The following is a 49915-nucleotide window of genomic DNA, read 5'->3' as shown; positions in this document are numbered from 1 at the left end:
CCGACCCAACCTCCGCGCGATCGACCGCATCGACTCACCCTCAGCCCGACCCAACCCGATCTGCTCCCGCTCCAGCGAACTCAACCTTGATGCCACGACCACCCCAACGAAGATCCCGGAAGGGTGTTGCAACCACCGGTTGAGTCCGCCCCGGGGGCCGGCAGCTGCCAAGATCGCGAAGCGGAGCCCCCGGTCGGTCGGGCGGGCACGAAGAACGACGGACACCGCCGGGCGAGACCGGCAGCCGGCCCACGAACCGGAGCGCGGCAGGCCCGCGCATCAGGCCGAGTGGGAGCCGCGGCCCGACTGGTAGGGACGTCCGCGCAGGCCGCCCGAGCGGCGATAGGAGACGGAGCCGCCGTTGGCCGCCGCCGGCAGGTCGGCCGGGCGGTCGAGGCCCATCGCGGCGCGGCGTACCACCTCGCGCTGGGCCGCCAGGCGACGCTGCGCCTCGCGGCGGGCCGCCGCCCGGCGGGCCTGTTCCCGTCGCACCTCGGCCTGCCGGGCGGCCAGCCACGCCGCCTCCCGGGCCCACGCCCGCCGCCGCCGGCGGTCCGCCACCGCCAGCCGCCGCAGGTGTACGACGTACGCGACCAGCAGGGTGGCGGTGACCCCGAAGCTGATCCAGAAACCGGGGCTGACCACGATCACGCCGATCAGCTCGACGAAGTTGAGCAGGAGCAGTGCGGCGAGCACCCGGCGGCGCCGGTAGACGGCGGGGGCGTGGTGCCGGCGGGGCGGCGGACGGCGGCGGCCCTTCCGGGGGGCCGGGGGGACGGCGCGCAGCCGCTTCGACCGGCGCGGGGCGGGGGGCGCGGAGACCGGCGCGGAGAGCCCGCCCGTGCCCGCGTCCTCACTCAGGGTGATGACGAGGCTACGCGGAGGATGCACCGGGCGGCGCCCCGGCACAGTGCGGCGCCGCCGGCGGCGCTGGAGCACCCGCGCCGTCGACTGCGCCCGCTCCGCCACCAGCCGCTCGGTGGCGTCGTACCGGCGAACCAGCGCCGGGGCGAGGGCGAGCAGACCGGCGGCGGCGAGGACGGCGAGGAGCACCGAGGTCGGCACCCTCACCCCTCCCGTCACCGAGTTCGGAGCAACCACTGCCCGGCCGCAGGATCTTCCACCGATCGTGGTCGGATACGCGGATCGTACGGATGGAGCAGCGCTTGCCACAGCTTGCAGTTACTTGAGGTTACGGGCCGTGGACGCGGATGCTGACACGCCGCGCCGATCCCGTGCGTGGGACGGCTCACCCCGTGGTGGCGCGCACCCGGTGCCAGCGGGCCAGCAGCCCACCCTCGGCGGCGACCTCCTCGCTGGTCATCGCGTAGCCGATGTGGTCCCGCCACGCACCGTCGATGTGCATGTAGCGCACGTGGTACGACTCCTCGCGGAAACCCAGCTTCTCCACCACCCGCCGCGACGGCCGGTTCTCCGGGCGGATGTTCACCTCGACCCGGTGCAGCCCGCCCACGCCGAACGCGTGGTCCACCGCGAGCGCCAGCGCGGTGGGGATGACGCCGCGACCGGCCACCCGGGAGTCCACCCAGTAGCCCACGTACGCCGAGCAGAACGCCCGCCGCACGATGCTGCCCACGTTGAGGTGGCCGACCAGCCGTTCCCGGCCGCCCTCACGCAGGCAGACGGCGAACGGCATCCCCTCGCCGGTGCGCGCCGAGCGGCGCTGGTCGCGGTGGACCCAGCGGAACGCGGCCGGCGAGTTCAGCTCGTGCCAGCTTCCGGGCAGCGACGACTCCCACGGCACGAGCCACTCCCGGTTGGCGCGACGCACCTCCGACCAGGCGGCGGCGTCCGAACGCCGGTAGGGCCGCAGCAGCACCGGCCCGTCGGTCAGCACCGCCGGCCACCCCGGCGCCCGCCCGAGACCGAACAGACTCACCGACCAGAACCTCCGCTCGCGACCGACGACGCCGATGCCCGGCCAACGCGCCCGGGCGCGGTCCTCCCGCTCGCGACCGCGGGGCCCGAGGTCGCGATCCGCGCGCTCACCGGCGCCGGTCCAGCAGGAGGACGTCCACCGTGGAACCCGCCGCCGCGGTGGTCACCCGCTCGCCGAGCACCATCAGCCCGTTCGCCTCGGCCAGCCCCGAGAGGGTGTACGGACCGCCGTTGAGCGGCTGCACCGTGTAGCCGCCGCCGCGCCGCTCGGCGACGTGCGCGGGACGGAACTCGCGCAGGCCCACCGGGGAGGAGATCGTCTCCAGCAGGTGCGCGCGGACGCTGGGCCGGAACACCGGCTCCGCCCCGGCCAGCAGGTTGATCGCCGGACGGGCCAGCACCTCGAAGCCGATGAGCGCCGAGCCGGTGTCGCCGGGCAGGCAGACCACCGGCACCTCCTCGGCGCCGACCGTGCCGAAGCCGAGCGAGGTGCCGGGATAGAGCGCGACCTCCGTGAAGGTGACCGGGCCGGCGCGGCTGCCCTCCCGGCGGGAGAGGATCCGCCGCACCATGTCGCCCGGCCCGGTGCCGGTGCCCCCGGTGGTGATGATCAGGTCGGCGCGCAGCGTCTGGTCCTCCAGCAACCCGCGCAGCCCTTCCGGATCGTCGTCGCAGATGCCCACCCGGTACGCCAGGGCGCCCACCTCGGCCGCGGCGGCGGTCAACGCGTGCGAGTTGGCGTCGACCGTCTGGCCGGGCTGGCTGCCCCGCCCCACGTCGACCAGCTCGTCGCCGGTGGCCACGATGACCACCCGGGGACTGGGCCGGACCACGACGTGCCCGATGCCGGTCGCGGCGAAGACCGCCACCAGCGCCGGCGAGACGTAGGTGCCGGCCCGGGCCAGCAGGGTGCCGGCGGGCAGCTCCTCGCCGGCCCGGCGCACCCCGTAGCCCCGTTTGGGCACGCGGAAGATCTCCACGGCGGCCATGCCCTGGTCGGTCCACTCGACCGGGACGACCACGTCCGCGGCGAGCGGCAGCGGCGCCCCGGCGGCGACGGAGAAGCAGGCGCCGGGGGTGAGCCGCACCGGCCGCCAGCTCGCCGCGCCGAGGTCGCCGACGACGTTGAGCCGGACGTTGCGCCCGCCCGGCCCGCCGGACTGGGTCGGGACGTAGCCCACGCCCCGACCACCTCCGGAGATGTCCTCCCAGCGCGCCGCGTACCCGTCCACGGCCGACTGGTCGAAGGCCGGGAAGGAGTGCGGCGCGACGACGTCCTCGGCGAGGACGTTGCCGTGCGCCTGGGTGAGGTCGAGGTCGAGCGGAGGCAGCGCGCGTAACCTGCGCAGCACGCTGCCCAGGTAGTCGGCGAGCGGCGTCAACTCGTTCGCGGCCGCCTCGGCGTCGGCCGACGCTGTCATGTACCAGTCACGCCCGACGCGTCGGTGTTGACGAACTCGGCCAGCCACTTGCGGAACTCGGCGCCGAGGTCGTCGCGCTCGGCGGCGATCTGCACCACGGTCTGCAGGTAGCCCAGCGGCATGCCGGTGTCGTAGCGGGTGCCCCGGTAGACGATCGCGTGCACCGGCGTGCCCTCGTTGCGCAGCAGCTCCATCGCGTCGGTGAGCTGGATCTCCCCGCCGCTGCCCGGCTCCGTCCGCCGGATCGCGTCGAAGACGCTGCTCGGCAGCACGTAGCGGCCCAGCACCGCGAGGTTGCTCGGCGCGTCCTCCGGCTTGGGCTTCTCCACCATGCCGGTGACCCGGACGACCTCGCCGATGTCGGTCAGCTCCGCCTCCGCCGGTTCCACCGAGGCGATGCCGTAGCGCTTCGTCTCGGCCGGGTCGACCTCGAAGAAGGCCAGCACCACGCCGCCGGTGCGCGCCTGGAGCTCCAGCATGGCCGGCAGCAGCGGCTCGGCGGGCTTGACGAACTCGTCGCCCAGCAGCACCGCGAAGGGCTGGTCGCCCACGTGCGACTCGGCGTAGCCGACGGCATGGCCCAGGCCGAGCTGCTCGGGCTGGCGGCAGGTGTAGATCTCGGCCAGCTCGCTGGGGCCGCGCACGGCGGCCAGCCGCTCGGTGTCGCCCTTCGCCTCCAGCCGCGCCTCCAGGTCGGGGCGGCGGTCGAAGTGGTCGACCATCGATGTCTTGCCGCGCCCGGTGATCAGCAGGACGTCACCGATGCCGGCCTGGGTGGCCTCCTCGACGATGTACTGCAGCACCGGCCGGTCGACCACCGGGAGCAGCTCCTTGGGCACCGCCTTCGTGGCCGGCAGGAACCGGGTGGCCAGACCGGCGGCCGGGATGACGGCCTTGACCGCGCGGGAGCGACCGGTTGCGGCGGTCGCCGATGAGGGGTTCGCTGAGTGCTCCGACATGTCGCGAGACTATCGGCCACGGCTCTGTCGTGGAGGGTGAGGACCGGAAGACGCGCCGCCGCAGGGACCCGGCCCCACCGGGTCGGGCACGGCCGGCGTGCTGCCCGGCGCGGCGTCGGTGGGATCGGCCGGTTCGGGGCGGGCCCGGCCCGGCTGACGGGGGGCGCCGGCGCGCGGCATCCCGTCCTCGGGGGTGACCGCCGCGGCCGGGACGGGGATCTCGCGCGCCGGCGGTCCGGTCCGCTCCTGCGCGATCCGCCAGGTGTCGCGGCCGGCCGCCTTGGCGGCGTAGAGCGCGTCGTCGGCGGCGTCCAGCACCTGTTGACCGGTGCCGCCGTGGTCGGGGTGCACGGCGATGCCGATGGAGACGGTGACCCCGATGGCCACGGCGGTCCCGCCGTGCCCGTCGGCGGCGATCGGGTCGTTACGGATCGTCGCGCCGAGCCGCTCCGCGACGATCGCCGCGCCCCGGGCGTCGGTCTCCGGGAGCAGCAGCACGAACTCCTCGCCGCCCTGCCGGAAGGCGAGGTCGACCTCGCGGATCTCGCCGCGCACCCGGCGGGCGAACTCGGCCAGCACCGCGTCGCCGGCGGCGTGCCCGTAGGTGTCGTTGACGTTCTTGAACCGGTCCAGGTCGAGGGCGAGGACGCTGAGCATCCGGCCGAAGCGGCTCGCCCGCTCTACCTCCCGCCGGATCGACTCCCGCAGGTAGCGGTAGTTCCACAGCCCGGTGAGCGGGTCGGTCAGCGAGAGCCGCTGGGCCTCCTCGTGCACCCGGACGTTGTCCACCGCCACGGCGGCGTGGCCGGCGAAGGTGCGCAGGGTGACCAGGTCGTCGTCGTCGAACTCGTCCGCGCCGAGCCGGTCGTAGAGGGCCAGCACGCCGACCGCCCCGGGCGGGGCCGTCGGCTCCGACCCGGCGCGGGGGCCCGGGGAGTCGCCACGGGCGGCGTCGGGCGGGACCGCCGTGCCGGGGGCGGCGAACGGCACCGCGATGTACGTCCGGCAACGCGGCTCCCCCGGCGGCGCGGCGGAGGGCTCCACCCGGCCCCGGCGCGGCTCCCCGGTCGCCGCGACGGCGCCCACCACGCCGCTGCCCAGCGGCACCCGCAGCGGTTCCGACCGTTCGTCGTCCGTGGCGGACCCGTCCAGCCCCTCCGTGCACTGCGCGACGAGCACACCTCCCTCGTCGACCAGCAGCACCGCCCCGGCCCGGGCGCCGGTCGCGGCGATCGCGCTATGCAGGATCACCCGCAGGATGCGTTGCAGGTCGTGCGTGCTGGCCAGGGTGTCCCCCAGCACCGCGAGGTGCCCGCGAAGCTGGTCCCGGCTGCTGGTCAGCGCCGCCACGTAGGTGCCCGTCTCACGGGTCATCCGGTTGAACGCGCCGGCCAACCGGCCGATCTCGTCCCGGCTGCGTACCGGCACCCGGGTGGTCAGGTCGCCGCGCGCCACCCGGTCCACCGCACCGGCCAGCTCGACCAGCGGACGGGTGGTCACCCGGGCCAGCCGCCAGGCGACCACGAGGGCCAGCAGGGTCGCCACCAGCACCGCCGAGCCCAGTGCGACGTACAGGCCCCGGGGCTGCTCGCTCGGCACCGAGAGCACCAGGGGCAAGGGCTGCCCGGCGGACGGGTCGACCCGCCGGACGTACCGGCCGTCCGGGGTCTCGGTGACCCGCTCACCGCGCAGCCGGCCGGCGGCGGCGAGCACGGCGTCGCGTACGCCGGTCGACTCGGTGCTGTGCGCGAGCCGGACGGGCGCCACGGCGTCGTCGAGCAGGGTGACCGCCACCCCCGTCACGGCCGCGAGGCGCGCCACGAAGACCGGGTCGACCGGCTGCGCGGCGGTGACCGTGCCCAGCGGCCCGCCGGCCCGGTCGCGCAGGTCGGCCCGGGCCGCCAGCGCCCGCACCGGCCCGACGGCCGGTGCGGCGGCGCAGTCCCGCCAGGGCTCCGCGGGGCCGCCGGGGCTGGCGTAGGTGACCCGGCCCGTCACGTCGGTGATCCGCACGGCGGCGGCCAGGTTGCGGCGGACCACCTGGCTCGCGGCGGCCGGCCGGTCGCTGGTCAGGGCGATCGCGTCGGCGGCGGCCCGCAGTTGCTGACAGAGGGCGGCGACGGAGGTGCGCACGGTCGCGGCGGCCACCGCGAGCCGCTCGGTGGAGCGGCTGGAGTCGACCGCCGCCACGGTCGCCCCGACGAACATCACCCCGAGCACCACCGGGCCGAGCGCCACCGCCAGGAAGGCTGTGGTCAACCGCCCGCGTAGCGTCACTCGGTCCCCCCGGAAGTTCCGCCGCCGTTGCTTGCGATGCTGACACAGAGCCACCAGGTGACAAACGTTGCGTCAGGAGTGTTGCGTGCCCGATTTCTCTGATGGAGCGGAAGAAGCGAAGCGGGACGCGCGCGCCGCCGTGCTCGCCCGCCGCCGGGCGCTGACCGCGCCGCAGCGGGCCGACGCCGCCGGGCGCGTCCAGGCCGAGCTGGTGGCTCTCGTACGCCGGCTGCGCCCGACCCGGATGACGGCGTACGTGCCGGTCGGCACCGAGCCGGGCGGGCCCGACCTGCCGGGGGTGCTGCACGCGGCCCTGCCGCCGGGCGGGGAGCTGCTGATGCCGGTGCTCCGCGACGACCTCGATCTCGACTGGGCCGCCTGGAGCGGGCAGGACGCCCTGGTGGCCGCCGGGCGGGGGATGCGCGAGCCGGCGGGGCCGCGACTGGGCCGGGCGGCGGTCGCCGGGGCGCAACTCGTGGTGGTGCCGGCGCTGGCCGTGGACCGCCGGGGGCTGCGGCTGGGCCGAGGCGGCGGCTCGTACGACCGGGCGCTGGCCCGGGTGCCGGCGTCCGCCCTGACCGTGGTGCCGCTGCACGACGGCGAGCTGGTGGAGGCGCTTCCGGCCGAGCCGCACGACCGACCGGTACGCGCGGTCGTCACGCCCGCCGACGGGCTGCGTACGCTGGACGGCGCCCCGGGGGGCGTGACGGGTGTCGCGCCCCACACTTCCGCTGGACGAATCCGGGGGCGATGACGCACCATTGGCACTCGAATACGTCGAGTGCCAACCGGCCGTGTCCAAGATCCGGAGGAGAACGTGCCCACGTACCAGTACGCCTGCACCGCGTGCGGCCACCAGCTCGAGGCGGTGCAGTCCTTCTCCGACTCGCCGCTGACCGAGTGCCCGGCGTGTGAGGGACGGCTGCGGAAGGTGTTCAACTCCGTCGGCATCGTGTTCAAGGGGTCGGGCTTCTACCGCACCGACTCGCGCTCGTCCGGCTCGGAGACCTCGAACGGCGCCGCCACCAAGCCCGCGAAGTCCGACTCCTCCTCCGGCGGTGACTCCGGCTCGTCCGGCAACTCGACCGCCGCGTCCTCGGGTTCGTCCTCGTCCTCGTCGGGCTCGTCGTCGTCGGGCACGGGCGGATCCTCCGGCGGCGGGGGCAAGACCCCGACCGCCAGCACCGCCGGCGCCTCCTGACCCGCGCCGCGTCGGCCCCGGGCGGCGTGGCCGGGTCAGTCCCAGTGCGGGGGGCGCTCCGCGAGCAGCCAGTCGTCGTTGCCGCCGGAGCGCTCGCCCCAGCCCCGGTCGGTGTCGTCGGCGGTCTGCTCGGGCAGCACGACGAAGTCGTCGCTGAGGTCGACCGTGCGGTCGTCGTCGCCGCGTACCGCCGGGGTGCCCGGATCCTCGGTGATGCTCACGAGCGGCAAGACTAGCGCAGCGGTGACCGGGGGGGGACGGGCGACGAACCGGCGGACCGCCGCGTCCGGCCGGCCCGGAGGCCGACGCGTTGGTAGCGTCGGACGGCGTGACGACCCCCACCTCCGGCGGCTCCCCCGACGAGTACTGGCGGCGCCCCGACGCCTCGTCCGAGCGCCCCCCGGGGCCGACGGCGTCGCCCCCGGCGCGTGGGAGCGGCTACCCGGGCCCGCCCCCGACCACCCCGCCGCCGCCCGGATGGCGTCCACCGGTGCACCTGCGACCGCCGCCGCCCCGGCGACTGCCGCCGCAGGACATGGCGGGACTCGACGCGGACGAACAGCGGGCGCAGCGGCTCACGTACGGCGTGGGCACGGTGGCCGGGGTGGTGCTGGTGGTCCTGGTCTGCGTGCTCTGCTCGCGGCTCCTGTTCTGACCGCTGCCGGCCCGACCCGCCGCCGGCGGCCCGCCGCGAGGTGTCAGAAGGTGTTGCCCCAGACGGTCTCGGCACCGGAGTGCCCGGTCAGGTAGACGTAGACGAGGCTGACGACGCCGAGCGCCACCACCGCGACCGACAGCACCGGGGTGACCCAGGAGGGCAGCTTCGGCACCCGCCGGTACCCGCTCGTCACCACGAGCAGCAGCAACGACGCCACCGCCAGCGGCAGGACCCAGCGGAACAGGATGTCGCCGTAGCGCGAGTGCTCGAAGATCTGCGCCACGATCGGGCCCTGCATGCCCCGTGCCACGAAGGCGTCGGTCAGCTCCTCGCCCGACTCGACGGCGACGAAGGCCGACACCGGCGCCACCACGGCGAGGATCGCCACCGCCCAGTCCAGCCGCGACCGGAACCGGGGCAGCGCCACGTACGCGGCGGAGAGCAGGGCCAGCAGCGGCACGAGCACGACGACCGCGTGGACCACCAGCACGTGGGCGGGCAGACCCAGGATCTCCTTGAACATCCACACCTCCGGCGGTACGCGGTCGAGGGGTGCCAGCGTACGGCGCGCCGGTTCCCCCGCCCAGGTCGTCTCGACCGACGACACGCACCCGGAGCCGGTCCGGTTCACCTCCCTCGGTGACGACGCCCGCCGCCCGGACGACCGCGCGGGCTGTGGCCGGCGCCACCCTGCCGCGGAGGCCGGTTGTCGGTCCCCGGGCCGCGTGCTGTCATTGGCACATGCCCGGTGGCGAGGAACTGCTCCGGTCGAGGGGCCTGCGGGTCACCCGACCGCGCCTCGCCGTGCTCGACGTGCTGGCCGCCGGCGGTCACCTGGAGGTCGACGAGATCACCCGCCGGGTCCGCCAGCGCCTCGACTCGGTCTCCACCCAGGCCGTCTACGACGTGCTGGGCGCCCTCTCCCGGGCCGGGCTGTCCCGCCGCATCGAGCCGGCCGGCAGTCCCGCCCGCTACGAGGCCCGCGCCGGGGACAACCACCACCACGTCGTCTGCCGGGGCTGCGGCGAGATCGCCGACATCGACTGCGCGGTCGGCAGCGCGCCCTGCCTGGATCCGGACATCGCCCACGGGTTCGAGGTCGACGAGGCGGAAGTGACGTTCTGGGGCCTCTGCCCCACCTGCCGGGCCCGCCGTTCCGCCGACGACTGACGGCCGGCGGCTCTCCGCGCGGCGCGCGGCGGCACTGCGTGGCACGCTTGGTCGGTGGACTCCGATGACCTCGGTCTCTTCGGTCCGGGTTCGGTCACGTGGAAGGTGCACGAGGAGCCGATCCTGATCGTCGCCGGCCTGCGTTCGCTCTACCTCCAGTCGCTGCATCCCCGGGCCATGGCCGGGGTCGCCCAGAACAGCAACTACCGCTCCGACGCCTGGGGTCGCCTGGTGCGCACCGCCACCTACGTGGGCACCACCATCTACGGCACCACCGCCGAGGCGGAGGCCGCCGGGCTCCGGGTGCGCCGCCGGCACGCCCGCCTGCGGGCCACCGACCTGTTCAGCGGGGAGGAGTTCCGGGTCGACGACCCCGAACTGCTGCGCTGGGTGCACGTCACCGAGGTCGAGTCGTTCCTCGACACGGCCCGTCGCGCCGGGCTGCCGCTGACCGCCGACGAGATCGACGGCTACTACACCGAGCAGCGACGCTCCGCCGCCCTGGTCGGCCTCGATCCGCAGACCGTCCCGGGCACGGCCGCCGAGGTGGCCGACTACTACCGCCGGATCCGCCCGCGACTGCGGATGACCCGCGAGGCGGCGGAGACGGCGCTCTTCCTCACCGCGCCACCTATCCCGTGGAAGCTGAGCCTGCCCGCCCGGATCGGGCTCAACCTCGGCCCGCCCCGCTGGGCGTACTTCGGCATCGCCGCCACCGCGCTCGCGCTGCTGCCGGCCTGGGCCCGGCGGATGTACGGCGGGCTCGGCCTGCCCACGACCGCGCTCTCCGCCGACCTGAGCGTGCGGGCGCTGCGGCTGACCCTCGCCACGGTGCCGCGCCGCTGGCGCGAGGGCCCGTTGCAGCAGGCCGCGAAGGAACGCGCGGCCCGGCTCACCGGCACGCCGGCCTGACGGGAGCACGCCCGAGCCAGGCTGCCACCTGGGCCCGGGGCGCTCAGTCCCTGCCGGGCACCGCGTCGCTCGCGCGCTCGACCACCGGGTCGCTCGCGCGCTCGACGGCCGCCCACGGCTCCTTGCCCGGCGCCTGCGCCCCCACCGGACAGGTGCGCCGGTAGTCGCACCAGCCGCAGCGCGGCCCCGGCGTGGTCGGGAAGGCCTCGTCGGGGTCCTCCCCGTCGGCGACCGCCCGCTCGGCGGCCATGATGTCGCGGGCGGTCTCCTCCGCCCGGGTGAGCTGCCGGGCCAGCGACTCCGCGGTGTGCTCGTGCGCCGCCACCGTGCCGCTCGGCAGGTGGTGCAGCTCCACGCGGCGGCACGGCCGGCGGAACACCCGCTCGGCGGCGTACGCGTAGAGCGCCAGCGCCTGCGAGCCGCGCGCGTCGTCGGCGTCCAGCCCTGTGCGGCCCGTCTTGTAGTCGACGATCACCAACTCCGGGCCGTCCGACCCGGGGCGGGAGTCGATCCGGTCGGCGCGGCCGTTGAACGCCAGCACGGCGGTCTTGACCGCCACCACCCGCTCCACGCCGAGCGGGTCGGCGTCGGGCTCCAGGGTCTCGACGTAGGACTCCAGCCAGCCCAGGGCCCGCCGGTAGGCCGCCCGCTCCTGCTCGTCGTCGCGGTAGCCCTCGCGCACCCAGGTGCCCTTGAGCAACGCGGCGAGCGCCTCGGGCCGACGCCGCTCGGGACTGAGGGCGTACCAGTTCTTCAGGGCGGTGTGCACGCTCGCACCGAGGGAGTTGTGCGCCCACGGCGGGCCCTTCTGCGGGGCCGGACGGTCGACGTAGGAGTAGCGGTAGCGCCGTGGGCAGTCGGCGTAGGCGCCGAGCTTGCTGGGCGTGCAGACGAAGAGCCGCTCCGGCATGCCCTCGAAGCCGAGCTGCTCGGGCTGACCGCCGCGGGGCCGGGGGGCGCGCCCGCCGCTGGTGGAGGACCGTCCGGCTGAAGAGGCTCGTCGCACACCGCGATCCTGCCATCCGCCCCCGACGAAACCGACCGCCGGTCAGGCCATGTTGGCGTACTGGGTGACGAAGGCGGCCACCGCGTCCGCGATGAGCTGCACCGCGATCGCGGCCAGCAGCAGACCGGCGATCCGGGTCAGCACCTCGATCCCGCCGGGTCGCAGGATCTTGACGATCCCGCCGGAGAACCGGAGCACGATCCAGACGGTGAGCATCACGGCCACGATCGCGGCGGCGATGGCCGAGACGTCCGCCCCGCCGTCGGCCTGCTGGACGAAGAGCATGGTGGCCACGATGGCGCCGGGACCCGCCAGCAGCGGCGTGCCCAGCGGCACGAGGGCGATGTTCGAGGTGGCCTGCTGGCTCGGGTCGTCGGCCTTGCCGGTCAGCAGCTCCAGCGCCACCAGGATGAGCAGCAACCCGCCGGCGGCCTGGAGGGCCGGCAGGTCCACGTGCAGGTAGTCGAGCAGCGTCTGCCCCGCCACCGCGAAGATCACGATCACGCCCAGCGCCAGGGCGACGGCCTGCCAGGCCGCCCGGTTACGGTCGCGCGCCGTCAGCGGGCCGGTCAGCGCCAGGAAGATGGGCATCATGCCCGGCGGGTCGACGATCACCAGCAGGGTCACGAAGACCTCGCCGAACAGCTTGGCATCCACGTGATCAACGTAGCCGTGCCGCCGGAGGCGGAAACGCGGATCAGCCGGAAGCGACCTCGGTCACTCCGCGCGCCTCGGCGACGATCCGCTCGTACGCCCCGGGGTCGGTGGTGAACGCGCCGAGCCGGACGGTCTTGTGCGTGCCGTGGAAGTCCGACGAGCCGGTCACCAGCAGGCCCAGCTCGCCGGCCAGGGCCCGCACGTGCGCCCGCTCGGCCGGGGTGTGGTCCTCGTGGTCGGCCTCCAGCCCCGCCAGCCCGATCGCGGCCAGGTCGGCGATCAGCTCGTCGGGCACGATCCGCCCCCGACGGCTGGCCCGGGGGTGGGCGAACACCGGCACGCCGCCCGCCGCGCGCACGAGCCGGACGGCGCGGAAGACGTCGATGTCCTCCTTGGGCAGCCGGTAGCGCTCGCCCAGCCAGTCCGGCCCGAACGCCTCCGTGGTGGTGGCCACCAGGCCGGCCCGGATCAGCGCCTGCGCGATGTGCGGCCGGCCCACGGTCCCGCCGGCCGCGCCGGTCAGGATCTCCGGCCAGCTCACGTCGATCCCGTCGGCCCGCAGCAGCGCCACGATCCGCTCGCCCCGCTCCTCCCGGGCGGCCCGCACCCGGGCGAGTTCCGCGACGAGTTCCGGGGCGTCCGGATCGAACAGGTACGCCAGCAGGTGCAGCGGCAGCGCCGGCTCCTCGCCGTACCACCGGCAGGAGAGCTCCGCGCCCCGGACCAGGCTGAGCCCGGCCGGCAGCGCCTCGACGGCCGATGCCCAGCCGGCCGTGGTGTCGTGGTCGGTGATCGCCACGACGTCCAGCCCCGACTCCGCCGCCGCCCGCACCAGCTCGGCCGGGCTGAGCGTGCCGTCGCTGGCGGTGGAGTGGGTGTGCAGGTCGATCCGGGGTGCCGCGCTCATCGGCCCGACGCTACCGGCCGGCGGACCGCCCCGGGCACGCGGGCGCGCGCTCAGGAGCGGCGGTCGCCGCCCACCGGCACCGGGCGCATCCCGGCGGGCAGGCCGGTCACGGGCGCGGGGAGGGCCGCTTCGCCGTCGAGCACGCGGCCCACCTCGACCCGGACGAGCTCACCGGCAGCGTCGGAGTAGTGGGCCGTGCCCTGCGGCGTCCAGGCGACCGGTCCGGCCACGGGCGGCCCGGCCGGGCGGGTCGCCGGTGCGGGGGCGAGCCGGTCCAGGTCGACCAGCAACGCGCGGTCCCGCGCGCCCGCCTTCCCGTTGACCAGGAGCCACCGGCCGTCGGCCGAGACGGCGCCGGCCGCGTCCCCGGCCAGGATGGGCCCGCAGCCCGTCCGCACCGGGGCCAGGTTCCGGGCCGGATCGAGCAGGGCGACGCAGGGCCGGCGCGGGGTGCCGGCCGACACCAGCGCGACGACCAGTCCGTCGGGACGCGTGCCGTGGACGTGCAGGGCCGCGTCGCCCGCACCGTGCGGGGGACCCGCCGCCGGACGCCACAGGGCGTGACCGGGCCGGGCCGGGTCGAGGCGGACCAGGACGGTGTCCCCGGCGAAGCCGACGGGCGCCGCGGCGGGCGGCACCGGAGTGCGGGCCGCGCCGACGACCTGGGTGCCGACGATGCCCGCGACGACCAGGTCCGTCCCCTCCCGCCAGGCGACCTGCCGCCCGTCGGGACTGAGGACGATGTCCCGTGCCCCGGCCAGCAGCAGGTGTGCCGCGCCCTGCGGCTGCACGACCCACAGCGAGCGGCCGGCCGCCGTCGGCACGCCCACCACGGCCCAGCCGGCCCCGTCGGGGAGCCGCTGGGCGCGCTCGGCGGCCGCGCCCACGTCGGGCAGGACGAGCCGCTGCCCGGCGGCGGTGACCAGCACGTCGTTGAGGATGAGGTCCACCTCGCCCCGCACCAGGTCGGGCTGCGGGGCGGCCGAGAGCTGCGGGGTCGGGTCCGCCAGCGGCGAGGCGTACGGGTCGCCGAGCACCACGGTGGGATGGGTGGGCCGCCCGGGCTGCTGCCCCAGCTGCGCCATTCCGGCGCTGACCGTCACGGTGGCCACCGCGGCGAGGGCGATCCCGGTCAGCGTCCGCCGGCGCCGGGACCGGTCGGCCCGCCGGATCGCCAGTCCCGCCGGATCGGCTACGAGCGGGCGCGCGACGGACACCCGGCGGGCGAACGCCTCCCGTACCGCCTGCTCCAGCTCGTCCTCGGTCACGGCGAATGGACGCGTCGGGCCGTCGGTCCGGTTGTCACCTGGACCGGCGGGACGGCTCACCGGTGCTCTCCGGCCCGGCCGGCCGGTACGACCGGGAAGGCGGCCTGCCGGCCGCGCTGCTCGTCGCGGGCGGCGGCCGACGCCGCCTTCGAGCCGGCCCGCGCCCCCGAGGCCACGGGCACCGGGTCCTCCGCCGGCTCGGCGTCCGGCACGGGCCCGGCGACCGCCCCGGGGAGCCCGCACTGCTGCGTGTGCCCGGCCGCGGGACCGCCGGGGACGGCAGCGGTGGCGGTGCCCGCCGACCTGCCCGGCACGGCGGGCGCGCCCTCCCGGCTGGCCGGTGCGACGGCTGGTGAGGCGTTCGTCGCCGCGACCACGGCCGCCGCGTCCTCGCCCACCACCATCGTCGGCGCCCCGTAGGCGGTCGCCGGGCGGATCGGCGCACCACCGTGGGCCGGAACGGGCCCGCCGGTGTCGGAACGCCCGGCGCCGTCGCGGGCGGGGACGGAACGCCCGGCGCCCTCGGGGGCCGGGCCGGGCCGGTCGACACCCCCGCGGGCGGGGGCGGGCCGGTCCTTGCCGTCGACCGGGGTCGGATCGACCCCGGTCGGCAGGTCGAGGGCGGCCTCGGCACCCATCCGGCGGCGCAGGGTGCCCAGTGCGCGCGAGGTCTGGCTCTTCACGGTGCCCGGCGAGATGCCGAGCAGTGCGGCGGTCTGCGCCTCGGACATGTCCTCGTAGAAGCGCAGCACGAGCACCGCCCGCTGCCGGCTGGGCAGCGCGCTCAGGTGGCGCCAGAGCAGGTCCCGGTCGAGCTGCTGCTCGATCTCGTCGACGCCGGCCCGCTCCGGCAGCACCTCCGTGGGACGCTCACCGTGCCAGCGCCGGCGCCACCAGCTGGTCGACGTGTTGATCATGACCCGGCGGGCGTACGGCTCGATCGCCTCGATCCCGCCGAGCCGCCGCCAGGCCAGGTACGTCTTGGTCAACGCGGTCTGCAACAGGTCCTCGGCCGTGGCCCAGTCCCCGCTGAGCAGGTAGGCGGTGCGCAGCAGGGCGCTGGAGCGGGCCGCGACGAAGTCGCGGAACTCCTCCTCCAGGGGATCCCTGCTCACCACCGGCCCACCTCCGCGCCCCGTTCCCCTGGCAGGTTGCCACGCCGGGGGCGGTCGGGTCGACGGCGAACGGTGCGCAGTTCCTCCGATGTTCGGACGAAAAGTTTCAGGCCCCGTCGTCGGCCTTGGCCTCGTCGGCCTCCTTGCCCAGCCGCGCCTCGACCGCCTGCGGCTCGTACATCTCCTCGACGACGCGCAGGTAGAGCTCGTTCGGGTTGGGCAGGTTCTTGATCTCGCGCAACGCCTGCTCCTGGCCGGCGGACTCCAGCACGAACGTGCCGTAGTTGAGCGCCCGGCCGGTCGGGCTCTGCTCGTACTTCATGTCGGTGACCCGGGTCAGGGGCATCATCGCGACCCTCCGGGTGATGATGCCGTCGACCACCATCACCCGCTTGTTGGTCAGGATGAAGCGGTCGTACCACCAGTCGGCGACCTTCCAGGCCACCCACCCCATCACGGCGAACCAGAGCAGCACGGCGATCGTGGTGAGGGCGCCCACGTCCTGCCCGGCGAGGAAGCCGGAGAGGTAGCCGAGCACGAAGGTGGCGGCGACGCCGACGAGCAGCGGGGTCGTGAGGTGGATCCAGTGCCGCTTCCACTCGCCCCGGTAGCGCTCGGTCGGGAAGAGGTAGCGCGCCACCAGCGAGCTGGGCTCGTCCTCCAGCGGCAGCACCCGACGCGGGGCCATGCCGGCGGCGTCGGCCCGCAGACCGGCCAGCTCGTCCTCGGAGATCTGCGGCGGCTGGTAGCCGGCCTCCGGGTCACGGACCCAGGCCCGACCGGACCGTCGATCTCCGGCGTACGGGCCGTCGCCGTAGCCGACATCGTCCGAAAGGGACGGGCCGTCGGAGAAGCCCGGACCGGTGCCGTGGCCAGGCCCGTCGTCGGGGCCGATCCGGGGGATCGGCTCCGTGTCCCGCTCCCGGCGCTCCGAATCGGGATCGTCGGGATCGAAGGGTGGACCGGAGGGGTTCGCCATCGGCGGCTAGGCGACGAGGCTGGTGAAGAAGTCGCCGAACCCCTGGGCGATGTCCATGATCCCTCCGCCCAGCGACTTGAACACATCCGCCGCAGAGTTTGGCCGATAGGCGACGAAGAAGATCAAGAATGCGATTCCGGCCCAGGTGAGGACCTTCTTGACCATGGCGGGCCATCCTCTCGCGCGGCGCCGGGTCCCATTACCGCAGCGGCACCCAGGGTATCAGTGTGGTGTCGTACAGTGAATATCTGCGTCCGTTCTCCGACATTCCGGGTCGCCTGTCAAGCCCTGCGGGCTGGTCAGGCCTTCCCGTGCAGATACGGAGACGGTGCGCCGTACACGAGCTCGGGCGGCGTCCACTCGGTCAGGTCGTGCAGCACGACATCTTCCGCGAGCAGGTGACCCGCACTCGCCGGCCAGGCTATCGCATGGAGCCACAATCCCCGAGCCTCGCCGGCGTACGCGCTTCGATCCGTCGGCGAGTTCACGAGCCACAGTGGAGTGGGGTGACCGGCCACCTTGATCCTGGCCTGCCCGACGTGCTCGGGATGCCCCGGCCCGGGATCGGTCAACGCCTGCGCGAGTTCCGGGCCCGGATCCGGTCCGGCCAGCCCCGCGAACCGGGTGCCCAGGCCGACGCCCGGCTCCTCGGCCACGAAGACCAGATCCGCCGGGCCACCGCCGAGCGGCGCCGGACCGGCGCAGGCGACCGCCGTGGCACGCACCCCGGTGCGGTCGTCGCCGGCGTACGCCACACCGGTCATGGTCCAGCCTGTCGGCAGCGGCCAGGGACACCACAGCGGAGCCCTCGGCCGGCTCGGCGGCTCGGCGGCGGCGGTGATCCGCTCCACCACACTGGCCACGATCTCGGCCCCGATGTGCTCGGGCACGCGTAGCGGGGCGACCGGACCGCAGTCCAGGCAGCGGGACTCCGTGTGCATCAGGTCCGGCGCCCGCACCGGTCCACCACATTTCGGGCAACTCACCGCGACACTCACCATCCCACCGTCACCCGCCCACGCCGCCCAGTCAAGCGGAGCGCCGGTTTCGGTGCCACCGCACGGCGTCGGGCGGCACCGCCCCGGGCCCGCTCAGCGGTGCCGCCGCACGGCGTCGGCCGGCCGCCGCCCCGGGCCCGCTCAGGCCGGCGGCGGCCCGGCGTACGTGCGGATCCAGGCGTGCATGGCGATGCCGCTGGCCACGCCGGCGTTGATCGACCGGGTGGAGCCGTACTGGGCGATCGAGAAGAGCTGGTCACAGGCGGCACGGGCCGGCTCGGAGAGACCCGGGCCCTCCTGCCCGAACAGCAGGACGCAGCGCCGGGGCAGGGTGCTGGTCTCCAGCGGCCGGGAACCGGGCAGGTTGTCGATGCCGACGACCGGCAGCTCCCGCCCGGCCGCCCAGGCGACGAACTCCTCGATGCTCTCGTGGTGCCGGACGTGCTGGTAGCGGTCGGTCACCATCGCGCCGCGCCGGTTCCACCGCCGCCGGCCGACGACGTGCACCTCGGCGGCGAGGAAGGCGTTGGCGTTGCGGACGACGGTGCCGATGTTGAAGTCGTGCTGCCAGTTCTCGATCGCGACGTGGAAGTCGTGCCGCCGCCGGTCCAGGTCGGCCACCACCGCCTCGCGCCGCCAGTAGCGGTACCGGTCGACGACGTTGCGCCGGTCGCCCTCGGCGAGCAGCTCGGGGTCGTAGCGCGGGTCGTCCGGCGGGTCCCCGGGCCACGGTCCCACGCCGACGTCGAGCTGGTCTCCGGTCACGGTCACGCAGGGTACGGCCCGCGGGCCACGCCCCGGAGCACGACCCCGCCCCGGACCCGGGCGGTTCCGGCACCCGGCCCCCGACCGCGACCGGGTCGCGGCCCTCGGCCGGGGCCGACCCGCCCCGGGACACAGCGGTACGCCTCAGCGCAGCCCCAACGCGGCGCCGAGGCGGTCGAGGAAGCGGCGGTCGGCGGGGGCCGGCGGCAGCTGCGGGGTGCCGGTCGTCGCCGCCCTGCACACCCGGGCCGCCACCGACTGCACCCACTGCCGGTACGCGGCCGAGTCGGCGGGATCGGCCCGCCGCCGCAGCACCCGGGTCGCGGCGCGGCAGGCGGCGAGCAGGTCCACCACGTCGGTGAGGCGGTCGACGGCGTCGCCCGCCTCGTCGTGCCGGGCGTAGATGGCCACGACCACCGCGCGTACGAGATCACTGTCGAAGGCCCGGCCCGCCGCGACCGCGTCCAGGCCGGCGAGCCCGGCGGAGACTCCCCGGTGCGGCCGGCCGGGGCCGGGCGCGGCGGCGGCCACGATCACGCGGCCGGGCAGGCTGGTCAGCAGATCCCACTCGGCGGCGGAGTAGACGGCGGTGGTCAGCGGTGCGGCACGGCGGCCGGCAGAGGACGGCTCTCCGGCGACGGAGTGGCTCATGGGGACCTCCGGCGCCAGCATATGCCCCGGACCGGGAAAAGGGCCCCTACCACCCGGAACCCGGATGAGAAGGGGCCCATCGGTCAGCGGGGCTCGGGGAAGCTGGGCCGCTCCGGGTCGACGCCCTCGGGCACCGCCGCGGCCGCGTACTCCTTCTTGGGAACCATCACCCGGCGACGGAAGACGCACACCATCGTGCCGTCCTGGTTGTAGCCCCGGGTCTCCACGGAGACCACGCCGCGGTCGGGCTTCGAGGACGACTCGCGCTTGTCCAGCACCGTCGTCTCGCCGTAGATCGTGTCGCCGTGGAAGGTGGGCGCCACGTGCCGCAGGGACTCGACCTCGAGGTTCGCGATGGCCTTGCCGCTGACGTCGGGCACCGACATGCCCAGCAGCAGCGAGTAGATGTAGTTGCCGACCACCACGTTGCGCTTGAACTGGCTCGCCGTCTGAGCGTAGTGCGCGTCCATGTGCAGCGGGTGGTGGTTCATGGTGAGCAGGCAGAAGAGGTGGTCGTCGTACTCGGTGACCGTCTTGCCGGGCCAGTGCCGGTAGACCGCGCCGACCTCGAACTCCTCGTAGTAGCGGCCGAACTGCATCCTTGTCCCCTTCGACGGGCGGCGATGGAGTTCGGCACAGCATGCCTTATGGAGTGTTAAGTCGAGGCCCGGGGCGCGTGGCGTGCGGAAATGTCACACCGCCACAACCGGGGGGAGACGCAATGAGCGGCGGGGCCCTCCCCGGCACCCGCCGCCCACGCTCTGATGCGGATGATTCTGCCGTACGACAAGCCGAACCGAACAGAGACCCAAGTCACATTTACCTTTTCGTGACACTACTGTGTGTGTCCGGCCGCCCGAGCTTCGGCGATCTCCGCATGCCGGATACCCGCCTGTCAAGCGCCCGATTGGCGATTCGCGCCGGTCAATCGTGTCGATCACCATGGAAACGCTCCCATCACGTCTGGTCACGCAAATGCGCCATGCATTTGCGCACCGCAAGGGGCAGCAGCGACAACGTCCGTCGATGACGGCGGGACCCGCGCAACGCCGTGACGAGCACGTTTCGGCGGGGGCGGGCCGGGAATTCCACGAGGTACGCCCTGGTTCCACCAGACGTAGCTATTCCGCGCCGATCGGAGACTTTCATGGCAACCGTAGAGCTGACCACGGCAAACTTCGACGAGGTGACCGGCAGCGACGGCATCGTGCTGGTCGACTTCTGGGCCGAGTGGTGCGGCCCGTGCAAGCGGTTCGCCCCGGTCTACGAGCGCTCCTCCGAGAAGCACTCCGGGATCGTCTTCGGCAAGGTCGACACCGAGGCGCAGCAGGAGCTGGCCGCCAAGTTCGAGATCCGCTCGATCCCGACCATCATGGCGATCCGCGACGGCGTCATCGTCTTCGCCCAGCCCGGCGCCCTCCCCGAGTCCGCCCTCGAGAACCTCATCGAGCAGGTCGAGGCGCTGGACATGGACGACGTCCGCGAGAAGCTCGCCGGGCACAGCCACTGAACCACCCACGCACCACGACGGCCGGGCCCGGACGGGCCCGGCCGTCGTCGTCCGGGCGAGGCCGCCGACCGGGTACGGACCGCACCACTGGCCCCCCGGCCAGCGGTTGATGACCGTCGGACGGAGCCGGGGCGGGCGGTACATCCCGTATCGTCACGACGCGATGGAAACCTTGACCACCCGAGGTCGCACCGCCCGGCTCGCCGCCACCGTCCTCGGTTTCGCCGTCCTGCTGGCCGGCACCGCCTGGGGCGCCGACGACCACTTCCCGTTCGGCCCGTTCCGGATGTTCTCCACGTCCAACCCGCCGAACTCCCCCGCCCCGGACACCCGCGTCGAGGGCGTCGACAGCAACGGGGCGGTCGTCGAGCTGGGCGAGAGCGCCACGGGCATCCGCCGGGCCGAGATCGAGGGCCAGCAGAGCCGCTACGCCGCCGACCCCGCGTTGCTCACCGAGGTCGCCGACGCGTACGCCGAACGTCACCCGGACGCGGCGGAGCTGGTCGAGGTCCGCATCGTCGTCCGCTGGCACGGCATCCGCGACGGGCGGCCCACCGGCCGCTGGACCGACGAGACCGTGGTCGCCTGGCAGGCGGAACGATGAGCCGCTGGCTGACCGAGGCGGTGCCCCGCGGCCGGGTGGCCGCCTTCCGCACGCTGATCTATCTCTTCGTCGCCGCCGACCTGATCGTCTTCACCCCCTGGGTACGCACCCGCGTGGCGGTGCCCGGCGAGCTCTACCAGCCGCTGCTGGTCGGCCGCCTGCTGCCGCTGCCCACGCCCACCCCGGCGCTGGTCGCCGTGCTCTTCTGGGCCCTGCTGCTGCTCGCCCTGCTCGCCGCGACCGGCCGGGCGCCCCGCCTGCTCGGGTGGACGGTCTTCGCGCTCTACTTCGAGTGGATGATCGTCGCGATGAGCTACGGCAAGGTCGACCACGACCGGTTCGGCCTGCTCGTCGCGCTGGCCGTGCTGCCCACCGCCGGCCGGGCGCGCCACGGCGACCCCACCCGCACCGAGGCGGGCGGCTGGGCCCTGCGGGTCACCCAGGTCGCCGTCATCTGCACGTACTTCCTCGCCGCCTGGGCCAAGCTGCGCTTCGGTGGGCTCGACTGGCTCACCGGCTCGGTGCTGGCCAGGGCCATCATCCGGCGCGGCACCGAGCTGGCCGACCTGATCGCCTCGGTGCCGTACCTGCTGATCGTCGCCCAGTTCGGCATCATCGCGTTCGAGCTGCTCAGCCCGGTGGTCTTCCTGCTCAGGGAGCGCTGGCGCCTGGCCACGGTGGGATTCTTCTACTCGTTCCACCTGGTCACGATGGCGACCATCACGATCTCGTTCGCCCCGCACCTCGCCGCGATGACCGCCTTCCTGCCGCTGGAGCGGGTCCGGCCGGTGCTCTGGGCCCGCCGGTTGCTCACCCGCCGGGGGCGGGACGACGGACGGTCCGCCGGCGCCTCGCCGGCACTCGCGGGTCAGGCGTCGGCGGCCGGGCGACCGGACGGTCCGTAGAGACGCTCCCGCGCCTCCTGGGGCAGCGCGCACGCGGCCGTGCCGCCGGGCAGCCGGTGCCGGTTGCGGGCCACCCAGCGGTACGCGGGCCACGCGGCGACGCGCACCGGAGGGAATCGGAGGCCGGCGCCCGCGACCCGCCAGAGCGGGCCGCTGTCGCCGAGCAGCCGCGCGATCGCGTCCGGGCCCGCCGCGCGGGAGCCGTCCGCGCCCACCCACTGCACCGCCTCCTCGCACTCGGCCTCACTCAGGCCCAGCGCGTCGAGGTCGGCGAACTGCCACGGCACCACCCGGACGCCGGTCGGGATGCGCCGGTCGATGAACTCGGCGCACCGGGTGCAGAACGCGCAGTCCCCGTCGTAGACGAACGTCGAGCTCTCCATGCCTCCATCCTCCACCCGCCGACGGTGCGGTCGGCGGCGAGGTGGGCGGGAACACGGCGGGTCGCTTGCGCTGCGCTCGTACGCGTGTTCGAATGATGGCCATGCGCTGGGACAACCTCGCCGCTCCCCCGGACGAGGGGGTCCCGGGCCGGGCGGCGCCGGCGACACCACCCCTGCCGCTGGCGCTGCCCGGCGCCGTCGCCCGCACCTTCGACACGCCGGGCTTCGCCGGCATGACGTTCTACGAGGTGCAGGCCAAGTCGATCATCAACAAGGTGCCCGGCACGTCCCGCGTCCCGTTCGAGTGGACGATCAACCCCTACCGGGGGTGCAGTCATGCATGCAAATACTGCTTTGCACGCAACACGCACACCTACCTCGACCTCGACGCCGGGGCGGACTTCGACCGGAAGATCATCGTCAAGGTCAACGCCGGTGAGCTGGTCCGGCGGGAGCTGGCCGCGCCGCGCTGGCGGGGCGCGCCCGTCGCGATGGGCACCAACGTCGACTGCTACCAGCGGGCCGAGGGGCGCTACCAGCTCATGCCGCAGATCATCGCGGCCCTGCGCGACTTCGCCAACCCGTTCTCGATCCTCACCAAGGGCACCCTGATCCTGCGGGACCTGCCGCTGCTGCGCGAGGCCGCCCAGGTCACCCGGGTCGGCGTGTCGTACTCGGTGGGCTTCGTCGACGAGGGGCTCTGGCGGGCGGTCGAGCCGGGCACCCCCAGCCCGGGGCGACGGCTGGACGTCGTACGGGCGCTGGCCGACGCCGGCTTCGACGTCGGCGTGCTGATGGCGCCGATCCTGCCCGGGCTCAGCGACGACGACGCGTCCATCGACGCGACGGTGGCGGCGATCGCCGCGGCCGGGGCGACCAGCGTGACGCCGCTGGCGCTGCACCTGCGCCCGGGTGCCCGGGAGTGGTACGCGCGCTGGCTCGGCCGCGAGTTTCCGCACCTGGTCCCCCGCTACCGCGAGCTCTACCGCTCCGGCGCGTACGCCCCGCAGTCCTACCAGCGGGAGCTGACGGCGCGGGTGCGCATCGCGGCCCGCCGGCACGGGCTGCACCGGGGCGAGCGGGGCGACGACCGACGCCCGACCGACCCGGTTCCCGTGCCGCCGGCCGCCGAGCAGCTCACTCTCCTGTAGGCGGCCGGCGATACGCTGCCGGCGTGCGGGAGACGAGCACGAGGGCCCGGCCGTGCGCTCGCGGGCGGGGGCTGAGCGGCGGGGTTAGAGTCGGCGGGTGCGTTCCGCTCAGCAGATCCTCGCCGATTCCGCCGTGATCGCCGTCGTGGGCGCGTCCCGCGACCCGCGCAAGGCCGCGCACAGCGTGCCGTTGCAGATGCAGCGGTACGGCTGGCGCATCATCCCGGTCAACCCGACGGCCGACGAACTCTTCGGCGAGCGCGTCTACCGGTCCCTGGCCGACATCCCGCACCCGGTGGACCTGGTCGACGTCTTCCGGCCGGCTGAGGACGCGGTCGAGGTGGTGCGCGAGGCGGTGGCGATCGGCGCGCCGGCGGTCTGGTTGCAGCTCGGCATCGTCTCGGCCGAGGGGCGGCGGATCGCCACGGAGGCGGGCGTCGACTACGTCGAGGACCGCTGCCTGATCGTCGAGCGCGCCGCCGCCGGCCTGACCAGGCTGGGCTGATCGGACGTACGGCGGGCGCGAGCGGCGAGCGGCGTCGGTACCGTCGGATCGGCCCTGTCGAGCTGATGTCGTAAACGACTCACACCGCACGGCCCCGGGCGATGTCACGGGCGGCTCACCCCCGCGTTCCCGGTGGTGTCACAGTCGACTCACGCCCGCACGCCCGGGCGATGTCGCAGCCGGCTCACCTTCGACTCCCCGGGCGATGTCGCAGCCGACTCACGCCCGCACCCCCCGGGGCGATGTCGCAGCCGACTCACGCCCGCACCCCCCGGGCGATGTCGTAGACGATTCAGCTCGACAGGGGCCGGTTGGCGGCACCGGTGGTGGGCCGGTGCCGCCGGCGCGGCGTAGGCGTCAGAGCTTGTACTCCTTGAGCAGGCCCCGGGAGATGATGGTCTTCTGGATCTCCGAGGTGCCCTCGCCGATGAGCAGGAACGGGGCCTCGCGCATCAGGCGCTCGATCTCGTACTCCTTGGAGTAGCCGTAGCCGCCGTGGATGCGGAACGCCTCCTGGACGACCTCGGCGCAGTACTCCGAGGCGAGCAGCTTGGCCATGCCGGCCTCGACGTCGTTGCGCTGGCCGGCGTCCTTGAGTCGGGCGGCGTTGACCATGAGCGCGTGGGCCGCCTCGATCTTGGTGCCCATCTCGGCGAGCTTGAACGCGATGGCCTGGTGCTTCGCGAGCGGCTGGCCGAAGGTGCGGCGCTGCTGGGCGTACGCGACGGCGAGTTCGAAGGCGCGGATGGAGATGCCGCAGGCACGGGCGGCCACGTTGACGCGGCCGACCTCGATGCCGTCCATCATCTGGTAGAAGCCGCGGCCGACCTTCTCCGCGCCGCCGAGGACGGCGGACTCGTCGACGGTCACCCCGTCGAGCACCATCTCGGTGGTCTCGACGCCCTTGTAGCCCATCTTGTCGATCTTGCCGGGGATGGTCAGGCCGGGTGCGGTCTCGCCGAAGCCGGGCTCCTTCTCCAGCAGGAAGGTGCTCATGTTGCCGTAGACGGAGTCGGCGCCGGTGTCGGTCTTGACCAGGGTCGCCACCACCGAGGAGTACGCCCCGTTGGTGAGCCACATCTTCTGGCCGTTAATCACGTACCGGTCGCCGTCGCGCACGGCCTTCGACTTGATCGCGGAGACGTCGGAGCCGCACTCGGGCTCGGACATCGAGAACGCGCCGCGCACCTCGCCGGTGGCCATCCTCGGCAGCAGCCGGGCCTTCTGCTCGGCGGAGCCGTGCTGGGAGATCAGGTAGGCGACGATGAAGTGGGTGTTGACGATGCCGGAGATCGACATCCAGCCCCGCGACAGCTCCTCGACCACCAGCGCGTAGGTGAGCAGGGACTCGCCGAGCCCGCCGTACTCCTCGTCGATGGTGAGGCCGAAGAGGCCCATCTCGCGCATCCCGTCGAGGATGTCGCTCGGGTACTCGTCGGCGTGCTCCAGCCGCTGCGCGTGCGGGATGATCTCCTTGTCGGCGAACTCCCGGACGGTTTCCAGGATCGACCGCTGCACATCGGTCAGGCCGGGCGTCTGGGCGAGTCGGGCCATGTCAGCCTCCGGGTGGTCGGCGCCTTACTCATGGGTAACTGAACGCTTGGTCAGTATTGGCCGCACGGCCGTCGAGGCCAAGGTGACCAGTCCACACAACCGCTGTGAAAAGGTTCACCGCTGCGGGTAGCGTCCGGCAAGAGGGGACGCGATCCGCCACCGGCAGGAGGAGACCGTGAGCCAGCCACCGTCGTCGGGGCCGCCCGATCCGGACCGGCCGCCGTCGCCCTGGGAGCCCCCGCCGGGCCACGACCCGTCCAGCTACGAACCGCCCGACCACGAACAGCCGGCGTACGGGCAGCCGCGCTACGGGCAGCCCGGCGAGCCGCCGCACGGGCAGCAGTGGGGGCACCAGCCGCCGTACACCCCGCAGGTGCCCTACGGGCAGTACGGCCCGCCGTCCGGTCCCCGCTCCGGCGGGACCAACGTGCTGGCCATCCTCTCCCTGGTCTTCGCGTTCGTCTTCTCCCCGGCCGGCATCGTCCTCGGGCACCTGGCCAAGCGGCAGATCCGCACGACGGGCGAGGACGGCGACCAGCTCGCCACCTGGGGCCTCATCCTCAGCTACGTCATCACCGGGCTCGGCCTGCTGGCCTGCTGCGGCTGGATCGCGCTGATCGTCGTCGCCGGCAACAGCGGCCCCGACTACTGAGCCCCGCGGGTCAGCGGAACTGGGCCTCCCGGACGCTGTTGCCGCCGTCCACCACCAGCATCTGCCCGGTGATGTAGGAGGCGGCCGGCGAGCAGAGGAAGGCGATCGACGCGGCCACCTCGTCCGGGGTGCCGGGGCGGCCGACCGGGGTGCCGAGGCCCTGCCTGATCTCCGCGACCGTGGAGGCCGCGGTGTGGATGGTGCCCGGCGCGACGGCGTTGACGGTCACCCCGTCGGCGATCATCTCCATCGCCAGCGCCCGGGTCAGCCCGACCACGCCCGCCTTGGCCGCCGCGTAGGCCGCCTCGGTGGGCAGGGCGTTGACCGGCCCGGCGGTGGCCGACAGGTTGACGATCCGGCCCCAGCCCCGCTCGGCCATGCCACCGATGAAGGCCCGGCTGCACAGGAACGCGGTGGTGAGGTTGCGGTCGATCTCGCCGCGCCACTCGTCGTAGCTGAGCTGGGCGACCGGGCGCAGCACCTCGGGGCTTGCCCGGCTGGCCAGACCGGCGTTGTTGACCAGCACCTCCACGTCCCCGAGCTGCTCGGCGACCGCGTCGGCGAGCGCGCCCACCTCCGACTCGTCGGTGAGGTCGGCGACGAAACCGGTCACGCCGAGTTCACCCGCCCGTTCGTGGATGCGGCGGGTGGTGGAGACGATGGCCACCCGGGCGCCGAGGTCGGCCAGCCGGCGGGCCGTCGCGTACCCGATGCCGTCCGCGCTGCCCGCCCCGGTGACCAGGGCGACCTTCCCGTCGAGCCGCATGGTCACCGGGTCCGGCAGCGGCGCGGGCTCGTCGACGCCGGCAATGCCCGCCTGGGCGGCGGCGCGGGTGCGCCGGGCCGCGCCGGGGCGGCTCGCGTCCCGTCTCGGTCGGCTGCCGGAGCGGTCCGCGGCTCGCGCGTCAATCACCATGCCAGGATCCTGCCCGCTCGGCGGGGCCCGGGCAACGCGGCACACCCGGTGGCGACGCCCCGGCCTCTGGGCAGGGCTGACTACCCTGACGGGCGCACCCCGACCCAACGGAGCAGACGAATGACATATCCCCCGCCCTCCGGCGGCTGGAACGACCCGGCGTGGTCGGGCCAGCAGTCGAGCCCGCCCGCCGACCCCGCCCGCCCGGTGAGCGGTCAGCCCGTCCCCACGCAGCCCACCGGCGCCGACCCGTACGCGCAGGCCAACCAGTACGCGCCGGACCCGTACAACGGTGACCCGTACGCGGGCGGCGACCCGTACGCCGGGATGAAGCAGGCGTCCGGGCAGCCCGCGGTCTACCCGCCGGCCTACCCGAACTACGGCTACGCCCCCGCGTCGAAGACCAACGGCCTCGCCATCGCCGCCCTGGTGCTCGCGCTGGTCGGCATCGGCTCCTGCATCACCGCGCCGATCGGCGCGATCCTCGGCCACGTCGCGCTGAACCAGATCCGGCAGTCCGGCGAGGGCGGCGAGGGCATGGCGAAGGCCGGCATCATCGTCGGCTGGATCGTCACCGGCCTGTACCTGCTGGTGGTCCTCTTCTACGTGGCGATCATCGTCTTCGCGATCACCCAGGCCGACACCAGCGGCACCACCTACTGACGCGACGGTGCCGCCCCGGCGCGGGCCGGGGCGGCACGGATCGTCGGAGGGGCGGAACTACTCCGCCGGCGGGGTGAAGGACGAGCTACGCGTCATGCCCGCGGCCCGGCCCTTCGCCGCGACCACGAGGGCCATCTTGCGGGACGCCTCGTCGATCATCTCGTCGCCGAGCATCACCGCGCCGAGCCGGCCGCCCGCCTCCGACGTGTAGTGCTCGTACGCGTCGAGGATCAGCTCGGCGTGGTCGTAGTCGGCCTGGGCCGGGGAGTAGACCTCGTTCGCGGCGTCGATCTGGCCCGGGTGCAGCACCCACTTGCCGTCGAAGCCGAGCGCCGCCGAACGCTTGGCCACCTCGCGGAACCCGTCCACGTCGCGGATCTGCAGGAACGGGCCGTCGATGGCCTGCTTGTCGTGCATCCGGGCCGCCATCAGGATGCGCATGAGGATGTAGTGGTAGGGGTCGCCCGGGTAGTCCGGGATGAGCGCGCCGACCACCAGCGACTTCATGTTGATCGAGGCCATGAAGTCGGCCGGCCCGAAGATGATGGTCTCGACCCGGGGCGAGGCGGCCGCGATGGCGTCGATGTTGACCAGGCCGGCGGCGTTCTCGATCTGCGCCTCGATGCCGATCCGGCCGACCTGCAGGCCGAGCGTCCGCTCCAGCTGGGTGAGGGTCATGTCGAGCCACTGCACCTGGGCCGCGTTCTGCACCTTCGGCAGCATGACGCAGTCGAGGTTGGCGCCGGCGCCCTCCACCACGTCGATGACGTCCCGGTAGGTCCACGGCGTGGTCAGGTCGTTGACCCGCACGACGCGGGTCTTGCCCGACCAGTCGCCCTCGTTGAGCGCCGCGACGATGTTCTTGCGGGCGTCGGGCTTGGCCAGCGGCGCGACCGCGTCCTCCAGGTCCAGGAAGACCTGGTCGGCCGGGAGCCCCTGGGCCTTGCCGAGCATCTTGACGCTGGAGCCGGGTACCGCGAGGCAGGACCGGCGGGGGCGACCGACTGCGGCCATGGATGCGCTCCTTCCAGCGTGCGGAGGGCACGCCGACGTCACCTGACGGGAAATGCGAGGGCTGAACGGTCCCAAAGGTCTTTGTGACGCCACGGTAACCTCGTGCCGTGACCGGGGTGAATGGACCTGTGGAAGATCTCACTGGGCGTCGGATCGTGGTGGTGACCGGGGCCAGCTCCGGCATCGGACTGGCGGCCGCCGTCGACCTGGCGCGCCGCGGTGACCAGGTGGTACTGGTCGGCCGGGACCCGGCCCGGCTCCAGGCCGCGGCGGAACAGGTGCGGGAGGCGTCCGGCGAGAGACCGGAGCTCTTCCGGGCCGACTTCGCGGTGCTGGACGACGTCCGCCGGCTGGCCGGGAAGCTGCGGGAGGCGTACGACCGGATCGACGTGCTCGCCAACAACGCCGGGGCGATCGTGCTCCAGCCGCTCACCACGGTCGACGGCTTCGAGTTGTCGATCCAGGCCAACCACCTGGCCCCGTTCCTGCTCAGCAACCTGCTGCGCGACCGGGTCGGCCGGATGGTGGTGACCGCCTCGGGCGCGCACCGCAGCGGCGTGCTCGACCCGGCCGACCTGAACGCCCCGCTGCGCCGCTACCGGCCGATGCGGGCGTACGGCACCAGCAAGCAGGCGAACATCCTCTTCGCGGCCGAGGCGGCCCGGCGCTGGCGGGAGATCCCCGCGTACTCCTTCCACCCCGGGGTGGTGCGCAGCCGGTTCGGCAACGACAGCCGACTGGTCGCCCTGGGCATGCGGATCCTGCCGTTCCGCAGCCCGGAGAAGGGCGCCGAGACGCTGGTCTGGCTGGCCAACCAGGACCCGGCGCGGCTGATCACGGGCGGCTACTACGTCGACCGGCGGCTGCGCCGACCGCTGCCCCGGGCGGCCGACCCGCAGCTCGCCGCCCGGCTCTGGACGGCCAGCGCCGAGGCGGTCGGCATCGCCGGATAGCGGGACCGCACGGCAGGCGGTGCCGCCGGATCTGCGGTGCCGCCGGGGGCCGGAGCGCTGCGATACTCCGCCGCATGACGACCACGGGGAACGACGCCAGCGCCTTCCTGCGCGTGCTCGGCGAGGACAAGGAGCTTCCGGGCCGGCTCGACGCCGAGCTGACCATCTTCAACAACCGGGCCACCGGCGCGGACGACGAGGCCGCCCTCAACGTCCGGGTCGACGACGCCGACGGTGAGCTGGTGGCCGGCCTCACCGGCTGGTCCTGGGGCGGCTGCGCCGGGATCAACATGGTGTGGGTGCGCGAGGACCGCCGCGGCGAGGGCTGGGGCGGCCGGCTGCTGCGGGCCGCCGAGGACGAGGCCCGCCGGCGCGGCTGCACGGAGATCTCGGTCTCCTCGTTCTCGTTCCAGGCGCCGGAGTTCTACCGCCGGCACGGCTACCTCGACACGGGGCGCCGCGAGGGCATCCCCGGCGGCCACGTCGACCACCACTTCTTCAAGTCGCTGGTCACCGACCCGGCCGCCGCCGTGCGCCTGGTGGCGCTGGTGGAGCTGGCCCCCGACGCGGTCGAGGCCGGCCAGCGGTACGAGGACGCGGTGCTCGGCCTGCTCGGGCGGCACGGCGGGCGGCTGGAGCGTCGGCAGCGCACCGGCGACGGGGGTACGGAGGTGCACCTGATCCGGTTCGACACCCGCGCCGGCTACGACGGTTTCCTGGCCGACCCGGAGCGGGTGGCGCTGCGCGGTGAGCTGGGCGCGGCCGCCCCGACCACCCGGGTGCTGGAGGTCCACGAGGTCTGAGGCGGCGCGGGGCCGATCCGCGGGGGGTTTGTTCACTGTGGACATCCTGATACGGTGCGTTCCAGTGATCAACGCCGATTAGTGAGGGGAGCTCCCGCATGACCGAGCAGATCGAGGCCTTCGAGCCGGTGGCGTCCGACGACTACGACCAGGAACTGACCTGCCTGGAGCCTCCGGTCGAGGTCTGACCGGTCGAAGCCTGAGTAGTCATGCGTGTCCGTGTGTCGCGGCTGGTCGTCTTCCTGTGGCGTGACGGCCAACTGGTCTGCGACGACCCGCTGAGGCACCGGCAGTTCGCGTTGACTGTGCAGGCGGAGAGGCTGCTGCGCGACTACGCCGACTGGGCCGAGCCAGACGGCCAGCTCGCGCAGCAGCTCCTCGCCGCCCACGTCCTCGTCGCCGAGGGCTCGCCCGAGCACGCCCGGGAGGAACGCCTCGGGGCCTGGCGCGACCTGGGACCGGCGGCCACCTACTACCACCTCGCCAGCCGTACGCTCGGCAGCGACGTCTTCCGCTCGGCCGCGCAGGACGCGGCGGTGCTCCGCGCCAAGACCGGGCAGCCGGATCCGGTCAAGGAGCACGACGGGCCGCGGATCGCCCTGCCCGCCGCCGACCCGCCCGCCGTCGACTTCACCACGGTCCTCGCGGCGCGGCGGTCGACCCGCTGGTTCGACCCGGACCGCCCGGTGCCGCTGTCGGCGTTCGCCGCCCTGCTGCGCTGGACGGCCGGGGTCCGCCGCGAGGTCGACGTCCCGGGGGTCGGCACGGCGCTGCTCAAGACCGTTCCCTCCGGCGGAGCCCGCCATCCGGTCGAGGTTTATCCGGTGGTCCGCGACGTCGAAGGGCTGGAGCCCGGTGTCTACCACTACGCGGTGCGCCGCCACGAGCTGGTGCGGCTCGCGCCCCCGCCCGGCGAGGACCGGCTGCGCGAGTGGTGCGGCGGACAGCCGCACGCCGCCCAGGCCGGCTTCCTGCTGATGTACGCGGCGGTGCTCGACCGGACCGTGTGGAAGTACCCGGCCGCGCGGGCGTACCGTGCGCTCCTGCTCGACGTCGGTCACCTGAGTCAGACCGTGTACCTCACCGCGACCGCGCTCGGTCTCGGGACGTTCTTCACCGCCGCCACCCGCGACGAGCCCGTCGAGGCCGCCCTCGGCCTGTCCTGGTCGGAGGAGGCCTTCCTCGGCGTGTCCGGCGTCGGCGTGCCGCACCCCGTCGAGCGGGAGCGGCAGGCGGCGATGCTCGCCGGCGGCGACGCGGCGTTCTCCTTCCCCCCGGACGCCTGGCACGGACGCGGCGAATGACGCCACGGGTGAGCGTCGACCTGGCCAGGCTGGACGCGAACATCTCGCGCTACGGCGGGCGGGTGGCCGAGGCGGGTGTGGCCCTGCGCGCGCACGTCAAGGGGCACCGGAGCCCCGAGATCGCCGCCCGGCAGGTGGCCGCCGGCGCGGTGGGCGTCGCCGTCCACTCGGCCGCCGAGGCGGAGGCCTACGTCGCGGTCGGCGTGACGGACGTGACGGTGGCGTGGCCCTGGCGCGACCCGTGGCGGTGGACCAGGTTCGCCCGGCTCGCGCGGCACTGCGCGGTGACGGTGCACGTGGACCACCCGGACGCGGTGACCGGGCTCGGCGCGGCGGCCGAGGCCCACGGCGTCGAACTCGGCGTACGGATCGAGGTCGACACCGGCCTGCACCGCATCGGCGTCGACCCCGGGGCGGCCGGGGAGCTGGCCGCCGCGGTCGCCAGGACCCACGGGCTGCGCCTGGCGGGGGTCACCGGGTACGTGGGGGTCACCGACCCCGCCGCCGCGCGCGACCGCGTGGAGCTGGGCCGCCGCCAGGCCCGGCTGCTGGTGTCGGTGGCCCAGCGGATCCGGGCGACCGGGTCGCCCTGCCCGGAGGTGAGCGTCGGCGGCACCCCGACCCTCGCCGGCGCGCTGGGCGTCGCCGGCGTGACCGAGGTGTGCGCCGGGGCGTACGCGCTGCTGGACGGCGGGCTGGCCCGGCTGGGCGAGTGCGATCCCGAGGCGGTCGCGATCGCCGTCACCACGACCGTCACCGGCAACGACGGGCAGGCGCTGCGCACCGACGCCGACGCGCTGCTCGCGGGCGCCGACCAGACCTGGATGAGCGGTGTCGTGATGACCGGCACCGACGGCGCGCCGGTCGTCGCGGAGTCGGTGTCCGTAGGAGACGAACTGCGGGTGCTGCCCGGGCACGTGTGCCCGGTGGTGGCCCGCCGGCCGCTGCTGCACGTGCTCGAGGCCGGCGAACCGGTGGCGCGGTGGCAGGCAGTGGTCCGCCCGGACCGGGCATGACCCACGCCGTCGCGCCCGTGGACCGCCCGGCGGACCCGCTGCGCGAGCGCCCGTTCGTCCTGTTCGCCACGGCCAGGACGATCTCCGTCTTCGGCAACGCGATGGGTCCGCTGGCGTTGACCTTCGCGGTGCTCGACCTCCCCGACGGGTCGCCTCCGGCGCTGTCGCTCGTGCTCGCCGCGATCTCGGTGCCCCGGATCGCGCTGATGCTGCTGGGCGGCGTCATCGGCGACCGGCTGCCGCGCCATCGCGTACTCGTGGCGGCGGAGCTGATGTGCGGCGCGGCGTACGGCGCGATGACCCTCCTCGTCCTGACCGGACGGGCGAACGTCGCCGCCCTCGCCGTCTGCGCGGCCGTCGCCGGCACCGCCTCCGCGCTGCTGCTGCCCTCGCTGAACGGGCTGACCGCCGAACTCGTCGCGCCGCAGGCGCGGCAACGCGGCAACGCCGTGCTGCGGCTCGGCACGAACACCGCCACGGTGGCGGGCTTCACCGCGGGCGGCGCGCTGATCACCTGGCTGGGGCCCGGCTGGGCGCTGGCCCTCGACGCCGCGACGTTCGCCGTCGCCGCCGCGCTCCTCGCCCGGCTGCGCCTCGCCGCGACGACCCGGACGGCCAGGCGCAACCTGCCCGCCGAACTGCGCGACGGTTGGCGCGAGTTCGTCCGGCGCGGCTGGCTGTGGCGGATCGTCCTCGCGGCGGCCGTGATCAACGCCGCCGTCGGGGTCACCTTCGGGCTCGCGGGGCCCCTGCTCGCCAGGGCGCACCTGGGCGGCGCGGGCGCGTGGTCCGGCGTCCTGGCCGGGTACGCGGTGGGCATGTTCGCGGGTGTGCTGGTCGCGATGCGGATCAGGACGGCCCGCCCCCTGCGCACGGCCGTGGTCGCCGCGTCGATGCTGGGACTGCCGGCGTTGCTGCTCGGATCCGGTGCCGCCCTGCCGCTGGTGATCCTCGCCGCCGTACTGGCCGGGGTGGCCTTCGACGTCTTCGGCGTGCTGTGGGAGACGACCGTCCAGTCCGAGGTGCCGACAGAGGCGATGTCCCGCGTCAGCGCGTACGAGTGGCTGGGAGCGGTGGGGCTGGGGCCGCCGGTCATGATCACCGCAGGTCTCGTCGTACCCGGGATCGGGGTGCGGACGACCCTGCTCGGCCTGGCCGCGGTGATCGTCGCCGCCGCGCTCGTCCCGTTGGCCAGTTCCTCCGTCCGGCACTACGAAAGGCAACCCGATGGCCGAGTACGTTGACGCCTTCGTCACGGCGTACGACCGTTTCTGGGCGCCGTACCCGCAGCGGTTGGGCGCGGCGTGGCTGCGGCTGCACGCCCACGTGGCACCCGGGGCCGAGCGGAGCCTGCTCGACGTCGGCTGCGGTACCGGCATCGTGGCCGCCCGGTTCGCCTCGGCCGGCTACCGGGTCGTCGGGGTCGACGTCTCCGAGGCGATGATCGCCCGCGCCCGGGCACGGCTGGCCGGCACCGACGCGGTGCTGATCGCCGCGGACGCCGTCGACTTCGAGGTGCCGCGACCCTGCGCGTTCGCGGTCTCCACGTACGACGTCGTCAACCACGTCGGCGACATCGACCGGGTCCGCGCCTACCTGCGCTGCGTGCACCGGGCGGTCGCGCCGGGCGGCTGGTTCGGCTTCGACATGTCCACCGTCAGGGGGCTGCGCGCCGACGTCCCACCGGTCGCCCGGCGGGACGGGTCCGTGTCGGTCGAGGTGGCCCGGGGCCCGCTCGACGGCGACCGCCGCCCGCTGCACGTCGCCGGTGAGGTCCGCACCGACGACGGCCGGACGGTTCCCTTCGCCACGACGATCACCAACACCGCCCATCCCGTGGCCGACGTGCTCGCCGCCCTGGCGGACGCCGGCTGGGCGACCGGCCACGTGGCCGCCGTCGACGACCTGCTCACCCCGGTACCCGACCCGGAGGCGCTGCCCAGGGTCGCCGTGGTCGCCCGGCGCCCCTGACGGCCGCCGACACGGCCGGGACACCCCCTGCGCGTCAGTCGGGCGGTGGGGCGGCGTCGGTGGGGACGGCGGTGGCGACCGGGCGGACCCGGCGGGCCGCGCGGGCGCCGCCGAGGACCACCACCGCCACGCCGGCCAACAGCAGCGTCAGCCCCAGCAGGGCGGTCACGCCGGGCAGCTGCCCCAGCCAGGCCCAGCCGATCAGGGCCGCCCCGGGGGCCTCCAGCAGGGCGAGCACGCTGACCGTCGTCGCCGAGACCTTCTTGAGCGCGTAGTTGAACATCGAGTGCCCGAGCAGCTGCGCGCCGGCCACCAGGGCCAGGACGACGAGCCAGGTGGCGGTGTCGAAGCCGGTCACCGGCACCCGGCCGACCAGGCAGACCACGAGCAGGAGCAGCGCGCAGACCCCGTAGCAGATCGTGGTGTAGGTGGTCGTGCTGATCGTCGTGCGGGCCCGCTCGCCGAGGGCGGTGTAGACCGCCGCGAACAGGCCGCCGGCCACCGCCAGCAGGTCGCCGGCGACCGCCCGGCCGGACACCGCGAAGTCGGCCCCGGTCGCCACGCCCGCCCCCGCGACCGCCACCCCGATGCCGACCCAGACCGCACCCGGCAGCCGGCGGCCCTGGGCGCGGGCGATCAGCCCCTGCCAGACCGGCTGGGTGGCGCAGAGCGCGGTCGCCGCCGCGACCGAGGTGAGCTTGGTGCTGGGCATCCAGGTGGCGAAGTGCGCGGCGAGCGCGACCCCCGACAGTACGCAGTAGACGCCCTCGCGCCGGCCGGCGCCGAGGGTCAGCGACCGGAACTCGGCGCGTCGCCGGGCCGCCGAGAACGCGCCGAGCAGGGCGACCGAGAGCAGGTTGCGCCAGAACGCGACGGCCAGCGCCGGGGCCGCCGCGAAGGCCACCAGCGGCGCGGACGACGAGACGGCGACGACGGCCAGGGCGAGCGCCCCGGTGGTCACCGGGTCGAACGGCGGGCGGTGCGCTGCGGGGGCCACGAGGAGCAATCCTCACACGGCACGGGCAACCACCTAACGTCAGCGCTCCGTTACGATCATGCGGTCCGCGCCGGCGATCCCCCTACCGCCCGGAGGCGCTCCTCCATGCCCACGTACCAGGCGGTCCTGTTCGACTTCTTCGGCACGCTGACCCGTTGCGTCCAGCGCGGGGTGGCCCACCGGTCGACCGCCGAGCTGCTCGGTTGCCCACCGCGCACGCTCGTCGACGTGCTCGACCGCACCTACTACGAGCGGGCCTGCGGGCGGCTGGGCAACGCCGAGGCGACCCTGCGCTGGGTCTGCGAGCAGGCCGGCCTGCACCCCAGCGACGACGCCGTACGCGCGGCGGTCGCCTCCCACCACCGGGCCGTACGCGCCGACACCCGGCTGCGCGACGAGGCGGTGCCGACGCTGGCCGCGCTGCGCCGGCTCGGCCTGCGTACCGGGGTGATCAGCGACTGCACGCACGAGCTGCCGGCGTTCCTGCCGCAGTTGCCCATCGCCCCGCTGCTCGACGTGCGGGTCTTCTCCGTGCAGGTGGGGCGGTGCAAGCCGGACGCGGCGCTCTACCAGGCGGCGTGCCTGCGGCTCGGCCTGGCACCGACGGACTGCCTCTACGTCGGCGACGGCGGCAGCCAGGAGCTGACCGGGGCGGAGCGGGCCGGGATGACCGCCGTGCGGCTGGCCGCACCGGACCTGGCCGGTCACATGGTGTTCAACGCCGACGAGGCATGGCGCGGGCCGGTGCTGCGCTCGCTCGACGAGGTGGTCGGCCTTGTCGACCGGGTGCCGGGGCGGGCGGACGTGCCCGTGCCGGCCGTCGTCGCCGTCTCGACGGTCGCCGCCGTCCCGGCGGTCGTCGGTGTGGCGGCCGGCTGCGCCACCCCGTGAGTCCTCTCCCGGGCACCGCCCGCCCACGCCCGGCGCGCGGCCGGCGGGAGGCGGGTCGCGCCGGCCCGTGGGCGGGTCGAGGCCGGCGGACAGGCGCCTCAGCGCCGGCGGACCCGGTGCAGGCGGAACGGCTTGCGGGCCACCCGGACCGCCGGCGTCTCGCGCGGCACCTCGGCCAGCGAGTCCGTGGGCAGCCCGGTGCCGGCGACCGGCTCGCCGGCGGGCTCCAGCCGGTTCACCGCGCAGCCGTCGGCCGCCCAGCGCTCCACCAGTTCGGCGGCGGGTCCCGGCGCGTTCAGCCGCTTCGCGGCCAGGAGCGGCGCGACGGTCTCCCACTGCTCGGTGCCGGGCGTCAGGCGGGTCACCCGGGCGGGCCAGGTGACGATCCGCCCGCCGTGGTCGCCGCGCAGGGTGACCTGCGCCTCGGTCGCGTCGGCAAGACCCGGGGCGGACTGCTCCCCGGGGCCGCTGACCACGAGGAGCGCCCCCTCCAGGGGCAGGCACCACAGCGCCAGCGCCGGGCCGCCGGGCACGCTCACCCAGGCCACGGCGGCCTTCTTCATCGCCTCGTCGACCAGCGGCGTGCTGGTCCGCTCCGCGTCGGTCACCCCGGCATCCTCCCGCATCCGCCCCCGTCCCGTCAGCGCCGCCCGGGATCCGTCCGCGCCCGCGGGTGGCGGCACGGACCGGTCAGCCGACGAACGGGGGGACCATGATCTCGCCCCGGGCCACCGGTACGACGTGCCCGGCGACCGTGGCGCCCACCGCCTGACCGTCCTCGGCGGTCACCGTGCAGGTCAGCACGGACGGGCGGTTGATCTCGGCGCCCTGGTGGACGGTGTACTCCGCGCGACCGTCGGCGGGCAGCAGGCCGCTGGCGACCAGCCACACCCCGAGGCCAAGGGCGGCCGAGCCGGTGGCCGGGTCCTCCGGCACGCCCAGCCCGGGAACGAACACCCGGGCGTGGGCGGTTTGCGCGGCGGCGTCCCAGGAGAAGACGCTGACGTGCTCCACTCCGTACCGCTGTGCCGCCGCCGCGTTGACCCGGGCGCAGGCCACCGCGTCCGGACGGACCGGGAGGTACGGGAACTCCAGCCCGCAGCCGGCCACCCGGGGTGCCGGGCCGAGATGGTCGTCCGCGGTCAGGCCCGCCATCTCCAGCAGCGAATCCGGATCCAGCTCCGGACCGAGGGTGGGGACGCCGCCGGTGAGCGTGGCCCCGGTCTCGGCCACCTCGATCGGCAGCACGCCCGCCCCGCACTCCTGGGTGACCTGCCCCACACCGAACATGCCCCGGCGGCTCGCGGTCACCGCCGCGCCGACGCTCGGGTGCCCGGCGAAGGGCAGCTCCTCGGCAGGGGTGAAGATGCGGGCGCGGTAGGTGGCGCCGACCTGGGTGGGCGGCAGCACGAACACCGTCTCGGAGAGGTTGAACTCACACGCGAGCGCCTGCATCTGCTCGGTGGCCAGTGCTTCGGCGCCGAACACCACGGCCAGCGGGTTGCCGGCGAACGGGCGGTCGGTGAAGACGTCCACGATCTCGTAGGCCAAGGTCGACATGTTGATAGACACTAGGCGCTTAGGCTGGTGCCCGTGAGCACGCCGACCCGGATCTACATCGCCCGGCTCGCCGGGGTCGCCGTCTTCGACCCCAACGGCGACCAGGTGGGCCGGGTCCGCGACGCGGTGGCCCGGCTGCGCCCGACGCAACGGCCGCCGGAGGTGGTCGGGTTGGTGGCCGAGATGCCGATGCGGCGGCGCATCTTCCTCTCCATCAACCGCATCACCTCCATCGACGCCGACGCCGTCGTGCTGGGCAGCGGCACGCTCAACCTGCGGCGTTTCGAGAAGCGCCCCAACGAGCTGCTCGTGCTGCAGGAACTGCTGGACCGCCGGGTGCAGCTCGAGTCCGGCGGGCAGGCGGGCTCCGTGGTCGACGTGGCGATGGAGTGCAGCCGCGGTGGCGAGTGGTCGCTGGCCCGGGTGGCCGTACGCGAGCAGACCGGCCGGCTGACCCGCCGCGGTCACCTGCACCAGGTCGAGTGGGAGCGGGTACGTGGGCTCAGCGGCATCGCCGACAGCCGGGGCACGGCCAACCTGCTCTCGGTGCTGGAGGACATGCGCCCCGCCGACCTCGCCAACGCCCTGCAGGACCTCCCCGACACCCGGCGCAACGAGATCGCCGCCGCGCTCGACGACGAGCGCCTCGCCGACGTGCTCAGCGAGCTGCCGGAGCACGACCAGGTGGAGATCCTGGCCGCGCTGGACCGGGAGCGGGCCGCCGACGTGCTGGAGGAGATGGACCCGGACGACGCCGCCGACCTGCTCAGCGAGCTGCCGCCGCCCGAGCAGGACGTGCTGCTCGACCTCATGCAGCCGGGCGAGGCCGATCCGGTGCGTCAGCTGCTCAAGTACACGCCCGGTACGGCGGGCAGCGTGATGACCTCCGAGCCGGTCATCCTGCCGCCGGACGCCACCGTCGCCGAGGCCCTGGCGCGGATCCGGGAACCGCAGCTCTCCCCCGCGATCGCCGCGCAGGTCTTCGTGTCCCGGGCGCCGATGACCACGCCGACCGGCCGTTACCTCGGCATGGTGCACTTCCAGCGGCTGCTGCGCGAGCCACCCGCCGACCTGCTCGGCGGCATCGTCGTCAACGACATCGACCCGCTGCGGCCGACCACCCCGCTGCCGGAGATCACCCGCCGGATGGCCACGTACGACCTGGTCGCCATGCCGGTGATCGACCGCAGCAACCGGCTGGTCGGCGCGGTCACGGTCGACGACGTGCTGGACCACCTCCTGCCCCGCGACTGGCGGGACCGGGACGCCGCCGGGCGCCCGTTTGCCGCCGAGCCGGCGCTGGACGGCGCGGATGGCTGAGCAGCGACGGGCACGACGGCTCGACCAGCCGCGCGAGCCCCGGGGCGTCAAGCTGCCCCGGTTCGACCCGGAGGCGTTCGGCCGGTGGTCCGAGGGGATCGCCCGGGGGATGGGCACCGCGAACTTCATCGTCTACATGACGATCGTGATCGCGCTGTGGTTCGGCTGGAACACCCTGGCCCCGGCGCACCTGCGCTTCGACCCGTACACCTTCACGTTCCTGACGCTGGTGCTGTCCCTGCAGGCCAGCTACGCGGCCCCGCTGATCCTGCTGGCGCAGAACCGGCAGGCCGACCGGGACCGGGTCACCCAGGACGAGGACCGCCGCCGGGCGACCATGCAGAAGGCCGACACGGAATACCTGACCCGGGAGATCGCCGCGCTGCGCAACGCGATGGGCGAGGTGGCGACCCGGGACTTCCTCCGTTCGGAGCTGGCCAGGCTGGCCGAGGAGCTGGACGAGGCGGGCCGGCGCCGGCAGCGCCTGGAGCAGCGCCAGCAGGACAGGATCCCGCAGCACGGCGACGGGCTGGAGGAGCCCCGCGACGACCTGGACGGCGACTGGGCCCGGGACGGCCGGCCCGAGGGCCGGGAGCCGAGGGGCCGCGAGGCCGAGGACTGAGCGCCGGCGAGGCGGCCCAGCCGTCGCCATCGATTCGCTCACACCGGTCCCCGCTGGCGGCGGTCGGGCACGGCCGCCGACGTAGCATTGCGGGCATGTCAGCACCCGTCAGCACCGTCTCCGACGCGATCCAGGCCGCGCTGGCCACCGTCAACGACCCGGAGATCCGCCGGCCCATCACCGAGCTGGGCATGGTCCGCTCCGCCGAGGTCGGCGACGACGGCGTGGTACGGGTCGAGCTGCTGCTCACCGTCGCCGGCTGCCCCCTGAAGGACAAGCTGCGCTCGGACATCACGGCCGCGGTCGGCGCGGTGCCCGGGGTGACCGGCGTGACGATCGAGTTCGGCGTGATGAGCACCGAGCAGCGCCAGGAGCTCCAGTCGAAGCTGCGCGGCGGCGGCGCCCAGGAGCCGGTCATCCCGTTCGCCCAGCCGGGCTCCCGCACCCGCGTGTACGCGGTGGCCAGCGGCAAGGGCGGCGTCGGCAAGTCCAGCGTGACGGTCAACCTGGCCGCCGCGCTGGCCGCCCGCGGGCTCTCCGTCGGCGTGGTCGACGCGGACATCTACGGCCACTCGGTGCCCCGGATGCTCGGCGCGGACGGGCGCCCGACCCGCGTCGAGGACATGATCATGCCGCCGCAGTCGCACGGCGTGAAGGTCATCTCGATCGGCATGTTCACCGCCGGCAACGCGGCCGTGGTGTGGCGCGGCCCGATGCTGCACCGGGCGTTGCAGCAGTTCCTCGCCGACGTCTACTGGGGCGAGCTGGACGTGCTCCTGCTGGACCTGCCCCCGGGCACCGGCGACGTGGCCATCTCCCTGGCCCAGCTGCTGCCCAACTCCGAGATCCTGATCGTCACGACCCCGCAGGCCGCCGCCGCCGAGGTGGCGGAGCGGGCCGGCGCGATCGCGCTGCAGACCCACCAGCGCGTGGTCGGCGTCATCGAGAACATGTCCTGGCTGGAACTGCCGGACGGCTCCCGGATGGAGGTCTTCGGCGCGGGCGGCGGCCAGGCGGTGGCCGAGTCGCTGACGAAGACCATCGGCGCGCAGGTGCCGCTGCTCGGGCAGGTGCCGCTCGACACCCGCGTGCGCGAGGCCGGCGACGTGGGCACCCCGATCGTGCTGGCCGAGCCGGAGTCGCCGGCCGCGAAGGCGCTGGGCCAGGTCGCCGACCGGCTCGCCGTGCGGCGGGAGTCGCTGCTCGGCAAGCCGCTGGGCCTCAAGCCGGCCGGCCGCTGACCGTACGCCGGCCACGGCCGGCACCGTCGCCACCCGCACGGGGGCGGCGTTCCCCCCGGGAGCGCCGCCCCCGTCGCCGTCTCCGGCGCGGCACGGCGGGCGGGGTCAGGTCGCTTCGTCGTAGCTGACCCGGGGCGCGGGGGCGGGGGTCGGGGCGGTGCCGGTGGCGGAGCGGCTGCCGCCCCCGCGCAGGTCCGCGGCGGAGGCGACGTCCTTCAGCTCGTCGTGCACGCCGGTGACGTCCGCCCGCAGGTTGTCGTAGACGCCCTGCAGGGGCTTCCGGATCGCCTGCTCGTCCTCCTCGCTGAGCAGGTGCTTGCGGATGAACGCCTTCGGGTGCAGGTCCTCCAACTGGATGTCGGTGCCCAGCTCGCGACTGAGGTCGGTCGTGGCGTTGCTGGCCATGGTGCGCAGGTTGCGCACCATGCGCAGGCCGTCGCTGATCACCGCGGGCAGCCGGTCACCGAAGATCAGCAGCGCCAGGAGCAGCAGCGCCCCGATCTCCCACCAGTTCAGGTTCTCGAACACTGCGCGGGCCTCCTTCGGCGTCAGCAGCAAGACTACGCACGTCGGTCACCACCCGGGGAGGGGTGGCCGGCCCCTACTTGGCGTCCGCCGCCAACGTCACGGAGGCGTTCTGCCGGTCGGATCCCCGGCGGTACTCCACGGCCACCACCGCGCCGGGCGCGAACTTCCGCACCAGGGCGATCAGGTCGGTCGGTTCGTTCATCGGCCGCCCGTCGAGCTTCAGGATCACGTCACCGGCCTTCAGCCCCGCGCCGGCCGCCGGCCCGGACGGTTCCACCGCCGCCAGGCGTACGCCGGTTGCCCCGGCGCCCGCGCCGGACCCGCCGACCTGGGCGCCGATCACCGTGCGGCGGGCCTTGCCGGTGCCGATGATGTCCTGGGTGATCCGCTTCGCCTGGTTGATCGGGATCGCGAAGGCGAGGCCGATGTTGCCCGCCTCCTGCCCGTCCGAGACCAGCGACTTGATGGTCGAGTTGACCCCGATCACCCGGCCCGCCCCGTCGACCAGCGGGCCGCCCGAGTTGCCGTGGTTGACGGCCGCGTCGGTCTGGATCGCCGCGTAGTAGCGCGTGGGGCCGCCGGGCTCGCCGGCCCGCATCGTCCGGTCCAGGGCGCTGATGATGCCGGCGGTGACCGTGTTGGCCAGCGAGAGCGGCGAGCCCATGGCCAGCACCGGGTCGCCCACGGCCAGCGCGTCGGAGTCGCCGAACTCGACCGGGCGCAGGCCCGTCCGGGAGACCTTGATCACGGCGATGTCGGACTCCGGGTCCTGCCCGACGACGGTGGCCGGGGCCGAACTGCCGTCGTTGAAGACCACCGACGCCTTGCCGGTCGCCCCCGCCACCACGTGGTCGTTGGTGATCACGTGCCCGTCGGCGCTGGCGATGAAGCCCGAGCCCTCGCTCGTGCCGCCGAGACCCGCCACCCGGACGGTCACCACGCTGGGCAGCACCCGCTCGGCGACCCCGGCCAGCGACTCGGGCCGGCGCTGGGCCAGACCGGGCGCCTGCGGGTCCGCGCCGAGCACCGTGCCGGCCGCGGCACCTCCACGCACCGCGAAGGCGTAGCCGAGGGCACCGCCCAGGCTGCCGGCGAGCAGTGCGGTGATCAACGGGATGAGCAGCAGTTGCCGCAGCGTCGGGCGGCCCGGGGCGTCCGGGTCACTCACCGGCTCCGGCTCGGTGCCGGGGCTCGGCGCGGCCGGCAGCACCACGGCAGCCGGCGCGGACGGGTCGCGCCACGGGTCGGCCATCGCGTCGGACCACCAGGGCGAGCTCGTGCCGCCCCCGGCGCCCTGAGGCGTCGGCGGCGAACCCACCGGCGGGCGTCCGGGCAGCGGCGGTCGCGCCGGTGCCGGAGTTCCCCCGGGCTGGCGCCAGTCCCAGCCGTCGGTCACGTCGGTGCCCTCCCAGTCCATCCCCGGCTCCCGCGCTCCACGGACCCGGCGACAACGTCGCCCGGTCGCGCTCGCCGGAACACCGCTTCCAGGATTACACGGATACGCCGGATGGAGTCACCGGTTGCCGAGCGTGATCGTCGGGTGGCGGACGCGCGGCTGCGCCCGTTCGACGTCGCCTCTAGGCTCACAGTGCCCACCCGCCCCGCACCACGCATGCCGCCCGGAGGTGTCCCATCGCCACGGTCGCCGGTTCCGGCACTTCGACGGCCCAGACCCTGCACTTCGCCGAGTCGTACGTGACCGAGGATCTCGTCCTGCGCACCGCCCGCAGCCTCGCCCACGAGGTCGGCCTCGAGGCGGTGACTCCCGGCGCCGGCGCGGCGCTGCGGCTGCTCGCCGCCGCCGGCAGCGCCCGGGCGGTGGTGGAGATCGGCACCGGCACGGGAGTCAGCGGGATCTGGCTGCTGCGCGGGATGCGCGCCGACGGCGTGCTCACCACCATCGACGTCGAGGTCGAGCACCAGCGCATCGCCCGGCGGATCTTCACCGAGGCGGGCTTCGCCGCCGGCCGGACCCGGATCATCACCGGCCGGGCGCTGGACGTGCTGCCCCGGCTCGCCGACGGCGCGTACGACCTGGTCTTCGTGGACGCCGAGGCGACCGGGTTCGCCGCCTGCGTGGACGCCGCGCTGCGGCTGCTGCGCCCGGGCGGCGTGGTCGCGCTCAACGGCACGCTGGCCGGCGGGCGGATCGGCGACCCGGCCGCCCGCGACGTCGAGACGGTGACCGTCCGCGAGGCGATCAAGGCCATCCGGGAGTCGGAGCACTGGATCCCGGCGCTGCTGCCGGTCGGCCACGGCCTGCTCGCCGCCGTCAAGTGCTGACCCGCCGCCGCTGACCGGGCGCCCGCCGGGGGCGGGCGCCGTCCGGCGGTCAATCCAGCGAGCCCAGCCAGCGCAGCAGCGAGCGTACGCCCCAGCCGGTCGCGCCCCGGGTCAGCTCGGCGTCGTCGCCGTCGGCCCACGACGGCGCGGACATGTCCACGTGCAGCCACCGGTCGCGCAGCCCGCCGGTGAACTCCCGCAGGTAGAGGGCGGCCATCACGGAGCCGGCGCCCCGGTCGGGCGAACTGTGCAGGTCGGCCAGATCGCTGCCGAGGTGCTCGGCGTAGTCCGTGGGCAGCGGCATCCGCCAGGCGGCCTCGCCCGCGGCGGCGACCGCGGCCAGCACGTCCGTGGCGAGGGTGTCGTTGTCGCTGTAGAGCGCGCCGGTGCGCTTGCCCAGCGCGACCGCGTTCGCCCCGGTGAGCGTGGCGAGGTCGACCAGCAGGTCGGGCCGGAGTTCGGCCACGGCGTACGCGAGCGCGTCGGCCAGCACGAGCCGGCCCTCGGCGTCGGAGTTGGTGGTCTCGCTGGTGGTGCCGCCGTAGTGGCGGATGACGTCGCCGGGGCGGAACGCCGAGCCGCTGAGCATGTTCTCCGCCAGCGGCGTGAGCGTGGTGACCCGGACCGGCAGGCGCAGGGCCGCCGCGCCGAGGGTCGCCGCGACCACGGCCGCCGCCCCGGCCATGTCCTTGCGCATCAGCTTCATCGCCGCCACCGGCTTGATCGAGATGCCGCCGGTGTCGAACGTGATCCCCTTGCCGACGAGCACCACGTGGGTACGCGCGTCGGCCGGCCGCCAGTCCAGCTCGACCAGGCGCGGGCCGCTGGCGGAGCCGCGCCCCACGGCGAGGATCCCGCCGAAGCCCTCGGCCGCCAGCTCGTCCGGGCCGCGTACGCGCAGGTGCAGGTCCGGCACGTCGGCGGCGAGGGCGGCGACCTGGTCGGCGAACCACTCGGGGTTCTTGACCGACGAGGGGGTGTTGGTGAGGTCGCGGGCGAAGCGCGTCATCCGGGCCGTCGTCCGGGCCGTCCGCACGGTCGCGGCGTACGCGTCCGGGTCGGTCACCACGACGTCGACCTCCGCCAGGGCCGGGACCGTGCCGGCGTCGGTCAGCCGGAACCGGTACGAGGCCAGCAGGAGCCCCTCGACCAGTCCGCGTACGGCCGCCGGGGTGACCCCCGCCGGCATGGCCAACGTGACGCGTGTCTCATCCTTCGCGGCGCGGGCCAGAGCGGCGCCGGCCGTCCGCCAGCCCGCCTCGTCGCCCCCGCCGACGCCGAGCAGCAGCAGCCGGCCGGGGTCGCGCCCGGGGCGTAGCTGTGCCTGGACCTCGCCCGGGCGCCCGGTCAGTCGTGCCGCCGGCACCAGGGCGGCGGCCTCCTCGGCCAGCCCGTCGGGCAGCGCCGCCGCAGTCGGGGCCGGTCGGGCCGGCTCGTCGTCGGCCGCACCGGGCCGCACGGGCAGGACGAGGGTGTCGAGCCGGTCCGGCTCGGCGAGCAGACGGATGGCGAGCACGCGGAGCCGTACCTCCAGGGAAGCTCGCGGAGCGGGGCTCCGCGGGGAATGAAGACCCTGAGCCACCGGCGTGGCCGGTGGCTCAGGGGTTGACGAAAGGCCCGCGCGGGCGCGCGGGCCGTTCCTCGGTCAGCCGGCGGCTGCCTTCAGTGCGTCACCGAGCGCGTTGGCCTCGTCGGGAGTCATCTCGACGACGAGCCGGCCACCGCCCTCCAGCGGGACGCGCATGACGATGCCCCGGCCCTCCTTGGTGACTTCCAGCGGACCGTCGCCCGTCCGCGGCTTCATCGCCGCCATGTTGTCTCCCCTCAGACCTACACCAGGGTCGGTGGGTTGCCCCACAGCCACTTCGTCTTGACCACCCGCAACCTACGCGGGGGTGTCGACCAACGATTTTCCCTGATGAACACCGCCGGACCCAAACCGAAGCAGCATTGATGTAACAGCATCTAGCTTATCCTGAGAAGGCCTGTCACAATGTGCGGTCATGCAGGCACGGTCGGCGCTCTTCGACCTGTACGGCGACCACCTCCGGGCGAGGGGCGGCCGGGCACCCGTCGCCGCCCTGGTCAGGCTGCTGGCGCCGCTCGGGATCGCCCCGCCCGCCGTGCGTACGGCGGTCTCCCGGATGGTCCGTCAGGGGTGGCTCGACCCGTGCCGGCTGACCTCCGGACCGGGATATTCGATCACACCGAAAGCCGCCCGCCGACTGGACGAGGCGGCGGCGCGGATCTACCGCACCGGCCGGATCACCTGGGACGGGCGGTTCGACCTGCTGGTGCTGGAGGCCCCCCTGTCCCGGCGCGACCGGCAGCGGCTCGCCGCCAACCTGACGTTCCTCGGCTACGGCGCCCTCGACGAGTGCACCTGGGTGGCGACACGGCCGGGTGAGGACGTCGACGTGCTGCTCGACGAGGCGGACGTGCGCTACGAGCGGTTCACGGCCGCGCACGCCGCCGGCACCCCCGGCGCGATGGGCGTGGTGCGCCGCGCCTGGGACCTCGCGGAGATTGGCAGGGCGTACGAGCAGTTCGTCGCCGAGCAGCGCCCCCTGCTGGCGGGGGTCACCGTGCGCAGCCTCGACGAGGAGGCGTACGCCGCCCGGTTCCGGCTCGTGCACGCGTGGCGTACCTTCCTGTTCCGGGACCCGCAGCTGCCCCCTGCGTTGCTCCCCGAACGCTGGCCCGGCACCGCCGCGGCCAGTTTCTTCGACCGGCACGCGGCCCGGCTGCGGCCGGCCGCCGACCGGTACGTCGAGCAGTGCCTCGACTCCGGCAACCGCATCGCCCGACAGAAGGGTCGTTAGAAGTGACCGAGCCGCTGCTCGTCGACCGGACCGACGCCGTCGTCACCCTGACGCTGAACCGCCCCACGGCGATGAACGCGCTCGACGTGGCGCTCAAGGAGGCGCTGCGGGACACGCTGGCCGAGTTGGAGACCGACCGGTCCTGCCGGGCGGTGGTGCTCGCGGGCGCGGGTCGGTCGTTCAGCGCCGGTCAGGACCTGCGCGAGCACGTGCAGACCCTGGAGTCCACCGACGGCAACCCGCTGGACACCGTCCGCGCCCACTACAACCCCATCGCCGCCCGGCTGGCCAACCTGCCCAAGCCGGTGGTCGCCGCCGTGCGGGGCATGGCCGCCGGGGCGGGCGCCTCGCTGGCGTTCCTCGCCGACATCCGCATCGGCGGGCCGTCGACCAGCTTCCTGATGGCGTTCGCCAACGTCGGGCTCGCCGCCGACACCGGCGCCTCCTGGACGCTGCCCCGGCTCGTCGGGCACGCGAAGGCCGTCGAGCTGCTGATGCTGGCCGAGCCGGTACGCGCGGCGGACGCCTGCCAGCTCGGGCTGCTCAACCGCCTGGTGGAGGACGACGAGCAGGTGCTGCCGACCGCGCAGGAGCTGGCCGCCCGGCTGGCCGCCGGCCCGACCGTCGCGTACGGGGCGATCAAGCGACAGCTCTCCATCGCCGACGCCGGCACGCTGGCCGACGCCCTGGCCGCCGAGGCGCAGGCGCAGGCGATCTGCGGCGGCACCGCCGACCACCGCGCCGCCACCCTGGCGTTCGTCAACAAGCAGAAGCCGGTCTACGAGGGCCGCTGACGCCCACCGGGCGCGGGGGTCAGTCGTCCTCCTCCGGATCCTGGTTGGCCTCGGCGCCGAGCACGAACGCCTGCATGGCCAACTCGTCGCCGGAGGGCGAGACGAAGGCGGGCAGCTCGCGGGGGCCCAGCTCCTGCACGTAGGCCCAGAACAGGCGGACCGCCTCGGCGGGCGACGCGGCCTCGATCGGCAGGTCGAGGCTGACCAGCCAGGGGCGCCGCCGCGGTGGTGGGCCGAGCCGGTCGGCCAACTCCCGGAAGGCCGACGGGTCCAGCGCGGTCACCGGCCCGTCGAGCGCCAGCGCGTCGGCCGGCACCGGCTCGTCGAAGGCCCGCCGGGTGTACGCCACCACCAGCGGCGCCTCGACCCGCTCGGACTGGGGGTCGTCCGGGTCCTCCCGCTCCTGGCCGCTGGCCGCGGCGACCCGGCCCAGCGCCACCAGCCGGGGCGGCGCGTCGACGAGCACGGCCACCAGGTCGCCGGGGCTGGGTCCGGCGGCCTCGGCCAGGCCGGTCAGCTCGAGCGTGTCGTGGTGGACGAGCCGCTCGGCCTCGTAGCGCCCCGTGGGCAGCAGCACCGCCCAGGCGCCCGTGCCGTCGGCGGGGCGGGCCCCGTCCACCCGGTGCGCGGTGTCGGTCGTCATGGCCTCCATCCCATCACGCCGCGCGCGCCGCCACGACGTGGCAGCCCGCAAGGTGGTCGTCGACCATCCCGGTGGCCTGCATCAGCGCGTAGGCCGTGGTCGGACCGACGAAGCGGAAGCCCCGCTTCTTGAGCGCCTTGGCCATCGCCGTGGACTCGGCGGTCAGCGCCGGCACCTGCGCGAACGACGTGGGTCGGGCCGGCCGGGGCGGCGGGGCGAAGGACCAGAGCAGCGCGGAGAGCCCCTCCGGAAGCTCCAGCGCCGCCCGGGCGTTCGCGATCGCCGCCTCGATCTTGGCCCGGTTGCGGACGATGCCGGCGTCGACGAGCAGCCGGGCGACGTCGGCGTCGCCGTAGCCGGCCACGGCCTCGATGCGGAACTCGTCGAAGGCCAGCCGGAACGCGGGACGCTTGCGGAGGATGGTCAGCCAGGACAGCCCCGACTGGAACGCCTCCAGCGTGAGCCGCTCGTAGAGCGCGTCGTCGCCGCGCAGGGGGCGGCCCCATTCGGTGTCGTGGTAGGCGGCGTAGTCGGGGGTGCTGTTCCCCCAGCCGCAGCGCGGCAGCCCGTCGGCGCCGATCACCAAGTCAGTCACGCGCCCACGCTAGGGCACCGCCCCGACCGGCCCACGCCCTGCGGCCCCGCGTCGCGCCTCGGCCGACGGGTCCGTACCGCCCGGGGTCGGCGACATCGGGGGCCCCGGGCGGGCCGACACCCCGATGTCGGCGACGTCGAGTCGATCAGGGGAAGTCGCTCGACGAGGGCACGCGCACCGGCCCGCCCACCGTCAGGGCAGCCGGCCCTGCTCCACCAGCCGGCCGAACTTCTTCAGCGCCTGGGTCAGGCTGAACTTCGACCCGGGCCAGAGCACCGGCCAGGCCACCCGGCCCGCCGGGCCGCCCGGCAGGTGGAACCACTCGTGCCAGACGACCTGGGTGCGGTCGCGCTCAAGCGGCGTGCAGCGCAGCACGCCGGGGCCGCGCAGCAGCTTCCCGCAGTGCACGACGCCCACCTCGTAGGGCGCGTCCACCCGGACCACCCGCATCTCGTCGCGCAGCACGGCGGGCCCGAACGCGGTGACGGCCTCGACCAGGCTGCCCTCGCCGCCGTCGCCCTCGACCACCCGCACGGTGGTGAAGGGGATCCAGTCCGACTGCCGCTCCCAGGCCGTCAGCGCCGCGAAGACCCGCTCCGCCGGCGCGTCGACGATCACCGTGGCCGTGACCTCACCGGCGCCCGGCTGCGCCACGTCACGCAGGTCGTCGCCGGATTCCGGCCCGGTCACTTCGACTCCGACCCGACCACCGGGCCGGGACCGGTCGTGTCGCCCGCCGGCCGCGTCGTGCCGTCGTCGCCCGCGCCGGTGTCCTCCGCGGCGCCGTCGGCTCCGGGCCGCCCTGCGCCCCCGCCGTCGGCGGCTCCCGGCCGGCCGGTCGACGCCGTGCCCTGCGCCGCCGCCCCGGCGGG

Annotated in this window: 58 protein-coding genes and 1 pseudogene; 25 read left to right on the top strand and 34 right to left on the bottom strand. The window is 74.7% G+C overall.

All coding sequences use genetic code 11. The features are described 5' to 3' along the window. From V6U77_RS30085 to V6U77_RS20935, 6 genes are all read right to left on the bottom strand, one after another. Window positions 1–96 (bottom strand): helix-turn-helix domain-containing protein (locus V6U77_RS30085; RefSeq protein WP_442934444.1); only part of this gene is annotated, 96 nt, incomplete at its 3' end. 183 nt (window positions 97–279) lie between these two features. Beyond that, window positions 280–1071 carry a divisome protein SepX/GlpR gene (sepX, locus tag V6U77_RS20955; RefSeq protein ID WP_334608120.1) on the bottom strand — a complete coding sequence of 264 codons (792 nt, stop codon included), beginning with the start codon at window positions 1069–1071 and terminating at the stop codon, window positions 280–282. A 178-nt stretch (window positions 1072–1249) separates the two neighbouring features. Continuing rightward, window positions 1250–1858, bottom strand: coding sequence for a GNAT family N-acetyltransferase (locus V6U77_RS20950; RefSeq protein ID WP_442934474.1), 609 nt, complete (start codon window positions 1856–1858; stop codon window positions 1250–1252). Window positions 1859–2006: 148 nt separating this feature from the next. Beyond that, on the bottom strand, window positions 2007–3320 hold the full coding sequence (locus V6U77_RS20945; RefSeq protein WP_121396714.1) for a molybdopterin molybdotransferase MoeA: 1314 nt from the start codon (window positions 3318–3320) through the stop codon (window positions 2007–2009). Next, window positions 3317–4279 carry a UTP--glucose-1-phosphate uridylyltransferase gene (locus tag V6U77_RS20940; RefSeq protein WP_334608112.1) on the bottom strand — a complete coding sequence of 321 codons (963 nt, stop codon included), beginning with the start codon at window positions 4277–4279 and terminating at the stop codon, window positions 3317–3319. Before V6U77_RS20940 ends, V6U77_RS20945 begins: the two co-directional genes overlap by 4 nt. A 9-nt stretch (window positions 4280–4288) precedes the next feature. Beyond that, on the bottom strand, window positions 4289–6556 hold the full coding sequence (locus V6U77_RS20935; RefSeq protein ID WP_334608110.1) for a diguanylate cyclase: 2268 nt from the start codon (window positions 6554–6556) through the stop codon (window positions 4289–4291). A gap of 85 nt (window positions 6557–6641) precedes the next feature. Between V6U77_RS20935 and V6U77_RS20930 the strand changes: the two genes are divergently transcribed. Both V6U77_RS20930 and V6U77_RS20925 read left to right on the top strand, forming a co-directional pair. Further along, on the top strand, window positions 6642–7310 hold the full coding sequence (locus V6U77_RS20930; RefSeq protein WP_334608108.1) for a 5-formyltetrahydrofolate cyclo-ligase: 669 nt from the start codon (window positions 6642–6644) through the stop codon (window positions 7308–7310). Between the two features lie 27 nt (window positions 7311–7337). Next, window positions 7338–7757 carry an FmdB family zinc ribbon protein gene (locus V6U77_RS20925; protein WP_334608106.1) on the top strand — a complete coding sequence of 140 codons (420 nt, stop codon included), beginning with the start codon at window positions 7338–7340 and terminating at the stop codon, window positions 7755–7757. Between the two features lie 35 nt (window positions 7758–7792). Here the strand turns inward: V6U77_RS20925 and V6U77_RS20920 are convergent, their stop codons facing one another. Then, entirely contained in the window at window positions 7793–7987 is a 195-nt protein-coding gene (locus tag V6U77_RS20920; RefSeq protein WP_089002131.1) for a hypothetical protein, read from the bottom strand. A gap of 98 nt (window positions 7988–8085) precedes the next feature. Between V6U77_RS20920 and V6U77_RS20915 the strand changes: the two genes are divergently transcribed. Further along, window positions 8086–8412, top strand: coding sequence for a hypothetical protein (locus V6U77_RS20915; protein ID WP_334608104.1), 327 nt, complete (start codon window positions 8086–8088; stop codon window positions 8410–8412). 43 nt (window positions 8413–8455) lie between these two features. Here V6U77_RS20915 and V6U77_RS20910 read toward each other — a convergent pair whose 3' ends face one another. Continuing rightward, window positions 8456–8938, bottom strand: a complete 483-nt coding sequence (locus V6U77_RS20910; protein ID WP_334608122.1) for a DUF2231 domain-containing protein — start codon at window positions 8936–8938, stop codon at window positions 8456–8458. Between the two features lie 218 nt (window positions 8939–9156). Here V6U77_RS20910 and V6U77_RS20905 point away from each other — a divergent pair, with 218 nt between their 5' ends. Next, window positions 9157–9585, top strand: a complete 429-nt coding sequence (locus V6U77_RS20905) for a Fur family transcriptional regulator (protein ID WP_334608102.1) — start codon at window positions 9157–9159, stop codon at window positions 9583–9585. 54 nt (window positions 9586–9639) lie between these two features. Then, window positions 9640–10497 (top strand): oxygenase MpaB family protein, encoded by an 858-nt coding sequence (locus V6U77_RS20900; protein WP_334608101.1) that lies wholly within the window; start codon window positions 9640–9642, stop codon window positions 10495–10497. Window positions 10498–10540: 43 nt separating this feature from the next. Here V6U77_RS20900 and V6U77_RS20895 read toward each other — a convergent pair whose 3' ends face one another. The 11 genes from V6U77_RS20895 to V6U77_RS20845 form a co-directional block, all read right to left on the bottom strand. Beyond that, the gene (locus tag V6U77_RS20895) at window positions 10541–11407 is read right to left on the bottom strand and encodes a RecB family exonuclease (RefSeq protein ID WP_442934473.1); all 867 of its coding nucleotides are present in this window, start codon (window positions 11405–11407) and stop codon (window positions 10541–10543) included. A gap of 138 nt (window positions 11408–11545) precedes the next feature. Beyond that, on the bottom strand, window positions 11546–12160 hold the full coding sequence (locus V6U77_RS20890) for a MarC family protein (protein WP_334608099.1): 615 nt from the start codon (window positions 12158–12160) through the stop codon (window positions 11546–11548). A 40-nt stretch (window positions 12161–12200) separates the two neighbouring features. Continuing rightward, the gene (locus V6U77_RS20885; protein ID WP_334608096.1) at window positions 12201–13067 is read right to left on the bottom strand and encodes a PHP domain-containing protein; all 867 of its coding nucleotides are present in this window, start codon (window positions 13065–13067) and stop codon (window positions 12201–12203) included. Window positions 13068–13117: 50 nt separating this feature from the next. Beyond that, window positions 13118–14335 (bottom strand): hypothetical protein, encoded by a 1218-nt coding sequence (locus V6U77_RS20880; protein WP_334608094.1) that lies wholly within the window; start codon window positions 14333–14335, stop codon window positions 13118–13120. A 56-nt stretch (window positions 14336–14391) separates the two neighbouring features. Then, complete coding sequence (locus tag V6U77_RS20875; protein WP_334608093.1) at window positions 14392–15450, bottom strand: SigE family RNA polymerase sigma factor; 1059 nt, start codon at window positions 15448–15450, stop codon at window positions 14392–14394. Window positions 15451–15556: 106 nt separating this feature from the next. Beyond that, window positions 15557–16429, bottom strand: coding sequence for a PH domain-containing protein (locus V6U77_RS20870; protein WP_334608092.1), 873 nt, complete (start codon window positions 16427–16429; stop codon window positions 15557–15559). A gap of 6 nt (window positions 16430–16435) precedes the next feature. Then, entirely contained in the window at window positions 16436–16594 is a 159-nt protein-coding gene (locus tag V6U77_RS20865; protein WP_007455302.1) for a hypothetical protein, read from the bottom strand. A gap of 134 nt (window positions 16595–16728) precedes the next feature. Then, a complete protein-coding gene (locus tag V6U77_RS20860) occupies window positions 16729–17430 on the bottom strand; it encodes a DUF6758 family protein (RefSeq protein WP_334608091.1) in 702 nt (233 codons plus the stop codon). Window positions 17431–17568: 138 nt separating this feature from the next. Continuing rightward, on the bottom strand, window positions 17569–18192 hold the full coding sequence (locus V6U77_RS20855) for a TrmH family RNA methyltransferase (protein WP_334608089.1): 624 nt from the start codon (window positions 18190–18192) through the stop codon (window positions 17569–17571). 144 nt (window positions 18193–18336) lie between these two features. Then, window positions 18337–18864, bottom strand: a complete 528-nt coding sequence (locus V6U77_RS20850; RefSeq protein ID WP_334608088.1) for a hypothetical protein — start codon at window positions 18862–18864, stop codon at window positions 18337–18339. A gap of 62 nt (window positions 18865–18926) precedes the next feature. Further along, window positions 18927–19442: a MaoC family dehydratase gene (locus V6U77_RS20845; RefSeq protein WP_334608087.1), complete on the bottom strand. Its 516-nt coding sequence runs from the start codon at window positions 19440–19442 to the stop codon at window positions 18927–18929. A 548-nt stretch (window positions 19443–19990) separates the two neighbouring features. Here V6U77_RS20845 and trxA point away from each other — a divergent pair. From trxA to V6U77_RS20830, 3 genes are all read left to right on the top strand, one after another. Continuing rightward, complete coding sequence (trxA, locus tag V6U77_RS20840) at window positions 19991–20353, top strand: thioredoxin (protein WP_334608084.1); 363 nt, start codon at window positions 19991–19993, stop codon at window positions 20351–20353. 163 nt (window positions 20354–20516) lie between these two features. Continuing rightward, on the top strand, window positions 20517–20957 hold the full coding sequence (locus V6U77_RS20835) for a hypothetical protein (RefSeq protein WP_334608083.1): 441 nt from the start codon (window positions 20517–20519) through the stop codon (window positions 20955–20957). Then, on the top strand, window positions 20954–21862 hold the full coding sequence (locus V6U77_RS20830) for an HTTM domain-containing protein (RefSeq protein WP_334608082.1): 909 nt from the start codon (window positions 20954–20956) through the stop codon (window positions 21860–21862). Before V6U77_RS20835 ends, V6U77_RS20830 begins: the two co-directional genes overlap by 4 nt. Here V6U77_RS20830 and V6U77_RS20825 read toward each other — a convergent pair. Next, window positions 21826–22245 (bottom strand): thiol-disulfide oxidoreductase DCC family protein, encoded by a 420-nt coding sequence (locus V6U77_RS20825; protein WP_334608081.1) that lies wholly within the window; start codon window positions 22243–22245, stop codon window positions 21826–21828. The genes V6U77_RS20830 and V6U77_RS20825 overlap by 37 nt on opposite strands. A gap of 101 nt (window positions 22246–22346) precedes the next feature. Between V6U77_RS20825 and V6U77_RS20820 the strand changes: the two genes are divergently transcribed. Further along, window positions 22347–23396, top strand: coding sequence for an Rv2578c family radical SAM protein (locus V6U77_RS20820; protein WP_334608080.1), 1050 nt, complete (start codon window positions 22347–22349; stop codon window positions 23394–23396). Window positions 23397–23493: 97 nt separating this feature from the next. Then, window positions 23494–23901: a CoA-binding protein gene (locus V6U77_RS20815; RefSeq protein ID WP_334608078.1), complete on the top strand. Its 408-nt coding sequence runs from the start codon at window positions 23494–23496 to the stop codon at window positions 23899–23901. Window positions 23902–24258: 357 nt separating this feature from the next. On the opposite strand, the gene V6U77_RS20810 is transcribed toward V6U77_RS20815, so the two are convergent. Further along, on the bottom strand, window positions 24259–25455 hold the full coding sequence (locus tag V6U77_RS20810; RefSeq protein WP_334608076.1) for an acyl-CoA dehydrogenase family protein: 1197 nt from the start codon (window positions 25453–25455) through the stop codon (window positions 24259–24261). Between the two features lie 175 nt (window positions 25456–25630). Between V6U77_RS20810 and V6U77_RS20805 the strand changes: the two genes are divergently transcribed. Continuing rightward, a complete protein-coding gene (locus V6U77_RS20805) occupies window positions 25631–26107 on the top strand; it encodes a DUF4190 domain-containing protein (RefSeq protein WP_334608074.1) in 477 nt (158 codons plus the stop codon). 10 nt (window positions 26108–26117) lie between these two features. On the opposite strand, the gene V6U77_RS20800 is transcribed toward V6U77_RS20805, so the two are convergent. Continuing rightward, window positions 26118–27023, bottom strand: a complete 906-nt coding sequence (locus V6U77_RS20800; protein ID WP_334608072.1) for an SDR family NAD(P)-dependent oxidoreductase — start codon at window positions 27021–27023, stop codon at window positions 26118–26120. 120 nt (window positions 27024–27143) lie between these two features. Between V6U77_RS20800 and V6U77_RS20795 the strand changes: the two genes are divergently transcribed. Then, entirely contained in the window at window positions 27144–27686 is a 543-nt protein-coding gene (locus V6U77_RS20795; protein WP_334608070.1) for a DUF4190 domain-containing protein, read from the top strand. Window positions 27687–27743: 57 nt separating this feature from the next. On the opposite strand, the gene V6U77_RS20790 is transcribed toward V6U77_RS20795, so the two are convergent. After that, entirely contained in the window at window positions 27744–28700 is a 957-nt protein-coding gene (locus V6U77_RS20790) for an HpcH/HpaI aldolase/citrate lyase family protein (protein ID WP_334608069.1), read from the bottom strand. Between the two features lie 128 nt (window positions 28701–28828). Here V6U77_RS20790 and V6U77_RS20785 point away from each other — a divergent pair, with 128 nt between their 5' ends. The 6 genes from V6U77_RS20785 to V6U77_RS20760 all read left to right on the top strand — a co-directional run bounded on the left by V6U77_RS20785 (window position 28829) and on the right by V6U77_RS20760 (window position 34747). Then, entirely contained in the window at window positions 28829–29653 is an 825-nt protein-coding gene (locus tag V6U77_RS20785) for an SDR family NAD(P)-dependent oxidoreductase (protein WP_334608068.1), read from the top strand. 74 nt (window positions 29654–29727) lie between these two features. Next, entirely contained in the window at window positions 29728–30456 is a 729-nt protein-coding gene (locus tag V6U77_RS20780) for a GNAT family N-acetyltransferase (RefSeq protein WP_334608067.1), read from the top strand. A gap of 209 nt (window positions 30457–30665) precedes the next feature. Beyond that, window positions 30666–31760 carry a SagB family peptide dehydrogenase gene (locus V6U77_RS20775; RefSeq protein ID WP_334608065.1) on the top strand — a complete coding sequence of 365 codons (1095 nt, stop codon included), beginning with the start codon at window positions 30666–30668 and terminating at the stop codon, window positions 31758–31760. Continuing rightward, window positions 31757–32776 carry an alanine racemase gene (locus V6U77_RS20770; RefSeq protein WP_334608063.1) on the top strand — a complete coding sequence of 340 codons (1020 nt, stop codon included), beginning with the start codon at window positions 31757–31759 and terminating at the stop codon, window positions 32774–32776. Before V6U77_RS20775 ends, V6U77_RS20770 begins: the two co-directional genes overlap by 4 nt. Beyond that, window positions 32773–34020 carry an MFS transporter gene (locus tag V6U77_RS20765; protein ID WP_334608061.1) on the top strand — a complete coding sequence of 416 codons (1248 nt, stop codon included), beginning with the start codon at window positions 32773–32775 and terminating at the stop codon, window positions 34018–34020. Before V6U77_RS20770 ends, V6U77_RS20765 begins: the two co-directional genes overlap by 4 nt. Continuing rightward, window positions 34004–34747: a class I SAM-dependent DNA methyltransferase gene (locus tag V6U77_RS20760; protein ID WP_334608060.1), complete on the top strand. Its 744-nt coding sequence runs from the start codon at window positions 34004–34006 to the stop codon at window positions 34745–34747. The genes V6U77_RS20765 and V6U77_RS20760 overlap by 17 nt, the downstream gene beginning before the upstream one ends. 34 nt (window positions 34748–34781) lie before the next feature. Here the strand turns inward: V6U77_RS20760 and V6U77_RS20755 are convergent, their stop codons facing one another. Beyond that, window positions 34782–35744 (bottom strand): DMT family transporter, encoded by a 963-nt coding sequence (locus V6U77_RS20755; protein WP_334608059.1) that lies wholly within the window; start codon window positions 35742–35744, stop codon window positions 34782–34784. Between the two features lie 105 nt (window positions 35745–35849). Between V6U77_RS20755 and V6U77_RS20750 the strand changes: the two genes are divergently transcribed. Next, complete coding sequence (locus V6U77_RS20750) at window positions 35850–36635, top strand: HAD family hydrolase (protein ID WP_334608058.1); 786 nt, start codon at window positions 35850–35852, stop codon at window positions 36633–36635. A 98-nt stretch (window positions 36636–36733) separates the two neighbouring features. On the opposite strand, the gene V6U77_RS20745 is transcribed toward V6U77_RS20750, so the two are convergent. Further along, a complete protein-coding gene (locus tag V6U77_RS20745; protein WP_442934472.1) occupies window positions 36734–37261 on the bottom strand; it encodes a hypothetical protein in 528 nt (175 codons plus the stop codon). Window positions 37262–37325: 64 nt separating this feature from the next. After that, a complete protein-coding gene (locus V6U77_RS20740) occupies window positions 37326–38195 on the bottom strand; it encodes a PhzF family phenazine biosynthesis protein (protein ID WP_334608055.1) in 870 nt (289 codons plus the stop codon). 33 nt (window positions 38196–38228) lie between these two features. Here V6U77_RS20740 and V6U77_RS20735 point away from each other — a divergent pair, with 33 nt between their 5' ends. From V6U77_RS20735 to V6U77_RS20725, 3 genes are all read left to right on the top strand, one after another. Next, window positions 38229–39515, top strand: a complete 1287-nt coding sequence (locus tag V6U77_RS20735; protein WP_334608054.1) for a magnesium transporter MgtE N-terminal domain-containing protein — start codon at window positions 38229–38231, stop codon at window positions 39513–39515. Next, window positions 39508–40137 carry a DUF1003 domain-containing protein gene (locus V6U77_RS20730; RefSeq protein WP_334608053.1) on the top strand — a complete coding sequence of 210 codons (630 nt, stop codon included), beginning with the start codon at window positions 39508–39510 and terminating at the stop codon, window positions 40135–40137. Before V6U77_RS20735 ends, V6U77_RS20730 begins: the two co-directional genes overlap by 8 nt. A 95-nt stretch (window positions 40138–40232) precedes the next feature. After that, window positions 40233–41378, top strand: a complete 1146-nt coding sequence (locus V6U77_RS20725) for an Mrp/NBP35 family ATP-binding protein (RefSeq protein ID WP_334608052.1) — start codon at window positions 40233–40235, stop codon at window positions 41376–41378. A gap of 105 nt (window positions 41379–41483) precedes the next feature. Here V6U77_RS20725 and V6U77_RS20720 read toward each other — a convergent pair whose 3' ends face one another. Further along, complete coding sequence (locus tag V6U77_RS20720; RefSeq protein ID WP_334608051.1) at window positions 41484–41906, bottom strand: preprotein translocase subunit TatB; 423 nt, start codon at window positions 41904–41906, stop codon at window positions 41484–41486. A 73-nt stretch (window positions 41907–41979) separates the two neighbouring features. Further along, window positions 41980–43323, bottom strand: a complete 1344-nt coding sequence (locus tag V6U77_RS20715) for a S1C family serine protease (RefSeq protein WP_334608049.1) — start codon at window positions 43321–43323, stop codon at window positions 41980–41982. Window positions 43324–43601: 278 nt separating this feature from the next. On the opposite strand from V6U77_RS20715, the gene V6U77_RS20710 reads away from it, so the two are divergent. Further along, a complete protein-coding gene (locus V6U77_RS20710; protein WP_334608048.1) occupies window positions 43602–44189 on the top strand; it encodes an O-methyltransferase in 588 nt (195 codons plus the stop codon). 49 nt (window positions 44190–44238) lie between these two features. Here V6U77_RS20710 and V6U77_RS20705 read toward each other — a convergent pair whose 3' ends face one another. Continuing rightward, on the bottom strand, window positions 44239–45705 hold the full coding sequence (locus V6U77_RS20705; RefSeq protein WP_334608046.1) for a leucyl aminopeptidase family protein: 1467 nt from the start codon (window positions 45703–45705) through the stop codon (window positions 44239–44241). Window positions 45706–45834: 129 nt separating this feature from the next. Further along, window positions 45835–46002, bottom strand: coding sequence for a DUF3117 domain-containing protein (locus V6U77_RS20700; RefSeq protein ID WP_007455245.1), 168 nt, complete (start codon window positions 46000–46002; stop codon window positions 45835–45837). Window positions 46003–46192: 190 nt separating this feature from the next. On the opposite strand from V6U77_RS20700, the gene V6U77_RS20695 reads away from it, so the two are divergent. Further along, entirely contained in the window at window positions 46193–47011 is an 819-nt protein-coding gene (locus V6U77_RS20695) for a PaaX family transcriptional regulator (protein WP_334608044.1), read from the top strand. A gap of 2 nt (window positions 47012–47013) precedes the next feature. Further along, window positions 47014–47805 (top strand): enoyl-CoA hydratase/isomerase family protein, encoded by a 792-nt coding sequence (locus V6U77_RS20690; protein WP_334608043.1) that lies wholly within the window; start codon window positions 47014–47016, stop codon window positions 47803–47805. Between the two features lie 19 nt (window positions 47806–47824). Here the strand turns inward: V6U77_RS20690 and V6U77_RS20685 are convergent, their stop codons facing one another. The 4 genes and pseudogenes from V6U77_RS20685 to V6U77_RS20670 form a co-directional block, all read right to left on the bottom strand. Beyond that, a complete protein-coding gene (locus V6U77_RS20685) occupies window positions 47825–48448 on the bottom strand; it encodes a hypothetical protein (protein ID WP_334608041.1) in 624 nt (207 codons plus the stop codon). Window positions 48449–48461: 13 nt separating this feature from the next. Beyond that, a complete protein-coding gene (locus V6U77_RS20680; RefSeq protein WP_334608039.1) occupies window positions 48462–49043 on the bottom strand; it encodes a DNA-3-methyladenine glycosylase I in 582 nt (193 codons plus the stop codon). A 192-nt stretch (window positions 49044–49235) separates the two neighbouring features. Continuing rightward, the gene (locus V6U77_RS20675) at window positions 49236–49733 is read right to left on the bottom strand and encodes an SRPBCC family protein (protein WP_334608036.1); all 498 of its coding nucleotides are present in this window, start codon (window positions 49731–49733) and stop codon (window positions 49236–49238) included. Continuing rightward, window positions 49730–49915, bottom strand: a pseudogene (locus V6U77_RS20670) (hypothetical protein); the annotation flags it as partial. The pseudogene V6U77_RS20670 and the gene V6U77_RS20675, both read right to left, overlap by 4 nt.

The sequence above is a fragment of the Micromonospora sp. CPCC 205546 genome (assembly GCF_036902715.1).
GTDB lineage: Bacteria > Actinomycetota > Actinomycetes > Mycobacteriales > Micromonosporaceae > Micromonospora.
The sequence above is the reverse complement of the archived record's forward strand: the minus strand, read 5'-3'. Positions and strand labels throughout refer to the sequence as shown.

Coding starts and splice junctions, on each gene's coding strand:
- V6U77_RS20830 (WP_334608082.1), top strand. CDS start 20,954: ATGAGCCGCTGGCTGACCGAGGCGGTGCCCCGCGGCCGGGTGGCCGCC.
- V6U77_RS20895 (WP_442934473.1), bottom strand. CDS start 11,407: ATGCCGGAGCGGCTCTTCGTCTGCACGCCCAGCAAGCTCGGCGCCTAC.
- V6U77_RS20760 (WP_334608060.1), top strand. CDS start 34,004: ATGGCCGAGTACGTTGACGCCTTCGTCACGGCGTACGACCGTTTCTGG.
- V6U77_RS20860 (WP_334608091.1), bottom strand. CDS start 17,430: ATGGTGAGTGTCGCGGTGAGTTGCCCGAAATGTGGTGGACCGGTGCGG.
- V6U77_RS20870 (WP_334608092.1), bottom strand. CDS start 16,429: ATGGCGAACCCCTCCGGTCCACCCTTCGATCCCGACGATCCCGATTCG.
- V6U77_RS20700 (WP_007455245.1), bottom strand. CDS start 46,002: ATGGCGGCGATGAAGCCGCGGACGGGCGACGGTCCGCTGGAAGTCACC.
- V6U77_RS20800 (WP_334608072.1), bottom strand. CDS start 27,023: ATGGTGATTGACGCGCGAGCCGCGGACCGCTCCGGCAGCCGACCGAGA.
- V6U77_RS20865 (WP_007455302.1), bottom strand. CDS start 16,594: ATGGTCAAGAAGGTCCTCACCTGGGCCGGAATCGCATTCTTGATCTTC.
- V6U77_RS20810 (WP_334608076.1), bottom strand. CDS start 25,455: ATGGCCCGACTCGCCCAGACGCCCGGCCTGACCGATGTGCAGCGGTCG.
- V6U77_RS20730 (WP_334608053.1), top strand. CDS start 39,508: ATGGCTGAGCAGCGACGGGCACGACGGCTCGACCAGCCGCGCGAGCCC.
- V6U77_RS20780 (WP_334608067.1), top strand. CDS start 29,728: ATGACGACCACGGGGAACGACGCCAGCGCCTTCCTGCGCGTGCTCGGC.
- V6U77_RS20745 (WP_442934472.1), bottom strand. CDS start 37,261: ATGCGGGAGGATGCCGGGGTGACCGACGCGGAGCGGACCAGCACGCCG.
- V6U77_RS20765 (WP_334608061.1), top strand. CDS start 32,773: ATGACCCACGCCGTCGCGCCCGTGGACCGCCCGGCGGACCCGCTGCGC.
- V6U77_RS20820 (WP_334608080.1), top strand. CDS start 22,347: ATGCGCTGGGACAACCTCGCCGCTCCCCCGGACGAGGGGGTCCCGGGC.
- trxA (WP_334608084.1), top strand. CDS start 19,991: ATGGCAACCGTAGAGCTGACCACGGCAAACTTCGACGAGGTGACCGGC.
- V6U77_RS20685 (WP_334608041.1), bottom strand. CDS start 48,448: ATGACGACCGACACCGCGCACCGGGTGGACGGGGCCCGCCCCGCCGAC.
- V6U77_RS20725 (WP_334608052.1), top strand. CDS start 40,233: ATGTCAGCACCCGTCAGCACCGTCTCCGACGCGATCCAGGCCGCGCTG.
- V6U77_RS20775 (WP_334608065.1), top strand. CDS start 30,666: ATGCGTGTCCGTGTGTCGCGGCTGGTCGTCTTCCTGTGGCGTGACGGC.
- V6U77_RS20695 (WP_334608044.1), top strand. CDS start 46,193: ATGCAGGCACGGTCGGCGCTCTTCGACCTGTACGGCGACCACCTCCGG.
- V6U77_RS20940 (WP_334608112.1), bottom strand. CDS start 4,279: ATGTCGGAGCACTCAGCGAACCCCTCATCGGCGACCGCCGCAACCGGT.
- V6U77_RS20740 (WP_334608055.1), bottom strand. CDS start 38,195: ATGTCGACCTTGGCCTACGAGATCGTGGACGTCTTCACCGACCGCCCG.
- V6U77_RS20790 (WP_334608069.1), bottom strand. CDS start 28,700: ATGGCCGCAGTCGGTCGCCCCCGCCGGTCCTGCCTCGCGGTACCCGGC.
- V6U77_RS20945 (WP_121396714.1), bottom strand. CDS start 3,320: ATGACAGCGTCGGCCGACGCCGAGGCGGCCGCGAACGAGTTGACGCCG.
- V6U77_RS20750 (WP_334608058.1), top strand. CDS start 35,850: ATGCCCACGTACCAGGCGGTCCTGTTCGACTTCTTCGGCACGCTGACC.
- V6U77_RS20770 (WP_334608063.1), top strand. CDS start 31,757: ATGACGCCACGGGTGAGCGTCGACCTGGCCAGGCTGGACGCGAACATC.
- V6U77_RS20825 (WP_334608081.1), bottom strand. CDS start 22,245: ATGGAGAGCTCGACGTTCGTCTACGACGGGGACTGCGCGTTCTGCACC.
- V6U77_RS20905 (WP_334608102.1), top strand. CDS start 9,157: ATGCCCGGTGGCGAGGAACTGCTCCGGTCGAGGGGCCTGCGGGTCACC.
- V6U77_RS20845 (WP_334608087.1), bottom strand. CDS start 19,442: ATGCAGTTCGGCCGCTACTACGAGGAGTTCGAGGTCGGCGCGGTCTAC.
- V6U77_RS20910 (WP_334608122.1), bottom strand. CDS start 8,938: ATGTTCAAGGAGATCCTGGGTCTGCCCGCCCACGTGCTGGTGGTCCAC.
- V6U77_RS20850 (WP_334608088.1), bottom strand. CDS start 18,864: ATGCTGGCGCCGGAGGTCCCCATGAGCCACTCCGTCGCCGGAGAGCCG.
- V6U77_RS20795 (WP_334608070.1), top strand. CDS start 27,144: ATGACATATCCCCCGCCCTCCGGCGGCTGGAACGACCCGGCGTGGTCG.
- V6U77_RS20885 (WP_334608096.1), bottom strand. CDS start 13,067: ATGAGCGCGGCACCCCGGATCGACCTGCACACCCACTCCACCGCCAGC.
- V6U77_RS20715 (WP_334608049.1), bottom strand. CDS start 43,323: ATGGACTGGGAGGGCACCGACGTGACCGACGGCTGGGACTGGCGCCAG.
- V6U77_RS20835 (WP_334608083.1), top strand. CDS start 20,517: ATGGAAACCTTGACCACCCGAGGTCGCACCGCCCGGCTCGCCGCCACC.